42 protein-coding genes and 3 pseudogenes are annotated in these 56,148 nt (G+C 68.4%); 23 read left to right on the top strand and 22 right to left on the bottom strand.

The genetic code is table 11. The features are described 5' to 3' along the window. Positions 1-543 precede the first annotated feature (543 nt). Positions 544-1,203 carry a DUF4232 domain-containing protein gene (locus tag AC07F3_RS39580; protein WP_479119772.1) on the top strand — a complete coding sequence of 220 codons (660 nt, stop codon included), beginning with the start codon at positions 544-546 and terminating at the stop codon, positions 1,201-1,203. A gap of 219 nt (positions 1,204-1,422) precedes the next feature. Then, positions 1,423-2,121 carry a nucleotidyltransferase domain-containing protein gene (locus AC07F3_RS39575; RefSeq protein WP_479119771.1) on the top strand — a complete coding sequence of 233 codons (699 nt, stop codon included), beginning with the start codon at positions 1,423-1,425 and terminating at the stop codon, positions 2,119-2,121. A 119-nt stretch (positions 2,122-2,240) separates the two neighbouring features. On the opposite strand, the gene AC07F3_RS39570 is transcribed toward AC07F3_RS39575, so the two are convergent. Beyond that, entirely contained in the window at positions 2,241-2,681 is a 441-nt protein-coding gene (locus tag AC07F3_RS39570; RefSeq protein ID WP_479119770.1) for a GNAT family N-acetyltransferase, read from the bottom strand. Between the two features lie 241 nt (positions 2,682-2,922). After that, the gene (locus tag AC07F3_RS39565; protein ID WP_479119769.1) at positions 2,923-4,578 is read right to left on the bottom strand and encodes an FAD-dependent monooxygenase; all 1,656 of its coding nucleotides are present in this window, start codon (positions 4,576-4,578) and stop codon (positions 2,923-2,925) included. Between the two features lie 83 nt (positions 4,579-4,661). Here AC07F3_RS39565 and AC07F3_RS39560 point away from each other — a divergent pair, with 83 nt between their 5' ends. Then, positions 4,662-5,648: an Lrp/AsnC family transcriptional regulator gene (locus tag AC07F3_RS39560; RefSeq protein ID WP_479119768.1), complete on the top strand. Its 987-nt coding sequence runs from the start codon at positions 4,662-4,664 to the stop codon at positions 5,646-5,648. A gap of 117 nt (positions 5,649-5,765) precedes the next feature. On the opposite strand, the gene AC07F3_RS39555 is transcribed toward AC07F3_RS39560, so the two are convergent. Then, complete coding sequence (locus AC07F3_RS39555) at positions 5,766-6,779, bottom strand: NADPH:quinone reductase (protein ID WP_479119767.1); 1,014 nt, start codon at positions 6,777-6,779, stop codon at positions 5,766-5,768. Between the two features lie 509 nt (positions 6,780-7,288). Between AC07F3_RS39555 and AC07F3_RS39550 the strand changes: the two genes are divergently transcribed. Both AC07F3_RS39550 and AC07F3_RS39545 read left to right on the top strand, forming a co-directional pair. Next, the gene (locus AC07F3_RS39550) at positions 7,289-8,272 is read left to right on the top strand and encodes an HD domain-containing protein (RefSeq protein WP_479119766.1); all 984 of its coding nucleotides are present in this window, start codon (positions 7,289-7,291) and stop codon (positions 8,270-8,272) included. A gap of 67 nt (positions 8,273-8,339) precedes the next feature. After that, positions 8,340-8,681: a hypothetical protein gene (locus AC07F3_RS39545; protein ID WP_479119765.1), complete on the top strand. Its 342-nt coding sequence runs from the start codon at positions 8,340-8,342 to the stop codon at positions 8,679-8,681. A gap of 51 nt (positions 8,682-8,732) precedes the next feature. On the opposite strand, the gene AC07F3_RS39540 is transcribed toward AC07F3_RS39545, so the two are convergent. Beyond that, positions 8,733-9,329 (bottom strand): TetR/AcrR family transcriptional regulator, encoded by a 597-nt coding sequence (locus tag AC07F3_RS39540; protein WP_479119763.1) that lies wholly within the window; start codon positions 9,327-9,329, stop codon positions 8,733-8,735. Between the two features lie 77 nt (positions 9,330-9,406). Between AC07F3_RS39540 and AC07F3_RS39535 the strand changes: the two genes are divergently transcribed. Beyond that, the gene (locus AC07F3_RS39535) at positions 9,407-10,174 is read left to right on the top strand and encodes an SDR family NAD(P)-dependent oxidoreductase (RefSeq protein ID WP_479119761.1); all 768 of its coding nucleotides are present in this window, start codon (positions 9,407-9,409) and stop codon (positions 10,172-10,174) included. 294 nt (positions 10,175-10,468) lie between these two features. Here AC07F3_RS39535 and AC07F3_RS39530 read toward each other — a convergent pair whose 3' ends face one another. Both AC07F3_RS39530 and AC07F3_RS39525 read right to left on the bottom strand, forming a co-directional pair. Next, complete coding sequence (locus AC07F3_RS39530) at positions 10,469-11,761, bottom strand: hypothetical protein (RefSeq protein ID WP_479119760.1); 1,293 nt, start codon at positions 11,759-11,761, stop codon at positions 10,469-10,471. Between the two features lie 117 nt (positions 11,762-11,878). Beyond that, entirely contained in the window at positions 11,879-12,781 is a 903-nt protein-coding gene (locus tag AC07F3_RS39525; RefSeq protein WP_479119759.1) for a LysR family transcriptional regulator, read from the bottom strand. A gap of 189 nt (positions 12,782-12,970) precedes the next feature. Here AC07F3_RS39525 and AC07F3_RS39520 point away from each other — a divergent pair, with 189 nt between their 5' ends. Continuing rightward, on the top strand, positions 12,971-13,264 hold the full coding sequence (locus AC07F3_RS39520; RefSeq protein WP_479119757.1) for a DUF1330 domain-containing protein: 294 nt from the start codon (positions 12,971-12,973) through the stop codon (positions 13,262-13,264). A 101-nt stretch (positions 13,265-13,365) separates the two neighbouring features. Here the strand turns inward: AC07F3_RS39520 and AC07F3_RS39515 are convergent, their stop codons facing one another. The 4 genes from AC07F3_RS39515 to AC07F3_RS39500 all read right to left on the bottom strand — a co-directional run bounded on the left by AC07F3_RS39515 (position 13,366) and on the right by AC07F3_RS39500 (position 17,466). Then, on the bottom strand, positions 13,366-15,051 hold the full coding sequence (locus tag AC07F3_RS39515; protein WP_479119756.1) for an amidase: 1,686 nt from the start codon (positions 15,049-15,051) through the stop codon (positions 13,366-13,368). A 216-nt stretch (positions 15,052-15,267) separates the two neighbouring features. Then, the gene (locus AC07F3_RS39510) at positions 15,268-15,435 is read right to left on the bottom strand and encodes a hypothetical protein (RefSeq protein ID WP_479119755.1); all 168 of its coding nucleotides are present in this window, start codon (positions 15,433-15,435) and stop codon (positions 15,268-15,270) included. 181 nt (positions 15,436-15,616) lie between these two features. Continuing rightward, a complete protein-coding gene (locus AC07F3_RS39505) occupies positions 15,617-16,252 on the bottom strand; it encodes a LuxR C-terminal-related transcriptional regulator (protein ID WP_479119754.1) in 636 nt (211 codons plus the stop codon). Beyond that, entirely contained in the window at positions 16,240-17,466 is a 1,227-nt protein-coding gene (locus tag AC07F3_RS39500) for a sensor histidine kinase (RefSeq protein WP_479119776.1), read from the bottom strand. The genes AC07F3_RS39505 and AC07F3_RS39500 overlap by 13 nt, the downstream gene beginning before the upstream one ends. Positions 17,467-17,650: 184 nt before the next feature. Between AC07F3_RS39500 and AC07F3_RS39495 the strand changes: the two genes are divergently transcribed. The 4 genes from AC07F3_RS39495 (at position 17,651) to AC07F3_RS39480 (ending at position 23,625) form a co-directional block, all read left to right on the top strand. Beyond that, entirely contained in the window at positions 17,651-18,376 is a 726-nt protein-coding gene (locus AC07F3_RS39495) for an ABC transporter ATP-binding protein (protein WP_479119752.1), read from the top strand. After that, positions 18,373-20,790: an ABC transporter permease gene (locus AC07F3_RS39490; RefSeq protein WP_479119750.1), complete on the top strand. Its 2,418-nt coding sequence runs from the start codon at positions 18,373-18,375 to the stop codon at positions 20,788-20,790. Before AC07F3_RS39495 ends, AC07F3_RS39490 begins: the two co-directional genes overlap by 4 nt. A gap of 178 nt (positions 20,791-20,968) precedes the next feature. Beyond that, entirely contained in the window at positions 20,969-22,132 is a 1,164-nt protein-coding gene (locus tag AC07F3_RS39485) for a serine hydrolase domain-containing protein (RefSeq protein ID WP_479119749.1), read from the top strand. A gap of 383 nt (positions 22,133-22,515) precedes the next feature. After that, a complete protein-coding gene (locus AC07F3_RS39480; RefSeq protein ID WP_479119774.1) occupies positions 22,516-23,625 on the top strand; it encodes a serine hydrolase domain-containing protein in 1,110 nt (369 codons plus the stop codon). 172 nt (positions 23,626-23,797) lie between these two features. Here AC07F3_RS39480 and AC07F3_RS39475 read toward each other — a convergent pair whose 3' ends face one another. Continuing rightward, complete coding sequence (locus AC07F3_RS39475; protein WP_479119748.1) at positions 23,798-24,424, bottom strand: TetR/AcrR family transcriptional regulator; 627 nt, start codon at positions 24,422-24,424, stop codon at positions 23,798-23,800. A gap of 100 nt (positions 24,425-24,524) precedes the next feature. Here AC07F3_RS39475 and AC07F3_RS39470 point away from each other — a divergent pair, with 100 nt between their 5' ends. After that, a complete protein-coding gene (locus AC07F3_RS39470; RefSeq protein ID WP_479119747.1) occupies positions 24,525-25,178 on the top strand; it encodes a CatB-related O-acetyltransferase in 654 nt (217 codons plus the stop codon). Between the two features lie 289 nt (positions 25,179-25,467). Here the strand turns inward: AC07F3_RS39470 and AC07F3_RS39465 are convergent, their stop codons facing one another. From AC07F3_RS39465 to AC07F3_RS39455, 3 genes are all read right to left on the bottom strand, one after another. Next, positions 25,468-26,037, bottom strand: a complete 570-nt coding sequence (locus AC07F3_RS39465) for a hypothetical protein (RefSeq protein ID WP_479119746.1) — start codon at positions 26,035-26,037, stop codon at positions 25,468-25,470. A gap of 753 nt (positions 26,038-26,790) precedes the next feature. Further along, positions 26,791-27,165, bottom strand: a complete 375-nt coding sequence (locus AC07F3_RS39460) for a toxin Doc (protein WP_479119745.1) — start codon at positions 27,163-27,165, stop codon at positions 26,791-26,793. 3 nt (positions 27,166-27,168) lie between these two features. Further along, positions 27,169-27,423 (bottom strand): hypothetical protein, encoded by a 255-nt coding sequence (locus AC07F3_RS39455; RefSeq protein ID WP_479119744.1) that lies wholly within the window; start codon positions 27,421-27,423, stop codon positions 27,169-27,171. A gap of 383 nt (positions 27,424-27,806) precedes the next feature. Here AC07F3_RS39455 and AC07F3_RS39450 point away from each other — a divergent pair, with 383 nt between their 5' ends. Beyond that, complete coding sequence (locus tag AC07F3_RS39450) at positions 27,807-28,358, top strand: hypothetical protein (protein WP_479119743.1); 552 nt, start codon at positions 27,807-27,809, stop codon at positions 28,356-28,358. Positions 28,359-28,892: 534 nt separating this feature from the next. Here AC07F3_RS39450 and AC07F3_RS39445 read toward each other — a convergent pair. Beyond that, complete coding sequence (locus tag AC07F3_RS39445; protein WP_479119742.1) at positions 28,893-29,513, bottom strand: TetR/AcrR family transcriptional regulator; 621 nt, start codon at positions 29,511-29,513, stop codon at positions 28,893-28,895. Between the two features lie 214 nt (positions 29,514-29,727). Here AC07F3_RS39445 and AC07F3_RS39440 point away from each other — a divergent pair, with 214 nt between their 5' ends. From AC07F3_RS39440 to AC07F3_RS39430, 3 genes are all read left to right on the top strand, one after another. Next, positions 29,728-30,915 carry a serine aminopeptidase domain-containing protein gene (locus tag AC07F3_RS39440; RefSeq protein ID WP_479119740.1) on the top strand — a complete coding sequence of 396 codons (1,188 nt, stop codon included), beginning with the start codon at positions 29,728-29,730 and terminating at the stop codon, positions 30,913-30,915. A 740-nt stretch (positions 30,916-31,655) separates the two neighbouring features. Further along, positions 31,656-32,735, top strand: a complete 1,080-nt coding sequence (locus tag AC07F3_RS39435; protein WP_479119739.1) for an RICIN domain-containing protein — start codon at positions 31,656-31,658, stop codon at positions 32,733-32,735. 529 nt (positions 32,736-33,264) lie between these two features. Further along, entirely contained in the window at positions 33,265-33,432 is a 168-nt protein-coding gene (locus AC07F3_RS39430) for a hypothetical protein (protein WP_479119738.1), read from the top strand. Between the two features lie 104 nt (positions 33,433-33,536). On the opposite strand, the gene AC07F3_RS39425 is transcribed toward AC07F3_RS39430, so the two are convergent. Together AC07F3_RS39425 and rox are read right to left on the bottom strand one after the other, a co-directional pair. Then, positions 33,537-34,613, bottom strand: coding sequence for an acyltransferase family protein (locus AC07F3_RS39425; RefSeq protein WP_479119737.1), 1,077 nt, complete (start codon positions 34,611-34,613; stop codon positions 33,537-33,539). A gap of 307 nt (positions 34,614-34,920) precedes the next feature. Beyond that, the gene (rox, locus tag AC07F3_RS39420) at positions 34,921-36,348 is read right to left on the bottom strand and encodes a rifampin monooxygenase (protein ID WP_479119773.1); all 1,428 of its coding nucleotides are present in this window, start codon (positions 36,346-36,348) and stop codon (positions 34,921-34,923) included. A 295-nt stretch (positions 36,349-36,643) separates the two neighbouring features. On the opposite strand from rox, the gene AC07F3_RS39415 reads away from it, so the two are divergent. The 3 genes and pseudogenes from AC07F3_RS39415 to AC07F3_RS39405 form a co-directional block, all read left to right on the top strand. Then, positions 36,644-36,961, top strand: a complete 318-nt coding sequence (locus AC07F3_RS39415; protein ID WP_479119736.1) for a YbaK/EbsC family protein — start codon at positions 36,644-36,646, stop codon at positions 36,959-36,961. Positions 36,962-37,751: 790 nt separating this feature from the next. Further along, positions 37,752-37,988, top strand: coding sequence for a hypothetical protein (locus AC07F3_RS39410; RefSeq protein WP_479119735.1), 237 nt, complete (start codon positions 37,752-37,754; stop codon positions 37,986-37,988). A gap of 830 nt (positions 37,989-38,818) precedes the next feature. Further along, positions 38,819-39,121 (top strand): annotated as a pseudogene (locus tag AC07F3_RS39405) (transposase); the annotation flags it as partial. Between the two features lie 50 nt (positions 39,122-39,171). On the opposite strand, the gene AC07F3_RS39400 reads toward AC07F3_RS39405, so the two are convergent. Further along, entirely contained in the window at positions 39,172-39,876 is a 705-nt protein-coding gene (locus AC07F3_RS39400; protein ID WP_479119734.1) for a GbsR/MarR family transcriptional regulator, read from the bottom strand. 210 nt (positions 39,877-40,086) lie between these two features. Here AC07F3_RS39400 and AC07F3_RS39395 point away from each other — a divergent pair, with 210 nt between their 5' ends. Then, the gene (locus tag AC07F3_RS39395) at positions 40,087-41,286 is read left to right on the top strand and encodes a serine hydrolase domain-containing protein (protein WP_479119733.1); all 1,200 of its coding nucleotides are present in this window, start codon (positions 40,087-40,089) and stop codon (positions 41,284-41,286) included. Positions 41,287-41,383: 97 nt separating this feature from the next. Here the strand turns inward: AC07F3_RS39395 and AC07F3_RS39390 are convergent. Further along, positions 41,384-42,581 (bottom strand): annotated as a pseudogene (locus AC07F3_RS39390) (IS110 family RNA-guided transposase). 158 nt (positions 42,582-42,739) lie between these two features. Between AC07F3_RS39390 and AC07F3_RS39385 the strand changes: the two are divergent. Beyond that, positions 42,740-43,603 (top strand): peptidoglycan-binding protein, encoded by an 864-nt coding sequence (locus AC07F3_RS39385; protein ID WP_479119732.1) that lies wholly within the window; start codon positions 42,740-42,742, stop codon positions 43,601-43,603. 29 nt (positions 43,604-43,632) lie between these two features. Further along, positions 43,633-43,887, top strand: coding sequence for a hypothetical protein (locus AC07F3_RS39380; protein ID WP_479119731.1), 255 nt, complete (start codon positions 43,633-43,635; stop codon positions 43,885-43,887). A 179-nt stretch (positions 43,888-44,066) separates the two neighbouring features. Here AC07F3_RS39380 and AC07F3_RS39375 read toward each other — a convergent pair whose 3' ends face one another. Together AC07F3_RS39375 and AC07F3_RS39370 are read right to left on the bottom strand one after the other, a co-directional pair. Further along, entirely contained in the window at positions 44,067-44,555 is a 489-nt protein-coding gene (locus AC07F3_RS39375) for a hypothetical protein (protein ID WP_479119729.1), read from the bottom strand. 75 nt (positions 44,556-44,630) lie between these two features. Further along, positions 44,631-50,960: an RHS repeat domain-containing protein gene (locus AC07F3_RS39370; RefSeq protein ID WP_479119727.1), complete on the bottom strand. Its 6,330-nt coding sequence runs from the start codon at positions 50,958-50,960 to the stop codon at positions 44,631-44,633. Between the two features lie 539 nt (positions 50,961-51,499). Between AC07F3_RS39370 and AC07F3_RS39365 the strand changes: the two genes are divergently transcribed. Then, positions 51,500-55,780: an FG-GAP-like repeat-containing protein gene (locus AC07F3_RS39365; RefSeq protein ID WP_479119725.1), complete on the top strand. Its 4,281-nt coding sequence runs from the start codon at positions 51,500-51,502 to the stop codon at positions 55,778-55,780. 143 nt (positions 55,781-55,923) lie between these two features. Here the strand turns inward: AC07F3_RS39365 and AC07F3_RS39360 are convergent. Continuing rightward, positions 55,924-56,148 (bottom strand): annotated as a pseudogene (locus AC07F3_RS39360) (hypothetical protein); the annotation flags it as partial.

Below are 56,148 nucleotides of genomic sequence, written 5' to 3'. Positions count from 1 at the left end.
CGACGACCGGCTCCTCCACGGCCCCGTGCTCGGTCATGGTCTCACTCATCAGGCGTCTCCTTGATCATCGGATCCGCCGTCTATTGGACACTCCCTGTGGGGTGGCGAGTGGCGAGTGGCGAGTGGCGAGTGGCGACGGTGGCCCGGCCGGGGGCGGAGATCGGTCTCGTGAGCTCCTGGATTCACCGCATCGAACTCCCCCCTCCAAAATCGTCCGTTGGGGTGCCCGCAGCTCCGTAGGCGGCCCGGAGGAGGTGCGTCGGGCGGCGGGACCGAAGTCGCCACGCCATGTTGGGCTTGCGCGGCGCCAGTTGATTGAGTGACCGAGGGCACTGACGAGGGAGCGTGCCCGGGGGCGTGGTGGTTCGCCGGGTTCGCCCTGTTGCTCCCGGATGCTCGTCACCGCTCGTCGACTCGCTTGTCACAGCGGTGTCTTGATCCAACCCGCGTCGCAACGGCACGCCCGGGCACAGGCTTCTCTAGAAGCGACAAGGGTCCGCCGGTTCGGGCGGTCCGGACAACACCGCTTCGCAGGAGTGCCACATGCGTGTCAGGAAGTTCTCCGCCCTCGCCCTGGTCGTCACCTCGGCGGCCCTCTCGCTGACCGCGTGCGGCGGTAACGACGGTTCCAGCGCGGCCGCCCAGAACAGCACCCCGGCTGCCGCGAACAGCGCCACGACCGGCCAGGGCGCGGCCACCGCTTCCTCCAGCGCCAGCGGGGGCAGCGCAACCGGCAGCAGCGCTGGGAGCAAGGCCACGTCCCGGAAATCGACGGCTTCGGGCACCATGTGCAAGACCGACCACCTCGCCTTCAGCGCCGCATCCGCAGGGGCCAAGAACGAGATCGTCGTCAACCTCAAAAACACCGGCTCCGCCACCTGCACCATGCACGGCTTCCCCGGCGTGCAACTCATGGGCCCCGACGGCCTGGGCGAGAAGGGCCCCGACGCCGCACACACCGACACCACCGCATCCACCGTCACCATCGCCCCCGGCGAGGAGACCCGCTTCCTCCTCCACTACATCCCCGACAGCAGCGGTTCCGGCAAGACCTACACCAAGCTCGCCGTCACCCCGCCCAACGAGACCGTCTTCGACGTCATAAACCTCAACGGCCTGAAGATCACCGTCGCCGCCGGCACAGGCAATGCCCCCGACGTGTACGTCGACCCCGTCGGCTACCACACCGGCACCGGCAAGTGACCTCCGCGACTGTTGAACACGGGCCCGCTGCTGTCGAACCCTGACCGATTCCGGCCGACTTGGGCGGTAATGCTGTTGGGTGGGTACGCGCGTCGCGCCCGGTCCGTCGAGGGTGGGCTGCAACGGCTCGCACCGCACGCCTGCCTCGACGTCACGGAGTGAGCCGCCGCCTCCCCCGCAGCACCCGGCGAGACAGGCGTCGGCACGTACGCTGCGCTCATGGACGACCCCGTACTGACCGCCCGTGAACTGGTGACGGACCGATTTCCTGGGGCCCGGGCGGCCTTCCTCGCCGGCAGCGTACTGACCAGCCGCCGCACGTCCACCTCTGACCTGGACATCGTCGTCCTCCTGGACGGGCCGCCGGCTCCGACCCGGGAGAACCTCGTGTACCGCGGCTGGCCGGTGGAGCTCTTCGTGCAGACGGAGGTGGACTGGCACGGCTTCGCCGACCAGGAGACGGCGAGACGGCGCTCGCCGCTGCTCGCCATGTGCGCTGAGGGCATGCTCCTCGTGGACACCGACGGGCTCGGTGCCGGGCTCCAGGACGAGGCGCGCCAGCGCTTGGCGGCCGGCCCGCCGCCGCTCTCGGACCACGAGCGGGACTGCCAGCGCTACATCCTGACGGACTTGCTCGACGACCTGCGTGGCTGCACGGACCCCGCCGAGCGGACGTACTTGGTTGCGCACATGCTCCAGCGCACGTCGGAGTTCGTCCTCCTGGTCGGCGGACACTGGCTCGGCTCAGGCAAGTGGTTGTCACGGCGGCTGGCCGCGGCCGACCCCGAGGTGCACCGGGCGTTGTCCGCGACCGTCCCCCAGGCGATCACCGGGGATGTGAACGGCTTTGTCGCGGTGGTGGCAGAAGTGCTGGACCTGGCCGGCGGCCCGCTGTGGGACGGGTATGCGATTCGGTGAGAGTCGCCCCAGCGGCGACTACTCGGCGGCGGCGTGGCCATGGCGGCCGCACCCCTGGGGCGCACCGGAAGAGGTGAGCATCGCTGTGATGTGTGTGCCCATGAGGGTTGTTGTCCCGGTCAGGAGCGTCGCAGGTCGATCCAGGGAATGGTGTCTCCTGGTAGCAGGTATCGCTCGATCTCGACGAACCCGTGCTTCAGCGCGAAGCGCAGTCCGTCCTCGTTCGAGGACAGGACGACGGTCTCGATCACCTCGGCTCCCAGTTCTTGTGCTTGGCTGAGTCCGCGTGTGTAGAGCTCCTCGCCGAACCCCCGCCTGCGGTGCCGAGGAAGCACGCGGGCGATGACGGTGGCCGTGAGGGTCTCGTCGGCCGGAGGGCGCACTGTGGTGCAGCCCACCAGTTCGTCACCGAGATAGGCGATCTCCATGTGGTTGCGCCGGGCACGCTCGCGTACCTCGTCCAGGGAGAGCACGTGGGTAGGTATGACCGTGTTGTGGACGTACTGCCAGTCGGTGAGCGCGGCGTCGCTGTCCGGCTGTTGGATACGGAGGTCAGGCATCGCAGCAGCAGACCTGAGGACGGCGCTTACGTCAACCCCGGTGTGGGCTGCGGTACTTGGGCGAAGTCCGACCCCGTGAGGTTGTGCGGTCGTACGGCCGGTCCGAGTGCTGCTGGGTGATGCCGGACGCGGCCGTACGCGACCTGCCCCAGGGTGGAGTCCGGCACCCGACCGGCCTCGCGGCTTTGGTGCGCCCCGCAGGGATAGGCGGTCCCGCGTACGAGCCGGGTCGCGGCCGATGTCACCGTCGCAACGTCTGCCTCAGCGCGGTCTCCAGCGCCGCGTACGGCGCTTCGGCGCGGTGGGCGGCGCGCCAGCTCACGATGCCGTCGGGGCGGACGAGCACCGCTCCGTCCTCCCCGATGCCGCAGCGGTCCGGGAAGCTCGAACCGGGGGCCAGGAGCTGCGGGGTGAGGACGATGGTGTCCAGGAGGGCGCCGTCGGGGTCGAGGGTCCGGGCTGCCTGCGCCCAGGTTTGTCCCTGCCGACCGATCAGGAGCACGTGGCGTCCACCGCGTACCAGATCGAGGGTCGAGGAGCCCGCGTCGGTGCCCTCGGCGAGGGGGAGGTGCGGCAGTCGAGTGCCGGGTTCGCCCCGCCAGCGATCAGGTTCGTCGGCCGGTGGAAGTGGCGCCCGGGGGTGGGGCGCGCCGGGGACGGGCGCGGGGTAGCGGTAGCCGGTCGCCACCGCGGATTCGCTGAGCAACTCCGCGCTGTCGGGGGCCTGTTCGCGGGGGCCGGCCATGCGCAGCACAGCCTGACGCACCGTCAATTCGGCGATGGGGCGGCGTTCTGATTCGTACTGATCGAGCAGTTGCTCTCCAGCGTCCCCGCGCAGTACGGACACCAGCTTGGTCGTGAGGTTCCAGGCGTCCTGGATGCCGGTGTTGGCGCCGAACCCGCCGACCGGCGGGCAGACGTGGGCGGCGTCGCCGACCAGGAACACCCGCCCCGCGCGGTAGGTGTCGGCGACCCAGGCGCCCATCGTCCACGGGCGCGCGCCAGTGACCTGGAAGCCGGAGGTGGGGAGCCCGAGGGCCGCGGAGACGATGGCTTGGCATCGGTCGGGGGTGAACGCGGATTCCGGATCCGTGGTCGCGGGGTCGTAGCCGATGGACACGGCGCCGGAGTCCTGGCCTGTGGTCCAGGAGATGAAGGGGCGGCCCGGTTGGTCGGCGAAGGCCAGGGCGAGGGCGCGGCCGTCGAGCAGCGGCCGCAGGTCCGCCGTGAACGACAGCTCCATGGCGGACGCGAGGGCCTGGTCACCGCTTCGGGTTATCCCGAGGCGCTCCCGGATCGTGCTGGCGCCACCGTCCGCCGCCAGCAGGTAGTCGGCCTCGACCGTGTAAGGAATGCCGCGGTCGTCGAGTACGCGAGCGGTGACCCGCCGACCGGTCTGCCGCGTGCCGCTTGAGCGCCGCGTCGCGCCCCCGGACGCACCCTCGACGAAGCGGTGCCCGAAGCGCAGGTCGGCGCCGTGGGCAGCCGCCCGCGTCCGAAGCACGCGCTCGGCGTCCCCTTGCTTGACCATGGCGCCCTGGCAGGGGGAGACGGCGCTGTAGTCGTCGGCGGCGGGCAGGCGCCAACGCCGGATCTCGGCGCCGGCCAGCGATTCCACGACGGCGGCGTACTCGCCGCGGGGGCGCTCCCGTTCGATCGCGTAGATGTCGTCGGCGGCTCCGACGGCGCGGTACGCCTCCATGGTGCGGGGGTAGAACAGCTTGGCGCGCAACCGGGGCGAGATGCCGGTGTGCCGTTCGACGAGGATCGGTGTGACGCCGCGTGCCGCGAGGAAGAGCGCGGCGGAGACGCCCACGATGCTGCCGCCCACGATCAGGACCGACGTGCGGTCCGGGGCCGGCCCGTGCGGCGCCGGAGTCGAAGTGTTCTCGTTCATGACCTGATCGTCGGCCTGCGGATGCGGCCCATCCATCCGCTGCGCATAGGGTGAATCGATCCGACGCCCTGAAGGATTCCCTGATGCATTCTGATGGTCTCGACCGGGTCGATGCGCAGATCATGCACGCCCTCCACCTCGACGGACGCGTTCCGTTCTCGCGGGTCGCCCAGGTCATCGGCGTGTCGGACCAGACCGTCGCCCGCCGCTACAGCCGCCTGCGCTCGTCCAATGCCGTACGCGTGTGGGGCCTGATCGACCGGGCCAGGTTGGGACATGTGGAGTGGCTGGTACGGATCCGCTGTACCCCGGACTCGGCGCAGGCGATCGCCCAGTCCTTGGCCCGGCGGAGCGACACCTCGTGGATCAGCCGTACGTCGGGTGGCACCGAGCTGGTCTGTGTGACCACCGCCGCCACCCCGGGTGACAGCCTGCTCCTGCGCGAACTGCCCAAGACCGCCCGCGTCTTGGACGTCACCGCGCACTGCCTGCTCCACGTGTACTCAGGTCGCGCCGCGGGGGTCGTCGCCAAGCTGAGCGCCCTCACGCCCGAGGAAGCCGTACAACTGAGCCCGGCGGACCCGCCCTCCACCGACCTCGCGCAGCCCGTCGACCTCGACGACCTCGACCGGCACCTGCTCGGCCTCCTGCGCGACGACGGTCGCGCGCCCACCGCCCGGCTGGCCGCGGAGACGGGTGCCTCACGCTCCACCGTGCAGCGCCGGATGGCCGAGCTGCGCGCCGCCGGAGCGCTCTACTTCCATGTGGACGCCCGGTGGCCCATGCTCGGCCTCGGCGTGCGCACACTGCTGTGGCTCTCGGTCGAACCCGCACGCCTGGAACGCGTCGGGCTCGCCCTCGCCGACCACCCCGAGGTCATCTTCGTCGCCGCCACCAGCGGGTCCACCAACCTCCACGCCGCGCTGGCGACACGCGACATCCCCGCGCTGTACACGTACCTGAGTACGCGGATCTCCACTTTGCGCGGCGTACAGAGCGTCGACAGCGCCCCGGTGCTGCAAACGTTCAAGGGCGCCGCCGGGCTCCACGGCCCCGCCACCGATATCTGAGCGGTGCGGGGCGGTCGGGGTCGGCGTGTCATCGAGCTCCCGGTGCGTTCGTACGAGGAGCAAGCCCATGTCCGCATCCCGGGGCCAAGGCCCGTCGCCGGTTGGCCGGGGGCATGGTCAGGGGATGTCGACCAGGACCTTCCCGACGATCCCCTGCTCAAGCGCAGCGTGCGCGTCACGGGTGCGTTCCAGCGGGAAGCGGTGCAGCGGCAATCCGGCTTCCTCGCCGACGCGCAGCGCACCCGCGTCCACGGCTGCCGCGACATCGGCGACCGCTTGCCGCTTCGCCGCGGGGTGCACGGTGTAGACGAAGACGCTCTGCCAGCGCAGGTTCGCCGACAGGGAGGGGAGCACCGGGACGGAGAGCTGCACGCCCTCGGCGCCCGAGTAGTAGGCCACCACGGCTCCCCGTGCGGCCACGCGGATGTCGAGGGCGGCGTTGGCTTCCGGTGCGACCTCCACGATGATGTCGACGCCCTCGGGGGCGACGGCCAGGATCTCCGCTGCCGCGTCCTGCGTCCGGTAGTTGACCACCTGGTGCGCACCGGCCGCGCGCGCCAGCTCGGCCTTGGCGGGGCTGCTGACCGTGGTGATCACACGCGCCCCGGCCCAGCGGGCGAGCTGGATCGCCGCGTTCGCCACCGCGCCGGCGCCGCCTGCCACCAGCACGGTGACACCGTCCAGGGTGCCGGGCGCGATACGCCCCGGCCCGCCATCGTGAACGGTCAACGCGCGGTGGGCGGTCAGGGCCGGGATGCCCAGGGCGGCGCCGAGCTCGAACGGGGCGTGGTCGGGCAGGGCCACGGCCTGCTGGTCGGGGACGAGGGTGTACTGCTGTGCCGTTCCCCAGGGCCGCTCCCACGCGGCCTCCCAGACCCACACCCGCTGTCCGACGCGCGCCGGATCGACCTGCGGGCCGACGGCGTCGATCACGCCCGCACCGTCCTGATGCGGCACCTGCTCCTTGATCTCCGGCGGCAGCGGGCGCCTGCGGCTGCGCCAGTCGGTCGGGTTGACGCCCGAGACATGCACGCGCACGCGAACCTCACCCGGCCCCGGCTCGGGAACCGACCGCTCGACAAGCTCCAAGACCTCGGGGCCGCCGGCAGTTGTCCGGACCACGGACTTCATCTCTCACCGCTCTCTCGTGCTCGCCCCCGAGCACCGACCGGCAACCGGAAGGACACCGTCCTGCACGGGGCACCCCCGTACGAACCCCCGCTCCAGAGTGTGTATTCCGAGGGGGGTTACGATCGGCGGCGGGTTTCGGGCTGAGCGGGATGCCGGTTCTCCGCCACCAGGTGCCGAGTGAGGTCGGACGCGGTGAGTGCACAGGAACACCCGAGTTGCTCGGTTCTCCACCGGCTGGCCGGGCGTACGAAGAGATTCGTGCAGGCAATGGCTCGCCCAATCCGCGAGCAGGCGTCCAGGGTGCTCTTGGGGCGCCCTTCCGCAATCGCCGTTGACTGTCCCAGGGCTGCTGAGCCGAGGGGCTGTCAGTGGCTCCCGGTTGGATGTGCCCATGAGTGTCTACGGCGCCCCGACCTCGCGGATCGGTCAACGGGCAGGGAGCGGTGACGTTCCGGTGGCCACTGACGGGTCTCGGGTGCGGCGTATGCCCAGGGCCAGGGAGTGTGGAAGTGCTGGTCAGGCTTGATCTCGGCCGCGACGGCGACGGCTACCCTGTCGCGGTGACGACCTCGCGAGTACTGTCGATTGCCCTCCAGGACACCGGTGGGCCCGTGCTGCGTCCGCTGCCCGTCGAAGCGGCCGAACTGCTTCACGAACTCGACGCTCCGCCGCGCTTGGTCGCCCATCTGCGAGCGGTCCACGACGTCGCGGGACAACTCCTGGAATGGATCGCCGCGCGCAAGCTCGATCTGGTCATCGACCCGTACGCCGTCCTCTTCGGAGCTGCCACCCATGACATCGGCAAAGTTCTGCACCCCGCCGAGTTGTCCTGTCCCGGGGCCCAGCACGAAGAAGCAGGCCGCGAGCTGCTCATGAGCCGAGGCGTCGACTCCGCCTTGGCCCGCTTCGCTGGAACACACGCCGCTTGGACCACCGAAGAGGTCGGGATGGAGGACCTCTTGGTCAGCCTGGCCGACGAGGTCTGGAAGAACAAACGGGTCACCGAACTCGAAGACCTTGTCGTCGCCAGACTCGCCACCGCGAGCGGAAGGCCGGCCTGGGAGGAGTTCCTCGACCTGGACCGTGTGCTCGCTCGCATCGGCGCCCAAGCCGATGAGCGCCTCGCCTTCCAGATGTCCCACCCCACCACCGCGAGCAGCCGCCAAGCGCCCAACTTCCCCTCCGCACTCACGACATGGTTCGCGAAGAACGCAGGAGCTCTCCGAGCGTGTGGGAACACCGCCGAGCTTGGGCACTCACCAGAAGACGGCCGCCCCAAGAGCAGCGCATGGCTGACCGTCGAGGCCGGGAACCGGGGTATCCAGATCAGCGTCTGGAGCAGCGGTGAAGCCGAATTCGACTACGTGGACCTCGGTAGTGGTGACCACAGTTGCGAGCACCGAGTCCTCCAAACAAACCAAGAACTCCATGCTCTCTGCGGCACGTTCCTCAGATCCGCACTCGGCTGGGTCGCCCCCGACTCGGCTGGCTGATCACGAGGGGTAGGACTGGCTTGGACACGACTCGGGGGCGGAGACCCACCTCAACAAGCGCCGCACGATGGTGCTGGAGCGGGTTGAGTCGTCGACGTCGACGTCGGCGGAGGCCGAGGACGGCGACGAGGCGGTGAGGGTTGACGGACGGCTCAACCGCCGCCTGCCCGTCTCCTCACCGCCCGGCGCGCCCACCTGCGTGCGGGGGAATCAGGTGCGCATGGACGCGGTGGGGCTGACGTACGTATCACCAAGTCAGTTGCTGTATACCGTCGTTGACCGCGACCGAGGGCGCCTCCCGCTGGGGGACTTCAGTGAGACCGTCGACCAGGAGACGCACCGCCTCTTCACAACACCGACCATCGTCCAGGAGCACGGCGGGGTGCTGGCGCGTCTGTGCAGCGCCTGAGGCGCAGTCTGGTCCTGAATGGCCTCGGCAGCCTCTGCGGGGCCGTTCAGGTCAGCGCGGCCAGGCGGCCATGGCCAGGTCGGCGACCGCGGACAGGTCTGCTGTGGAGGCGCCGTCGCGAGCCTGCTGGGACATGCCCTGCACGACGGCCGCGAAATACACCGCCAGCGAGCGCGGGTTGGCCTCCGGAGGGAGCTGACGTCCGGCCTGGGCTGCGGTCAGGCGTGCGGCGAAGCCCTCGATGTCGGACCGCCTGCGCTCGCGCAGGTCGACGGCGATGTCCTCGTCGTCGGGCGAGTAGTTCGTGGCGGCCGAGACGATGAGGCATCCGGCCGGGTGCCCGGGATCGGTGTAGTGGACGGCGGCTTCGCGCAGCATCCGCGCGAACCCCTCCCGTACATCGGTCTCCTCCTCCAGCGCGCGTCCCATGAAGGCGCCGAAGGTGTCGCCGTAGCGGTCGGTGACCTCTGCGAAGAGCTCACGCTTGCTCTGGAAGGCGGCATAGAGGCTGGTCGGTGCGATCCCCATGGCCTTCGTCAGGTCGGAGATGGAGACCCCCTCGTAGCCGTGCTGCCAGAACAGCACGGTGGCGGTCAACAGGGCCTGGTCCCGGTCGAAACCTCTGGGACGTCCACGCTTCACAGTCATGTCATGAATTTTACAGCGATCGATACGGAATGCGTGTAGGCTACTTCTGTAGTCATCCCTAAGGAAAGGTTCTGTGTGTGAGCACCTTCGCGGGCAAGACGGCCCTGGTAACCGGTGCGAGCCGAGGCATCGGCCGAGCCACCGCGGAACGTCTCGCCGAGGCCGGCGCCCTCGTCGCCGTCCACTACGGACACAACGAGCAGGCCGCAGCCGACACGGTCGCCGCGATCAAGGCCAAGGGAGGCAGCGCCTTCACCCTGCGCGCCGAACTGGGAGTGCCGGGCGACACCGACACCCTGTGGCAGGAGTACGACCGCCAGATCCTCGACCACGCCCCCAGCGCGGAAGTCGACATCCTCGTCAACAACGCCGGCATCACCCCGCGCGGCCACATCGAGGAGACCACGCCGGAACTCTTCGCCGAGGCCTTCGCCGTCAACGTCCGGGCCCCGTTCTTCCTCACCCAGGCCGGCCTCAAGCGCCTGCGCGACGGCGGACGCATCATCAACGTGTCCTCCGGAGCCACCCGCATCGCGCTGACCGACATCATCGCCTACGGCATGACCAAGGGCGCCCTGGACACCCTCACCCTGACCCTCGCCAAGGAACTCGGCCCGCGCGGGATCACCGTCAACTCCGTGGCCCCCGGCATCATCGACACCGACCTCAACGCGGGCTGGCTGCGCGGCAACGCCGAAGCCCAGGACGCGGCAGCCCAGCTCTCGGCGCTCGGCCGCGTGGGCACTCCCGAAGACGTGGCCGACATCGTCGCCTTCCTCGCGAGCGACGCGGCCCGCTGGATCACGGGCCAGGTCGTCGATGCCACCGGCGGCAGCCAGCTCTGACCCACCACGCGACGCGGCCGTGGCTGACCACGGCCCAACCGTCCCACGCAACAGGACATGGCCCTCGTCTGGGAATCCGCGGCCGACGCCGACGTCCTGTTGCAAGGACCCGCGATGTCCATCTACGGCCGCGCCCCAAATCATTGCTGGGCATTCGACCTCGGCTCCTCGGCCACATACCGGGGCCCGCGGCAGGAGTGAGTGTGACCTACGTCAGCTCCGGTTCCGAGCTGCTCATGATGACCGTCGTGCGGATCGCCCCCTGATCTGGAACGCGTGGGCTGGGGTGCAACGTCAGGCGTGTTCGGAGGATTGGCTCGGTGTCGCGCGGCAGAGCTGGGCCTGTACTCCGACAGCCCGCAGCAACCGGACGGCCGCGACCCGCTGGTGGCGCGGACGGTCCTCGGCCAGGAGTCCGCGCAGCAGCTCTTGCGGTATGCGGTCGGCCCACGACAGCAAGGCCGCGGTCGCCTGGCGGACCACCGCTGCCGACGGGTCGTCCAGAAGCGGTCGTACGTCGTCGACGTGTACTGCCTCCAGCGCCCGCAGCCCGGCCACCGCGCAGGCGCGTACCGCGGGAAGCGGGTGTGCGAGGAGCGCGCGAAGCCGGTCGGTGTCCTCGCGCAGGCCGCACTCGCCGAGGCCCACCGCGGCGGCGGGCCGGTCGGCCGGGTCGGCGCACAGCGCGCGGTACAGCGGTACCGGGTCGATGCCACCCTGCCGCAGCACCCAGCGGGCACACGCCCGCACGACGGCGGACCGGTCGGTGAGGTACGGCTCGGCGTCGGAGTGTCGCCCGGTCCGGCGCAGCGCGGTCACCCCCGCCGCCCTGACCCGCGACTGACGGGAGGCGAGCAAAGGCGCCCCGATCTCGGCGAACTCGTCGAAGGCGCCCTCGCCGATGGCGGCCACAGCCGCGGTGGCGCACAGGTCCTGCAGCACGACATCGGGGTGGCGGGCGGCGGTGCGGGCGAGCCGCGCCGCGGGCAGCAGCCGTCGGTCGAGGGCGACGCGGTACGCGAGGCGGGCCGTGGCCCGGTCGTCGCTGTCGAGCAGCGCCTCAGTCTGTGCGGCCGGTCCCGCGCGCAGTGCCTCGGTCAGCAGTTCCCGGGCGAAGCCGCCCCGGGAACGGTGGCCGACTCGCAGGATCAGCGCGGCGTGCGCGGCGAGCCCGTGCGGGGTGGCCTGGGCCAGGAGCGCACGAGCCTGCTCACGTACGGGCGCCACCCAGTCCGCGCAGCGGATGACGACCAGCGCGAGCAGCGCGGGCCTCCCCTCGGCGCATCTCAGCGCGGCCTCGCGGATGCGGCCGTCGGGGTGGCAGAGAGCGAGGGCGAGTTCGGCGTCACCGGGCCTTCCGAGCCAGGTCACGGTGGGCAGCGATGCACCGGGTTCCCAGCTCAGCCGCCGCCCGGACGCCGACGCGTTGGAGTGGAACAACTCCGGCCGCTGCCAGGCGAGTTCGCGCACCCCGAAGTCGAGGCCGATCCAGGACTCCGGGTCGGTGACATCGAGGGCCTGGTCCAGGGGAACGTCGGCAGCCAGTCGGCTGACGGCCTCGTACGACTCGTCTTCGCTGGTCACCATGGGGGAAACCTAGTGAACCCGTGCTGCCGCAAGCCGGTGCCCCCGGGCGCGGGCCGCCTCGCGGTGACAGGACGCCTGTGTCACCGTCGGCGTCCGTCGCGCTCGGCCTCTCGCGGGTCAGTCCGGCAGCCAGTGCAAGTCGTGCGCCAGGGTTTTGGCGACGGCACGGACGCGGTGGTGCAGGGGGGACTGTTCGCGGGGGAGGACGAGGTGGATCGTCAGGCCGGGTGCGCCTCGCAGGGGGCGCCAGGTGAGGCCGGCCGGTCGTGTCGTGGCCGCGGCTTCTCCGGCCGGGGCGAGGGTGGCCCCGTCGTACAGGTCGCGCTGGGACAGGTCGAACGAGACTGCGGGGGTGTGGAATCGGGGGTGTGGTCGGACGTCTCGGAACAGTGCGGCGAGCTGATCGTGGATGACGGGGTTGGCCGCGCGGTCCGGGAGGCGCAGTGGGTACGCGGCCGCGTCGGCGATCTCGATCTCGGGGTGTTCGGCCAGCGGATGGTGCTGCGCCAGCTGGACCCCGACGCGCTGGCGCCGCAGCGGGAACCGGCGTACGCCACGGCCCGGCTGTTCACCGCGGGTGATCCCGGCATCGAGGCGGCCGTCGGCGACCGCGGGGGAGATCTCCGGTGTCGCCATCGGGACCGCGCTGACCTCGAATCCGCTGGTCCCGCGAAGCAGCCTGTCCACCAGGGCCGGTGCCGTCTCGGCCCCGGCGGACAGGCTGTATCCGATGCGCAGCGTGCCCAGTTCACCGGCCGCGGCGCTGCGAGCGGTGTCCCAGGCCCGGTCCAGCGCCGCCAGCGCGGGCGGCGCGGACTCCGCCAACGCCGCACCGGCCGTGGTCAATGCGACGCTGCGGGTGTTGCGGACCAGCAGGGCCGTACCGAGTTCCGTCTCCAGTCGGCGGATCCGGGCGCTGAGTGCGGGTTGTGCGATGCCGATGCGTGCGGCCGCGCGGGTGAAGTTCAACTCCTGTGCCAGCACCAGGAAGTACCGCAGGCTCACCGTGTCCGGTGCCACGTGCTCTCCCCGCCGATTGATAACGATCGGTTCTGAGTCTATCCCGCACTGGTCTTTCCCTCGCCCGTGCTTCCCGTCCTAGCCTGCGGATATGGCGCTCCCGCTGACGGCGGTACCCGTCGCCGGGATCGATCGATCTGCGTGTCCATTCGGCGTCGGACGTGTCCGGCCGACCACAGGAGGCTTTCCATGGCCAAGGGCTACTGGGCCAGTGTCTACCCCGCCGTGTCCGACCCCGAGAGGCTGACCGCCTACAACAGGCTGGCCGGTCCGGCGGTCCGGGCCGCGGGCGGGCGGGTCCTGTCCCGTGACGGTCGAGTCGTCGCCCACGAGGCCGGAATCACGCAACGCGTCGTACTGATCGAGTTCGACAGCTTTGAACAGGCCGTCGCGGCGTACGAGAGCGAGGCATATCAGAAGGCACTGGTGGCGCTCCCCGACGGCTTCGAGCGCGACTTCCGTATCACCGAGGGCGTCAACTGACGTGTTCACTAACATTGTTGAGTATCTGTCACCTCTGGTGGGGTCAGCCCCATCCCGGAGTTGTACCCGGTGTCCCATCACCCCTTCCTGCCCCGCTCTGTTCAGGACCGGCCGGGCAGGGTGGGGAGGTAGGTGGGCGGCTTGCGCGCCGGGGTGGCCTTCTCGAAGGCGTACGCGTAGCTGAGCAGACTCGCTTCGCTGTAGCGCGTGCCGAGGAAGGAGACGCCCAGCGGCAGCGTGTCCCGTGCGTAGCCGGCGGGCACGGTGATGTGGGGGTAGCCGGCCACCGCGGAGTCGCGGGTGGAGCTTTCGAAGGGGGTGGGGTCGAGCGCTGCGACGCCAGGAGCGGGGATGCCGGTGGGGGTGACGATGGCGTCGAGCCGGTGCTCGGCGAGTATGCCGTCGATGGCCTGACGGGCCTGGCGGGTCGCGGCGGTGCGGTGCTGGAGGTAGGCCGGGGCGTTGACGTCTCCGTCGGTCTTGTCGGCCATCTCGAAGAGTTCCTGCCCGAACGTGGGCATCTCGACGGCGGAGTTCCGCTGGTTGAACGCGATGAGTGCGGCGAGGTTCTCGGGGTGCGGGCCCGGGGTGGCGGCCAAGTAGGCGTTGAGGTCGTGCTTGAACTCGGTCAAGACGGCGGGAAGCATGTCCTTCCGCATCATGTCTTTGGAGTCGGCCACGTCCGCGCCCTCGATGACGGTCGCGCCGAGCGCCCGCAGCCGCTGGACAGCCGCGTCGAAGGCGCGGTCCACGTCCGGGTCGATGCCGGTGTGTCCCTTGCGCCACACGCCGATGCGTTTGCCGCGCAGGGCGTTCGGGTCGAGCACCTTGCGGTAGTCGGAGGGAAGGGCCGTGTCGGCGTCGGAGGTGGCCTTGTCGGTGGTGTCCGATCCGTGGATGGCCCAGAGCGCCAGGGCGGCGTCGGTGGTGTTGCGGGCGATCGGGCCGGCCGTGTCGTGGCGGCTGGTGATCGGGATCATGCCGCTGCGGCTGACCATGCCGAGGGTGGGCTTGATGCCGACGGTGGAGGTGACACTCGCGGGGCACACGATGGAGCCGTCGGTCTCGGAGCCGATGGTCACGGCGGCCAGGGCGGCCGCGGCGGCGACGGCGGAGCCGCTGGACGATCCGCAGGGGCTCCGGTCGAGTACGTAGGGGTTACGGGTCTGGCCGCCGGTGGCGCTCCAGCCTGCCGTCTGCTCGGGGGATCTGAAGTTGGCCCATTCCGACATGTTGGTCTTGCCGAGGACCACCGCACCGGCGTCGCGCAGTTTCTGTACCAGGTAGGCGTCGTGGGCCGGCTTGGTGTGCAGCAGGGCCGTGGAGCCGGCGGTGGTGGGCTGGCGGTCGGCGGTGTCGATGTTGTCCTTGATGAGGACGGGAATGCCTTCCAGTGGTCCCCGCATATGGCCGGTGCGACGCAGCTCGTCGCTCTTGCGTGCAAGGTCCAGTGCGTCCGGGTTCACGGTGACGACGGCATGCAGGCGGGGGTTGAGGCGATGGATCCGGTCCAGGTATGTCTGGGTCAGTTCTCTGGACGTCAGCCGTCGGCCCTTCATGTCCTCCTGGAGGTCCAGGATCGTCGCGCGGTCCAGTCGTGCGTCCAGCCGTCCGTCGTGCTTCCCGTTGTTCTTCGCGGAGTTCGGGGCCGCTGTGCCCGTCGCGTCCGTGGAAGCGGCCGGTCGTGATCCGTCGTCCGGTGTGCAGGCCGTCAGGGGAACGAGCAGACAGGCCGCTGACAGTGCGATCGCCGTGTGCCGTCGCGTGGTTCGAGTGAGCGAGCGCATCAGTTGCTTCTCCTGGAGGCGAGTGAAGGAAGGCCTTGTGCCGTACGAACGAGGCTAGGAACGGCGTCTTCTCGGCACGACGGGGACGGCTCCCGTTCGGAGGTGATGCGGACTACACCTCCCGCGGTGGTTGCCCGTTGTCCGCATCACGCACGAGGAGGGGGTGTCCGGCTCGTTGCCGGACACCCCCTCCTCAGCTGCTCTCGCCGCTACGGGTCACTTCCTGTCGTTGGTCAGCCAGAGTCCCAGCGCCGATCCGACGAAGACGACGCCGGTACCGACTCCGGCCAGGATCCTCGTGGTGCCGGTGTAGTGGGCGAAGGTGCTGACGTAGACCGCCGCCACGGTGGAGACGAGGAGCAGCAGCCAGAGCACGGGCTTCATCAGGGGTTCCTCCTGTTGTGCGCCCCGGCGGCCCGGTGGGCGGCAGGGGTGGGATCTCTTACGCCGTCCACCTTCGCCCCGCGCCCCCGGTCGGCACATCGGACTGTTCTCCCGAACCCGAGGTGTAGCCCGCTACACCACACCCGGACGGCGACGGAGGCGCCGCCGTCCTCGTCGCGGGTCAGGCGTTCAGGTAGGCCAGCACCGCGAGGACCCGGCGGTGGCCGCTGTCGCCCGCCGACAGGTTCAGCTTGGCGAGGATGCTGCCGATGTGCTTGCTGACGGAGCGTTCGGTGATGAACAGGTTCGTGGCGATGGTGGGGTTGTCCAGGCCCTGCGCCATGAGTCCGAGCACTTCGCGTTCCCGGGGGGACAGTGCGTTGAGCGGGTCGCGGCGGCTCATCAGCTGGGAGACGACCTCGGGGTCCAGCGCCGTTCCGCCCGCGGCGACGCGCTCCAGCGCGTCCTGGAACTCCTCGATGTGTCCCACCCGGTCCTTGAGCAGGTAGCCGATCCCCGAGGCGCCCTGCGCGAGCAGTTCGGCGGCGTAACTCTCCTCGACGTACTGGGAGAGCACCAGGAGCGGCAGGCCGGGCATGAGTCTGCGGGCTTCTATGGCGGCCCGCAGGCCCTCGTCGCGGAATCCGGGCGGTAGCCGGACGTCCAGGACAGCCGCGTCGGGCCGGTGTTCCAGCAGGGCGGGGACAATTTCGGGCCCGCTTCCCACGACGGCCACGATCTCGTGCCCGACGTCCTCCAGGAGCAGAATCAGGCCCTCGCGGAGAAGGACGTTGTCCTCCGCGATCACGATCCGCACGGCAGTACCACCTCAATCGTCGTTCCGGAACCGACAGGGCTGTCGATCCTCGTTGTACCGTCCAGGGCGGCGACCCGTCGACGCACCCCGGCGAGTCCGCTGCCGGAGGCGGAGCCGGGCGCGGCCCCGCCGCACCCGTCGTCCCGCACGACCACGTGCAGCGTGGGGCCGTCGTAGCGGAGCGACACCTCGGCACGGCCGGCGTTGCTGTGCCGGGCGATGTTGGTCAGCGCCTCGGCGACCACGAAGTAGGCGGCCGCCTCGACCGCGGCGGGGGGACGGCGGTCGGTCTCGGGCAGATCCAGGGTGGTGGGGATCGGTCGCCCTGCGGCGAGCGAGCGGATGGCACCGTTCAGCCCCCGGTCGGAAAGGATCGGCGGGTGGATGCCGCGGATGACCGTGCGCAACTGGACCAGTGCTTCGTCCACGGTGGTCCTGGCTTCCAGCACCATCCTTCTGGAACTCTGCGGGTCCTTCTCGAACCGACGGTCGGCCAGGGCCAGGCGCATGGCCACCGCCACGAGCTGCGCCTGGGTGCCGTCGTGGAGGTCGCGTTCGATCCGCCGGAGTTCCGCCTCGTGCGCCTGGAGGGCCTCCGCGCGCGAGGTGGTCAGCTCCTCGATCCGCCGGCCGGCGCCGGTCCAGGTGCCGAGCATGATCTCAGCGATCCACGTCTCCAGCTTCACCGCGGCGGGAGCCAGCCAGAAGAAGAGGGCCGCGAAGAGCCAGACACACACCGCGGACAGGACGATCGCCTGCATCCAGGTGGTGAGGGGGGCCGCAAGGAGGGTGAGGGTTCCGCCGGGAAGGGTCCACCACCACAGCGGGATGGAGATCGTCAGCAGCAGACTGAGCAGAACTCCCAGCACGAGCACGGGAAGGACGAGCCCGACGACACCGTGAACCAGCATCCATGCCGTGTCCTTGCGGGTGGCCGGGGACCGCAGCAGTTGGAGCGTTCGCTGGTAGGCATTGCCCTCGGGGATGGGGTAGGGCCGGCGTACGGGGCGGCGGAGGACGCGTTCGGCGCGGCGGCGCTCGGCATCGGTCAGGGCGCGCAGCGGACGCACCGCCCACGGCAGGACCGGCGCGAAGACCAACGAGAAGCAGACGAGGGGCAACAGAACGTAACCAGCCAGGCTTGGCAGAGCGGTACCGAGTCCGCCCAGCAGATACCTCGTGGATCGTAGGCTGCGGAGCGCTCTTGCCTTCATGACCATGGAGCAAGACGGTACTTCACGGGTGTTCCCTTGTCATAAGTGTCCGCTACACCTGGCTGGTGGAGCCTGCTACACCCCCGGATCGGGGGCGGGACCGCTGCCGTCCGCCCGGCTCCCGCGATTACGTTCGGTACTCGTTCAGACCGATCGAGGAACCGAAGGACCCACCATGCAACCGATGACGACGACCCGGGCCACACCGTGCGCCGTGTCACTGGAGGAGGTCTCCCAGTCCTATGGCGCGGTGACCGCGCTTGACCGGGTCAGCTGGGGGTTCCGCAAGGGCAGCCTCACCGCGATCATGGGCCCCTCCGGATCGGGCAAGAGCACCTTCCTGCACTGCGCCTCCGGCCTCGACCGGCCCACCAGCGGAACCGTACGGCTCGGCGATCTGGACATGGGCGGCCTCCGCGAGACGGAGTTGACCCGGCTGCGCCGTGAACGGATCGGGTTCGTCTTCCAGGGCTACAACCTCATGCCCTCGATGGACGTCGAGCGCAACATCACCCTGCCGCTGGCCCTCGGCGGCCGCCAGGTGGACCGGCGTTGGCTGGACGAGGTCGTCCACCGCGTGGGGATGGCCGACCACCTGGACCGGCTTCCGGCACGACTGTCCGGCGGTCAGCAGCAGCGCGTGGCGGTCGCCCGGGCGCTGGTCACCCGCCCGGAGATCGTCTTCGCCGACGAGCCGACGGCCGCGCTCGATCCGAGGTCGGCCGAGCACGTCCTGAAACTGCTGCGTGACGCGGTCGACGAGATGGGACAGACGGTCGTGCTGGTCACCCACGACCCGGCGGCCGCGGCCTGGGCCGACAGCGTCGTCTTCCTGAGCGAGGGCAGGATCGTCGACGAGCTCACGAGTCCCCGCGCCGAAACCGTCCTGGCCCGTTGGAGCACGCTGTGAGGCGTGGGATCGCCGCCGGAGTGGCGGCGGCACTGTTGTGCGCGGCTGCGCTGACGGGCGCGTTCGGGGTCCTGCTGGAGTCCGCACTACGGGCGCACGGATCAACCGACCGCTACGCGCACGCCGTGGCCGTCGTCGCCGCGAGCCAGCGCGTCGAAACCGTACGGGACGACCGGACCGACGTCAGGCCCCTGGTCGAACGGGCCCGGGTACCGGTATCGGTGGCGGACCGGGTACGCGCCGTACCGGGAGTCACCGGGGTGGTCGCGGACGTCTCCATGCCGGTGGTCACCGCCGACGGGGCCGTGCGGACCGGCCGCGGCTGGGACGCGACCGCGCTCACCGCAGTCGAACTGAGCGCCGGCCGGGCGCCGCGGGCGGACCACGAAGTCGTGGTGGACTCCCGCAACGGCAAGGCCGTCGGCGACACCATTCGCCTCCAGGCCGGCGGCAGAGCGCCGGAGCCCTACCGGATCAGCGGTCTCGCGGCCGGCCGGTCCGCCGCGGACCACGACGTCTGGTTCAGCCAGCGCACGGCACAGGCACTCAGCGGCAGCCCCGAGCGCGCGGACGCGCTGGTCGTGCTCGGCACGGAGAAGACGTCACTCCAGGCACTGCGGGAAGCCGCCCCCGGTCTCGTCGTCGCGACCGGCTCGGGCCGCGGCGACGTCGAGAACCCGCAGGTGCCGGCGGCACGACTCGACCTGATCGGCGTGTGCGCGTCGATCGGCGGCGTCGCCCTCCTCGTGGTGCTCCTCATCGTGACGGGCCTCCTGGACGTGTCCGTACGCGACCGGACCCGCGAACTCGCCGTCCTGCGCGCCATCGGAGCCACCCCACGCCAGGTCCGCCGGGTGATCGTCCGCGAGACGCTCAAGGTCGCGGTACCGGCGTCGCTCCTGGGCGGTCTGCTGTCGCTGGGGCTCGGCTCGGTGCTGCACCGCTTCATGGCCGAGCGGGGCGTCCTGCCCCCGGGTCTCGATCTCGTCCTCGGACCGTTGCCCGTGGTCGGCGCCCTGGTGCTCACGGTCCTCACCGGCGTCGGCTCCGCCTGGCTCGCGGCACGACGCATCTCCGTAATCCGGCCGGCCAAGGCGGTGAGCGAGACCTCCACCGAGCCGACCCGGCTTCCGCGCTGGCGCATGGTCACCGGCCTGATCTTCCTGGTCGTCGGTCTCGGCTCGGCCGCCACCGCGTTCGCACTCGGCGGGCAGGTGGCGAGCGCGGCCATGGGCGGACTCGTACTCTCCCTCATCTGGGCCGCGGCGCTGCTGGGCCCCTGGATAGCCCGGGCGGGCATCCTGGTCCTCGGCCCGATCGTGCGTCTGCTGTTCCCCGTCCCGGGACGGCTCGCCACCGACACGGCGACAGCCGCGGCCGTGCGCCTGGCGTCGGTCATCACACCGATCGCGCTCGCGCTCTCCTTCGGCGCCAGCCAGCTGTTCGTGCAGACCACCGCGGTCAACGCCACCCGGACGCAGGCAGCTGCGGGTCTGCGCGCGGACAACGTCCTCGTCTCGAACGGGCCGGGCGTGCCCCGGGCCATGTACCCGGAAGTGGAGAAGGCGGCCGGGCCGGGCACCGTCACCGCGGTGAAACGCACCCTCGTGGTGATGCAGGTCGCCGACCAGCTCCAGTCCCTGCCCGCCCAAGGGATGGAGGGCGCCCTGTCGAACCTGGACCCAGGCGTGAAGGCGGGCTCGCTGCAGGAGTTGCGCGGCAGGAACACGGTCGCGCTCAGCTCTAACGTCGCCGGCCCGGCCGACGTCGGTTCGACCACGTCCCTCTGGCTCGGCGACGGCACCCGGATCCACCCCAAGGTGGTGGCCGTCTACGACCGGGGCCAAGGCTTCGGGGACGTCCTGCTGCCTCACGATGTGGTCGCCGCCCACGTCACCGACGCGGGCCACGACGACTACCTCCTGGTGAAGGGAGGGGCCGACCTGCGACCGGTGCTCGACCGCTTCCCCGGGACCCGTGCCGCCTCCGCCGGACAGTACAGCGCGGCTCTCACCGAGAAGGCCCGCCAGGAAGGCCTGCCCGGGCTGTTCGCCGTCGCGGCGATCTCCCTGTTCACCCTGATCGGCGTCACGACCACGCTGGCCGTCGCCACCGCGTCCCGCCGTCGTGAACTGGCCCTGCTCCGGCTCATCGGCGCAACCCGCCGCCAGGTTCTGGCCATGCTGCGGCTGGAGACCTTCCTCGTACTCGGTACGGGAGCCGCCGTCGGCACCCTGGTCGCGGCGGTGACGCTGCTGACCTTCGGCGGCGCGGTCACCGGTCTGTCCGCGCTGTCGGTGTCCCCCACGGTGTGCGCGGCCGTACTCGGCACGGTGTTCCTGTCAGGCACGGCGGCCGTCATGCTGCCCGCCCGCCGGATGGTGCGCCGCCGAAGGTCTCCTCGCATCTCCTAGCGAAACCATCCCGCCTTCCCCATGCTCCCCCCGTCCTCGAACGGGGGCAGGAAAAGGGGCCGTTCCATCACGCCCCGCGACCCTCACGGGACCAGGCCGACCGACCGGCAGTCCCGTCGCACCACGACCACCTCTCTCCGACCCACTGAAGTCGTGGCCTACCAACAGGAGTTGTTCCATGCACGCACGTGTATCGCCGAAGTTTCGTCCCACTCTTACGCGGGGTGGCCGGGGGAGGGCCTTGCTCGCTGTGACCGTACTCACCGGGGTCGTCATGGCCTCCGGCGCGCTGTCGCCGTCCGCGGCTTTCGCCGCCCGGCCGGACGCGGTGCAAAGCAGCCTGAATGCCTTGGTGGCCGACGATGGGATGCCTGCCGCGTTGGCCAGTGTGGTGGATCGTGAGGGGCGGGTGCGTGACTACACCGCGGGTGTTGGTGATCTCAAGACGGGGGCGAGGGTGCCCAGGGACGGGCAGGTGCGGGTCGGCAGCAACACGAAGGCGTTCACGGCTGTGGTCGCTTTGCAGTTGGTCGCAGAGAAGAAGATCGCCCTGGACAGCCCGGTCGAGACCTACCTGCCCGGTCTGCTGCGCGGTGACGGGATCGATGGGCGTCACATCACGGTCCGTCAACTGCTCCAGCACACCAGCGGCCTGCCCGAATACCTCGACAAGCGCGCGGTCCTCGAAAACCCGCAGAGGTACTACGAGCCGCGCGAGCTCCTTGACGGCGCCCTCGCGCAGAAGGCCCACTTCTCCCCGGGCACGAAGTGGGAGTACTGCAACACCAACTACCTGGTCGCGGGCCTGCTCATCCAGAAGGTCACCGGCCGCCCGCTGGGCGAGGAGATCAACCGGCGCATCGTCGACCGCATCGGACTGCGCCACACCTACTTCCCCACCCCCGGCGACATGACCATCCGCGAGCCCCACCCCAAGGGCTACCACCGGGACACGGCCGACTCGCCCTGGCGCGACGTCACCGAACTCGACCCGTCCTGGGGCTGGGCCGCGGGTGCGGTGATCTCCACCAACAGCGACCTCAACCGCTTCTACACCGCCCTGCTCGGCGGCAAACTCCTGCCCCCGGCCCAGCTCGCCCAGATGCGCACCACCGTTCCCGCGGGCAGCCCGGGCGTCCGTTATGGACTGGGCCTGATGAGTACGCCGTTGCCGTGCGGCGGCGTGTACTGGGGCCACGGCGGCACCATTCCGGGATCCACCACCATGGGAGGTGTCACGGAGACCGGCCGTGCGGTCAACATCGCACTCAACGCCCTCCCGGCGGACGACGCCACCGAACAGCACGTGCAGACCGCCGTCGAAACGACCCTGTGCCGCTGAAAACCCCCGCTGCCCCCACGGGAAAGCCGCTGCTCCCGCACCCAACCGCCCGATGAGGGCGGGGCGGACCCCTGGCGCCACTGGCGCTTGACGGTATCGGTCGCCGCTCCCGCCCGCGGGAACGGCGACCGATACCCGGCGGCCCCGCGCTCACGAACGTCGCCGGGGCTACCGGAGCGAGGGGCCGTCAGACATGGCCCCACATCCCGCAAAGGCCCCTAAAAAACTGGCCCCGGAGCCGAAATCCGCCACCGTCGCCGGGGCGCAGACCGACTCACTCGCATGCTCTTACCAACTGTCACGACGGGAGTTGTTCCATGCACGCACGTGTATCACCGAGGTTTCGTCCCACTCTTACGCGGGGTGGCCGGGGGAGGGCGTTGCTGGCCGTGACCGTACTCACCGGGATCGTCATGACCTCCGGCGCGCTGTCGCCGTCCGCGGCTTTCGCCGCCAGGCCGGACGGGGTGCAAAGCAGCCTGAATGCCTTGGTGGCCGATGATGGGATGCCTGCCGCGCTGGCCAGTGTGGTGGATCGTGAGGGGCGGGTTCGTAACTACACCGCGGGTGTTGGTGATCTCAAGACGGGGGCGAGGGTGCCCAAGGACGGGCAGGTGCGGGTCGGGAGCAACACGAAGGCGTTCACGGCCGTGGTCGCGTTGCAGTTGGTCGCCGAGAAGAAGATAGCCCTGGACAGCCCGGTCGAGACCTATCTGCCCGGTCTGCTGCGCGGTGACGGGATCGACGGGCGTCACATCACCGTCCGTCAACTCCTCCAGCACACCAGCGGCCTGCCCGAATACATGGAGTCTCCGGTCTTCGCGGACTTCCCCTCCGTCCGGTACCGGTACTTCGAGCCGCGCGAGCTCCTTGACGGCGCCCTCGCGCAGAAGGCTCACTTCCCGCCGGGTGCGAAGTGGGAGTACAGCAACACCAACTACCTCGTGGCGGGCCTGCTCATCCAGAAGGTCACCGGCCGCCCCATAGCGGAGGAGATCAAGCGGCGCATCGTCGACCGCATCGGACTGCGCCACACCTACATCCCCGCCGCCGGAGACACGACCATCCACGAGCCCCACCCCAAGGGCTACGAACGCGAAGTGGCCGACGGACCTCTGGTCGACTACACCAATATGGACATGTCCATGGCGTGGTCTGCGGGTGCGGTGATCTCCACCAACAGCGACCTCAACCGCTTCTACGCAGCCCTGCTCGGCGGCAAACTCCTGCCCCCGGCCCAGCTCGCCCAGATGCGCACCACCGTCCCCGCAGAGGCACGCGGCCCAGGCGTCCGCTACGGACTGGGCCTGACCAGCACGCCCCTGTCGTGCGGCGGCGTCTACTGGGGCCACGGCGGCACCGCCCTGGGCTACCGGACACGAGGAGGCGTCACAGAGGACGGACGTGCCGCCAACGTCGCGGTGACCACCACCCCGACGGGTGCGGCCTCCCAGCACGTGGAGGCCGCCGTCGACACGACGCTGTGCCGCTGACCCGGGCAGAGCCGGGCGATGCGGGCCCGCGGGATTGCCGACGCGTTCGGCAGCAACGCCCCAAGTACCCGGCATCGAGGGCCAGTTCACCGCGCACTCGGCCGAGGACGGAGCCCCGTGATCGATCTCGGTCCCGTCCGGAACCTTGGTTTTCCGCGGTGCGGGGGCGTGGTCAGCGGGCACGTTCACATCGGATGCGGAAGGCGCCCGCGGCAGCCGCCAGGACTGCTGCCTCCGCGGCGCGTTCCGGGAGTTGCGGGTCCGGATCGGCTCGCAGGAGCATCAGTTGGTGGTAGAGCGGTGCCGTGGCGGCGATCAGCAGGCTCCGCGCGTCCGTGTGGCGTGAGGTGAGTTCACCGCGCTCGACGGCCCGCTCGACGAGGATCTCGCACTGGGCGTACCGGTCCGTCCACAGCTGGGTCTGGGCCCGCGCGGCCTGCTCGGAGTGGAACGAGGCGGCCATCAGGGCGAGGGCGAGCGACGGCCGTACGACCAGGGATTCCTGGATCTCCTGGTTGAGGGCGGTCAGATCGCCGCGCAGCGAGCCGGTGTCCGGTGGCCGCCAGTCGATCTCGCCGACGGCGTCGATGACGTCGACGAGCAGGCCGCCGACATCGCGCCAACGCCGGTAGACCGTGGCGCGGTGGACTCCGGCCCGCGTCGCGACACCTTCCATCGTGAGTTCTTCATGACCGCGTTCCGCGAGTTCGGCGCGTACCGCATCGAGAACCTGGGCGCGGATGCGGGCGGTACGACCGCCCGGACGGCGGTCCGGCTTTGTGTCGAGTGGGTCTGTCATCGGCAATCAGTATCCGGTTGTTCGAGGCGGCAAAGCCGTGTCAGCATCTTAACGCGACAGTTGTCGCTCTACTTCTAACAGAGAGGAACCCGCTTCCGCGATGCCGCCTGTTCCCGCTGACCCCACCGTGCTCCACCCGATGCCCGAGCACCCGCGCGTGGTGCTGCTCAAGCCCCTCGTGACGTCGCCGCTGATCGAGGTCGGTGACTTCTCCTACTACGACGATCCCGAGGACCCGACCGCCTTCGAGACGCGCAACGTCCTTTACCACTACGGTCCCGAGCGGCTTGTCATCGGCAAGTACTGCGCCCTGGGGACGGGCACCCGGTTCATCATGAACGGCGCCAACCACCGCATGGACGGCCCTTCCACCTTTCCGTTCCCCACCATGGGGGGCTCCTGGGCGGAGCACTTCGACCTGATCACCGACCTGCCCGGCCGGGGCGACACGGTCGTCGGCAACGACGTGTGGTTCGGCCACGGCGCCACGGTGATGCCGGGAGTCCGCATCGGTCACGGCGCGATCATCGCCGCCGGCGCCGTGGTCACCGGCGGCGTCCCCGACTACGGCATCGTCGGCGGCAACCCCGCCCGGCTCATCCGCACCCGCTACGACGCCCCGGACATCGCCCGGCTCCTTGCGGTGGCGTGGTGGGACTGGCCCGTGCAACACATCACCCGTCACGTACGGACGATCATGTCGGGAACCGTCGCCGACCTGGAGGCGGCCGCCGCGCAGCTCGACCGGCCATAACGAGCAGGCCCGCCTCACGCAGTGGGGCCCCGACAGCGTCGTCAGGCCGTCGCCCCGTCGTTGAAGGCGTGCACGTCCTCGCGTCGGAAACCGTCGTGAGCCCCTGGGGCGTGACCGCGAGTGGATCGGACAAGGGAGCAGCGCTGCGTTCGGCTTGACGCGACGCAGCAGCCCCGGAGGGCAGTTGTCGGCCGGGCCGGTCAGGCGCCGACGCACGGGTGGGTTGCCATGGCAGAGCGTAGCCCGACGGTTGATGGCCGCCGGGGCTCGTGAGCTGTGGGGCTCGGGATTATGCCTTGTGGATCTTCCAGTCGGCGACGTTGCTGCCGCGGTTGTAGTAGGCGTTGGTGCAGACGTCGAGTTTGTCGCCGTCGGTGGCGTTCTGGTTGGTCTCCAGGAAGCCGCCGTTGTCGTCGTAGGTGTTCCACAGGTGGACCACGTCGCCGACCCGGACGTTCTGGTCGCCGGGCGAGGAGGTCTGGGCGAAGATCCGCCAGCGGCCGCTGCCCGGGGCGCGGTCCTTGGACTCCGCAGTGGACACGTCGTACTTGCCGCCGGAGGACTTCTGTACGGTGCTGGCGTGGTTGGCGGCATCGAGGTAGCCGCCGTCGCCCCCGTAGAGGTTGCGCAGGTGGACCAGGTCGCCGCTAAGGACGGGCTGTCCTGCCGCCTTGCCCGAGGCGGAGACGAGCTCCCAGGTACCCGTGCCCTTGCCGCGGTCCGGGCTGTCGGCGGTGCGCACGTTGTGCTTGAGACCAGCAGTGGGGCTGTTGTTGATGGTGTCGAGGTAGCCGCCCTGCCAGCCGTTGTACCCGTTCTGCAAGTGGATCTGGTCGCCGTACTTGAGCTCGTTCGCCATTCGAATTCCCCTCCGCGGACGACGTACGTGAGACCCCTTCGCCGGGCCGTTGCCAGTCCAACACCCGGCGGGGCGTGCGCAATCCTGCCAAGACCCTCCGTATCCGGGATGAAGTTCAGGAGTTTGTCCAAAACTCGCTTGGTTCATTTCGGGCCATGAACCGGACAGAACATGCGGAGTTGGGTCTCAGGCCAGGCGAGCCGACCCGGCCGTCGCCCGCAGCTCCTGGCTGATCCGTGCTGACCCGTCGTCAGCGCGGTGAGGCCGTGCGAGGTGGCCCATGTCACCAGCACGCCGACTGGGATCTGTGTGACAGCAAGGTCGGGGACGCCGGCGTCGGCTTCTCCGTCGGCCACAGGGAAGCCCGCCTGCTCGATGGCATACCGAAGCTGCGTGAGACAGGTCCGGCGGAGTGCGGGGTACCGTCCTACGCTCGCCCGAGACCACCCAACGGCAGAGTGATCTCCATGACGACTTGAAGGCCAGCGGCCGCACGCACGTCCTGGCGCGGGGGCGCGACTGGTTGGTGTGTTCGTGAGTGGGTGTGTTCGTGAGGGTGACCGCTCGATCTGGCCGGTCACAGTTTGCCGGAGACCACTCCGCGCCATGTTCATCCCGCTGCGAGGACCGTGTCTTGGAGGGGGTTCTTCATGTCCGAGCTGTCGAGGTGGACGTCTCCGTGGTCTTCAGACCGCCCTGCGGCCCTCGGCCGAGCGTCCAGCGTCGGGATCGCGCCGGTCGCCCTGGCGGTGGTCACAGACGCCAGCTGCGAATCCTTTCCGCGCAGGCGAAGACGTCGGTGCCTGCGCGCACGTCACGGGCGAGGTCGATGAAGCCGCCGTACGGTTCGGCGAGGCCTTCGCCGGATGCCTGCATGTAGGAGATCGCGACGAGCGCGGCGAAGGTCGGATTCCGCGCGGGCAGCGGCCGCACGCTGACGATCTCGTGGAAGAGCGCGGCCGCCCGCCAGGAGGCGTCGGGCAGGTATCCGAGCTTGGGGGTGTTGACCTTGTGGCGGGCGACCGCGGCCACCAGGCCGGAGAAGTCGCTGACCTCCAGGGCCTTCGGCAGGAACTCGGACTGCCGTTCCAGCAGCCATGCCACGTCGATGTAGAGCTCCGGCGGCATCGGTCAGGCGGCCCGAGAGCCCGAGGGGGTGTCGGCATCGGGCTCTTCGTCGGGGAAGGCGGCCGAGAACTCCTCGACCAAGCCCGACTTCTGCAGTTCACGGAAGCGGGCCGCCGCCAGCTCCAGGCGGGGGTCGCGCTCAGCCACCTCCGTGAGCAGGGCGGTGACCGTGGTCTTCTCCGCTTCGGCGCGCAGTCGAAGGCGCTCAGCCGTATCCGAGCTCACCCGAATCGTGATCTTCTCCGTCTTCTCACCCATACACAGCACTGTACGGCACGTGCCATACGACGGCCAGGGTCGCTGCGATGCATGGTCGAGAGAGGATTTGCGATCTTCGAGTGGGGAAGCCCGGTGCTTTACAGCCGCCGCGCCAACGGCCGGACTCCAGCGGCGAGTTGCCCGCGCGTGGGCAGGCATGGGGAGCGGGAGAACGGCCCGCCCCAAGGCATCACGGCCCGAGTTCACCAGACTCGGAGTTGGGTGTCCTCGGATATGGCGGTGGTGATCAGGTTTTCGGGGACGGTCGGTACTGGGGTGGGCGCGGACGCCATCAGGGTCAGGGGTCTTTCGCGGCGTTGCGGCCCCGGTGGATGCGGCCGCGACCGGGCGCCGGTCTGCCGACGAGTACCGGGTGACTGTTCGTGGTGGTCGTCGTTCACCGGCATGTGAAGACGACCAGGATGATCCGTGTTGTCGCTGCCGTTTGCATGACGGTGGCCGCAACGGCAGGGGCGGCTCCCGCGCAGGCTGGTTTCGCAGCGCCTGCCGCTCGGCAGCCCACCGACGAAACCTGCAGCCCGGAGACGGACAGTTACAGTCCCGACCGATGGACCTCAGCGCGCTGGAAGACGTGTCTCGGCACCTCCGGCGGGTCTCACGGCTCCTTCCAGGCGAAGTGCTGGGGCGGGCAGGTCATCGGCTGGAGCCAGATGAGCTGCCGTGTCGCTGGACGGTTCGAGATCCGTGACGGACAGAAGAAACTGGTGAAGAGCGGTGGTTTCGGGCTGGTCTACAACGGGCTGATCGACGAGCCCACGGTCACCACCAACGCCTTCCGCTTCAACTGTGACGGAAGGGCTCATGGTCGGTTCACCTTCAAGACCTTTGGGACCAAGGCAAAACTGACCGGAAACCACAGCAACTACGAGGCCGCCAAAATCCCCGACACCACCGTCACCCGCCCCATGTGCTGAACAAGCCCGCGTGCTCCTGGGATTGCCCGGGGGTTTACCGCCTACGGAGCGGCGGCGAGGGCCCCGTCCTGCCGGGTGCGCCGGGACCGGCTGATCCAGCGCCGCGGGCGTGGCACGAGCACGGCGGCGTTCCTCCATGACAGTTGGGGGCGTCCGCCGTCGCCGGCTCAGCGCGCGCGGCGACTGACGAGGAGTACGGAACGCTGCTGACCACGTGGGAAGCGCGAGCGCGGGAGCCCGAGGGACCGGCGGGCCGATTCTTCGACGAAGGCCGCCCGGCTACGCCCACCGGGCGGGCGGCGGACCGTGCCGGTCGCTGCGAAACAAGCATCCTGGCCGCGGCCGGCGTGGCGGTCAACGTCCAGGTGTAGGTGGCTTGGGGAACGTCCCGTCCGTCCTTGTCCTTCCCGTCCCACGTGGGAGCGACCAGACCACGCGACAGGCCGCCGCTCAGGGTGCGCACGAGCGTGCCGGTGCGCTTCCGCGTCTATGGGCTCGCTGACCGACAGCGGGCCGGTCACGGTGAGGTCCTGGCTACGCGGTCGGGGAATGTGGTTGGTCGGGAGCTGTGGGAGGGGCGGGTGCTGCCCAGCCGCGCAGGATGGCGTCGATGGTTGACCGGAACGCGATGTCGGCTGTGGCGCCGTTGAGGCTGCCGGTGAGTTCGAGGGTCACGAGTCCGTGGAGGGCGACCCACAGCGAGACGGCGATCTGTGTGGTGTCGCCGGCGAGGAGGTGGGCGGCCACGGCGCGGTCGATCGCCGCGACCAGCGGCCGTACCGGGTCGTGGTCGCCGACCCGGGTCGAGGGGACGAAGGACTGCGCGCCGCCGAACAACACGGTGTACAGGTGGCGGTGTTCACGTCCCCAGTGGCGATAGGCCGCGGCCAGCGCGTCCAGGTCCTTGAGAGCGTTCTCCGCGCGGGGGACCGCCGCCAGGTGCTGGAACAGGCCCGCGACCGCCTGGTCGCGCACCTCGCTGACCAGGCCGTCCTTCCCGTTGAACAGCGTGTACACCGCGGCAGTCGACGTACCGGCGGCGGTGGCCAGCGCGCGCACCGTGACCGACTCCCGGGGGCGGGTGGCGAACATCTCGGTCGCGCAAGCCACGAGGCGTTCTCTGACGGCGGCGTCGTTCGTTCTCGGTCTTCCCACGGCAGCAGTTTAGCCGTACTGATAACATCGTTTCAAAACGGCGTTTTAAAACACTGGGGGAAGTGCCATGCCACCATCCGTCATACGTTCCTTGCGCTTTGTCGGCCGTCTGCTGGCGGCTGTTGCCCTGGTGGCGGGGCTGGCCGCCCTCTTCCTCGCACTGATCGTTGCGACCGATGGCCGGGGGTCAGGGCTCGCCGCATGGTCCGCAACCGTGGGGATCGCGGTGGTCGTGGCGCTGTGGTGGGGCCGCCGCCGGTCATGGCGGGGGCGGCTGGTGCCCTTCCTGCCGGTGTTGGTGGCAGCGGCCCTGACCCTGTCGGTGTGCGTCCCGACCGTTCCGACGACGCGCCGCTACCCGCCCGCCCTGTCGTTCGTGGCCACCGAGCACTGGCGCCTGTCCACGGGCAGCAGGGTCGCGGTCTACCACTACCCGCCCACCGGCAACAGCCCCCGGCACAGCGTGCCGCTCGTCTACCTCAATGGCGGGCCGGTGCGCGGCATCTCGCTCCTTGACCACCACTTCCTGCAGCGGCTCGCGGGACAGGGCTACGACGTCTACACCTACGAGCAGGCCGGCGGTGGACGCAGCGACCTGCTGCCCATGAGCCAGTACGCGATCACCCGATCCGTCCAGGACCTCGGTGCCTTCGCCGGCAAGTTCGGGACGGGCGGCGTCGACGTCCTGGGATTCTCGGCGGGCGCGGTCGTGCTCACCCGCGCCCTGGCCGACCCGGCCGTCGCCGTCCACCTGCACCGGGCGGTCATCGCCGAACCGGGACCGATGGACGGCCCGACCGCCCGGATCGCAGGGCACAAGGGCAGACCGTCCGCTCGCGACATCGCACCGGCCATGACCGGGCCGCGCTCCACACATGTCCTGCGGTACGCGGTCGCGTTCGGCCTCATGCGGCTCGGACTGCTCAGCCCGGACAACGGGCTGACAGGGCAGGCGGAGGGGGACAATGCCTTCACCGCCGCCGATCTCGGCAGCGACACCGCGTCCGGCTACTGCGCGCGGGACGCACACCGCATCCCCGTCGAGGACACGGCGGGCAACTTCAGCTTCAGCGCCGCCGCGAGCCTCCGCATCCAGCGGACAGTCATGGACTCACCCTCCATCGCCCCTCAGCTGAGCCGTTCCCGGACACCCGCGATGCTGATGATCGCCGAATGCTCCTCCCAGATCCGGCAATGGGAGACGACCGTCCTCGCGGAGGACCCCGCCGTCCGGCGAACCCAGTACATGCCCGGCGTCGGCCACCACATGTGGAACGGTCTGGGCGACAACGACCAACGAGCAGCGGCTGTCATCACCGCATTCCTCCAGGACGAACCCGCCCCCCTGCCCAACTACCCCACCCGAGCGGACATCCCGGCCTTCCTCCGCGACCACAGGTAAGCAGGCCCGCGAACGTGCAGAGCGAGCGGGCCTGTGACGGCTGCCCCCGCAGTTCGCGATGACGAGGCGCAGGATATTCGCTACTGCAATCAGACCGGCTGGATCACGATCTTCAACGGCACCGCGACTGAGATGGGTCGCGTGGTGCGCGTGGAGGGCTGGGATCACGACCGAGTGCGCCGTGCCGGGCGCTCAGGAGAAAAACCGGGCAAGCCTCCCGCAGTTGGGGGTCGAGCCGGGCCATCAGGCCGATCGTGGCCGTTCGGGTCCCTGCGAGGGTGGCGAGTTCTCCGCTGGTTTCGTCCTGACGGGTTGGCGTGCGCTGGGAGCCCTACGCCCTGGCAATGAGGTCGAGGGTCTGCGGCCCGGTGGCATGGGCTCCCGTCCGGCTACCGCCCGCGCTCGACCGGCGCAGGAGCGGACCGTTGTGCGTCCGCTCTTGCCGTCGCACTCCCTCGGGGCTGTCTGAGAAGCCGACCGAGGCATTACCGAGGCGTCGGTCGCATAACCGAAGAGCAGGTCAACCCGGCATATCCGGCCATGTACTGCATGGCGAGAAAGATCACCACTCTGTGCGATTGCGATACCGCCGTCGGTCTTCGGCGGTAGCGTGCCGTCGCTGGCGTGATGGCCCATCAGATCGGTTGCTGGAACAGGCACGCTGAGCAGCGCAGACGCGGTCTGTGACTTCCCGGTTGCCCGCAGGTGGCCTCGTGCGGGCCCAGCAGGAGGGGATCATCGTGGCATTCACGCCAGGCAGGACGTACCGGATCCGCAACAAGGCGAGCAACGGTCTGGTTGTGACACCCAAGAACTGGGCTTCAGGTGAGACCCAGCTCCAGATCTATGGGCTGCAGACCGATGGCAACCGCATTAGGCAGATCTGGCACGTGATGCCGCTGGACAACGACGATGTCATGATCGTCAACAAGAAGACCGGCCTCTGCTTCAACGTCCACCAGAACAGCACGGCCCCGTCCATGGGTGTCCAGCAGTACGACATCCAGTCGCCTGCGGTGAACTCCTCGCAGAAGTGGATGCTCAGGCCCGCGACAAGCGGCTACTACACCGTCGTCAACAAGAAGAGCGGCCTGGAACTGACACCCCAGAACTGGGGCACGTCGCCGTCGACCAACCTGCAGCAGTACACCCCCGGCGGGCCCGGCGAGCGGGAACGTCAGTACTGGGCGCTGGAGGTGGAGGACGAGTACCCGCAGATCACGGGCCTCAGGCCGGTCGACAGGGACCCCAACGACATCGGGGACGTCATCCGTCTCACGGGCTTTACGGAGCCGTCGCGGGACACCACCCCGGAGGTGCTGATCGGCCAGCTGGCCGTGCCTTTCTTCACGATCGGGGACTCCTCACCCCAGTGGCAGGTCGACAACAGCCCGTATTACATCCTCAAGCGCTACGGCTACTGGCAGAAGGTGTTCTTCTACGAGCACCCCGGCACCAGCAGGGTCACGAAGACAAAGAAGGTCACGGTCGGCCTGACGACGAGCACCGGCAAGACCGTAGAAGAGACGACCGGCATCTCGGTGACCGCTGAGGCGTCGTTCGCCTACAAGGGCTTCTCCGCTTCCCTGAGCACCACCTACAGCCGCGAGCTGAAAGTCACCACCTACACCGGCGAGGTGCACGAGCACTCCACCGAGGACACGATCGAGCGGGAGTACCAGGCCGATCACGTGAGGATCGCCGAGTGCCTCTGGTACAGGGGAGACCGCTACACCGTGGAGCGCATGGACGGCACAAAGGTCCTGGAATGGAACACCCTTAACCCGGCGGTCGAGGTTCTGGACGGCCACCGAGGCTGACGCCTGCCGGACGCGGCCACCACGCTGATTACCCGTCAGGTCACCTATGGCGGTGCTCGGCTGCCGAGCACCGCCATGGGGAGTCCCCCTAGCTGCCGGAGACTTTCGGCGTCTCACCCGCGGCGGCCCATCATTGGTTCAGCGTGTGGAGGAAGGCGGGCCTGTGGCGCTGGCTGCATCGTGCGGTCCTGCACGAGCTCGGCGCCGGGGCGAACCGGACTGGACCTCAGGTATCGCTGACGCGGCGAGCCTACGGGCGAAAAAAGGGGCTCGCTGACCGGGCCGAACTCGGTCGACCGCGGCAAAGAAGGGCAGCAAACTGCACGTAACTTTCGGAGGCTCAGGGCATCCCGCCGGCCATCGCCGTGTCCGCCGCGGACACGAACGACACCCTGGGACTGAAGCCGCTCGTACCCGGGATACCAGCCGTCCGCCCCCGGCGGCGCCGTCCTGCCAAACTCCGGGCAGACAAGGCCTACTTCGCCGCCGACACTGCGCCCGGCTACGCGGGCGCGGCATCATTCCGCGCATGGCACGGCCGGGTACCGGATCCAGCGAACGGCTCGGCCGCCACCCCTGGAAGATCGAACGGTCCATCGCCTGGCTGTTCCGCTGCCGCCGCCTCACCGCCCGATACGAACGCAAGAGCTCCCACTTCCCGGCCTTCCGCGACCTTGCAGCCGCCCTCACCTGCTAAAGAAACTCACAAAGATCACCACGTGGGACATCCTCCAAGGCTCCGGGGCTGAAATTGGAACGCTGTAACTGCCACGGCGACCCGCACCACTCGTTGGCCGCTACTCATGCGGTGCGGTGGCTGGAGCTGTTGTCCTGGCGGAAGAGCCAGTCGAGACGGGGCTCGATGAGCGGCTTCATGGCCCAAGAGACGGGGCGACTGCAGAGCACCAGGGCCAAGGCAACGGACAACGCAGTGAGAGCGGCCTGGCCCGCCGCTTGGTGCAGGACGTGGTGATCGTAGGCGTGGGTGTGGACGAGGGCCTGGCGTATGAATGCATGCAGGAGAAAGGCGCTCATGGTGCCGGTGCCGAATGCCGTGTACCAGGTGCGGCGGTGGGGGACGAGTGCGAGGAATGCCGCCGTGAGGATGAGGCCGACGGCGTAGATCGCCGCGGATTGGGCGAGCCAGTGGGCGTACGAGACGTGAAGCTCGGCCGCGCTGCTGCTGCGGTACAGCCAGCCCGCCGTGAAGCGGGGGGCGAGCCAGTACGCCGCGCCCCCGGCCGCTGTGAACACGGTGATCGCTGCGGTCTTCACCCAGCGGGTCTCACGGAGCCATGCCAGGTGGCTGGGGCGCAGGGTGAGTCCGATGACGAAGAACGGCAGGAACTGCAGGACACGGGTGATGGACAGTTGAGCGCCGAGGGAGAACGCGCCCGTGGCGAGGAAGAGGATGGTGGCCACAGTCACTGGGGCCCGCAGGGTCTGCCACAGGGGGGCGGTCAGGCGCCACAGGCAGAGGGCGATCAGGAACCAGGTGATCCACACCGGGGTGAGCGGCTGGATCTTCGCGTGCACGCCGGAGAACGCGCTGTTGAAGAGGGTGAGCAGCACCCCCCACAGGACGAAGGGGACCAGGACCCCGGTGGCCAGGCGGCGCATCTGCTGCGGCCGGGCGGCGAAACTCCGGGAGAAGAAGCCCGATATGAGGATGAACGCGGGCATGTGGAACGCGTAGACCAGGAGGTAGAGAGCCTTGAGATGGCGCTGTCCCGACTGCTCTATGAGGGGCTCCCAGAAGTGGCCGCACACGACCAGCACCACGGCCAGCAGCTTCGCGTTGTCGTAGTAGGGGTCCCGGCCACTGCTGGGCTGCTCCCGCATGTCGGAGCGCAGGGCGGGGGAAGCGAGTTGGGTCACGTGGACTACCTCGAGGACTGGCGGTCATGGGCAGGCGCTGCGGACGCGAAACCGCCACAGTCGGTGCCGATCGTAGACCCGGCTGTGAAACGCCTGTGCGATGCCCCTGCGCGTTCCGCCTCGCTCGGGTGAGCGCCTTCGGGAAGGTGCAGGCGAAGGCCGTGCTGACGTTGTGTCCAGGCTGCGAGTGCTACCGAGGGGGGTCGGTGGCCTGGAGCGGGTACAGCCGTCTCCTCACGAGTGACGGCCTTGCGTACGCGCTCCGTCCGGGCAGGCCGAGTGGGCTTTCGTGCCCCGAGTTGCGCGCTCAGCTGGCCGCAGCGCCGAACCACCGGGGAAGCCGGTCGAGCAGATCCTGCTGATCGTCGCCGACCCACGCCACGTGGCCGTCCGGCCGCAGCAGCACCGCGGGCGCGTCCAGTTCCTCGCTGATGTCGGCAACGTGGTCGACTCGATCTGCCCAGCCTGCCACCGAGAGGCGGCCAGTCTGGTCGAGCAGCAGCCCGCGGCCGCCATGCATCAGCTCATAGAGGCGGCCCCGCTTCAGCCCCACGTCCCGCAATCGTCGGCCGAGCAGTTCATGTCCCTCGCCGAAGTCGTAGCGGACCCCGATCGCAGTGATCTTCTCCGTCAGGTACCGGTTCACCTCCTCGAAGTCCATCAGTTCCGACACCAGCCGACGCACTGCTTGGGGACCCGGCTCGATGGACATCAGCTCCATCTGCGCGCGGGTGTTGTCCAGTACGTCGGCGGCCACCGGGTGCCGTTCGGTGTGGTAGCTGTCCAGCAGTCCCTCCGGTGCCCAGCCGTTGACTTCGGCGGCCAGCTTCCAGCCGAGGTTGAACGCGTCCTGGATGCCGAGGTTGAGCCCCTGCCCGCCGGTCGGTGGGTGGATGTGCGCCGCGTCGCCGGCCAGCAGCACCCGGCCGGTCCGGTAGCGCTCGGCCAGCCGGGTGGCGTCGCCGAAGCGGGAGAGCCAGCGCGGTGAGTGCACGCCGAAGTCGGTGCCGGCGAGCTTGCGCACCTGCCGCTTCAGCTCGTCCAGGGTCGGCGGGACCGTGCGGTCCTCGGCCACCCCTTCGGCGGGCGCGACGATGCGGTACACCCCGTCCCCGAGGGGCATGGCGCCGAACCGCTTGTGGGTCTTGCGCACTTCGGCCACCACGGCGTTCAGCGTGTCCGGCGGCGCGGTCACCTCCACCTCGCCCAGCAGCGTCTCGACCCTGGAGGGCTCGCCGGGGAAGCCGACACCGAGCAGCTTGCGCACCGTGCTGCGGCCGCCGTCACAACCGACGAGGTAGCGCGAGCGCAGCCGCGTGCCGTCGGCAAGTTCGGCCATCACCCCGTCTTCGTCCTGGCTCAGCCCGACGAGTTCGCAGCCGCGCCGGATCTCGACGCCGAGTTCGGTGGCGTGCTCGGCAAGCAGGCGATCGGTGGTGGTCTGCGGAATGCCGAGGGTGTAGGGATGCGCGGTGTCCAGCTGGTCCGGCGCGGGCTTGCTCATGGCGGCGAAGAAGCCACCGACCGGGTGCTGCTTGCCGACCGCGAGGAACCGCTCCAGCAGACCGCGCTGGTCCATCACCTCGACGCTGCGCGCGTGCAGGCCGAGCGAGCGGACGATCCTGGTCGGCTCCGCCTCCTTCTCCAGCACGAGCGCGTGCACGCCGTGCAGCCGCAACTCGCCGGCCAGCATCAAACCGGTCGGCCCACCGCCAGCAACGATCACATCAATCATGAACCCCCCACTCAACAAGGTTGCATTTCGGCCAGCTGCTCTACGCAGTCCGGCGGCGCGCACACCCGGACCTCCGCGCCGCGTGCCCGCCACCACACTGCGAGTCCCGCCAGCGGTTTCACGTCCCGCGGAACCCACAGTCGATAAACGCGCACGTACTTCGCGAATCCCTGACTTGCCCAAGCTCTGGCCTCGGCCGACGATTCTGCGCCACGACCCGGGCCTTGCCGCAAGGCCCCCCGTGCGCTATAAGTTGAGAGTGGCAAGGAGTAGGTAATCTCCTTGCCTTTGCTTTTTGCCGTCCGCTGCGGATGGACAAGCCCCTCCCGTATCGGAGCCAGCGACGCGCGGTCGGCACCCGAGGTGTGGTCGCCGAAGGCGGCGGCCCTCGCCCATACCCCACCGTGCATGGGTCAGCGGCTCCATCCCGCCCTTCTCCTTCGACCCCGACGTGGCGCTGATCGTCGACCCGGAACTCCTGCGGGAGGAGGAGATGTACTCCAACGCCGCCCGCCTCGACCGGTCCCTGCACATGTCCACCGCCGACCATTTGACGGCGGCCAGGGCGGACGTGCTGCCCATCACCGAGGCCGCCGCCGCACCCTTGTCCTGACCAACCGCCCGGCCGCCGGGCCCGCCGCCACTCTACGGCCGTGCGCTTGGTGGCCGTCCGCCCTGTTGACAGGCACCCGGTCAGGTCCGCCAGGTGGGCCGGGTTGGTCGAGGGTGGGGTCGTTTCCTTGCGTGCGGCCGGTCAGCCCAGGAGAGCGGCCGCGGGTCCTGATACCCGTGGCCCCCGGCCGTCGCCGGAGGGGGCGTACCACCTGGTCCTCGTCGGCGATCAGCACCATGGCGCTCACGTCGCCACGCTCGCGCAGCCTGGCCGTCGTGGCCGCGAGTTCACGCGCTACGTGGAACGGGGGCAAGTGCTCAGGCTGGTGACCACACCTCAGGCCGGTGTGGTGCACCTCCACCTCCCGCAGCAGGCTGTGGACGGCGCCTCGCACAGGGCGCACCCCGCCGGCGCCTCCCACGCCGCGTCCGGGTGCTCGGCGGCAGCAGCCAACAACCCGCCCAGCGCACCACGCAGATCGACGGCAAGCTCCGCGGCCGACCGCCCTGCACCCCCCTCGATCTCGCGCTCGCGCCGCGCCTCGTCGTCGTACTGCGCAAGGTCCGCACCCGTGCGGGCGGCGGTCACCGAAGCCGCGATGGGCCGTAAGTCGGACTTCTCGGCGTCTGTCTGCCCAGCTTTGTAGGGGCCTTGTAACAAGGGGCTTGGTGGCTTTGGAGTGCGTGGTTCCGGCGTGCTGGGGTAAGGCATGCCCGGGGTATTCCGGGGCAGCAGTTGATCTGACGCGGTCGACCCGTCCGGGGCCGTCCCTTTACGTGAGGAGAGTTGTATGAAGTCATGGCGCAAGCGAATGACCTACGGTCTTGCTGCCGTGGCCGCTACGGTCGCGATTCCGTTGACCGCCGGCTCCGCCTCCGCCGCCAGCTGGCACGACATCGCCGGTGGTCCGGAGATGTACCCCAACATGGCCGCGTGCCAGGCGGGCATCCCGACGGCGAAGCAGCATTATCAGGACGCCACTTGTGTCGACAACAACGGGCGCATCTCCCTCTGGGTGCTGTACTGATGGCGTAGCACCGACTCCGTAGAACCTGATTCCGCAGTACTGATTCCGTAGCCGCCCCCACAGGCCGGGGCTTTGTATTCCGACAGGCACTGTCGGTGAATTCACGGATTGCCGTGAGGTTCGCCTCTGGAGGGGCTGGCGACAGGATGCGACATACGGACGACTTCCGGCGCCCGGAGCCGGGGCCACCGCCCCGATCGGTTTCTTCGAGGCGCGAGCATCGGAAGGGCCGGAACGCGGAGCCCACACCCCACGTGATCGGAGTGCCTGTCTGAAGTTCCCGCGGAGGAACTCGGCACTCCACACAGCAGTCGGACGAATCGACCGACCGTACAAGGGCCTCAGTCGCTGCGGCGTCAGGTCACGGTCATCGTGGCGAGCAGGGTCAGAGACTGCTCGTCCGGTGAACCGGCCGGGCGTGGAGGACGGCGAGCACCTGGCCGCCCTCCAACGGCATAGTGAAGTCCGGCCTTTCGAATGCGGACAACTCCGACCTGACCCAGGTCGGAATGGAGTTCTTCCATCCGAAGGTCGGAGGTGTCCGACTCTACGCAGACGTGTTCGGGCAGGCTCTGCGTCAGCAGAGTTCATGGTTGGCGGGCGGGGTCCGAGTACCCGTACCCGCTGAGTGTCTGGGCCTCTTTCATAGCGGCCTGTACTGGTTTTCCACCCTGGACGTCCTGTGCTGGGAGTGAGGGGTGAGACGTCCGTCCACCGCGAGAGGACAGAGGTCTGTCTGACCCGGGTTTCTCCCGTCCCGCTCCAACGCGCTCTGCCTGATCCCCCTTTGACGACTGGCCAGAGCGGCTTCTTCGCAGCACATCGGAGACATGGCCGGACACCGCCGCCAGCCCAGCGATCTGTCCGACGTCCGCTTGGGCACTGATCGAACCGGTGCTGACGGCCTGGCGGGCCCAGCGCCGTCGGCACGCCCTCGACATCGGCCGCCCACCCGAACACAACCTGCGCCAGATCATGAACGCGATCCTGTACGTGGACCGCACCGGGATCCCCTGGCGCTACCTGCCCCATGACTTCCCGCCCACCAGACGGGCTACGGCTACTTCGCGCGGTCGGACCAGGACGGTGTCTTCGCCCAGCTCACCGGGTTGATCAGCCGTGACGTCCTCCGGCGTGTAGTCGTCGTCCCGGAGTGAACCTCTGCCCGGCTGCACCGGCTCGATCAGGGCGTCCCGGTGTCGGCGCGGCGGCGTTCGACGGCTCGGACCAGATCGGTGCCGATCTCGGCGAGGAAGTCCGCGGCCGTGTCGAGCCGCTGGCCTGCGGGAGTGGCGGCGCCGAGGAGGTCGGCGCCGCTGCGGGCGAACTCGGCCAGCAGGGCGTTGCGTTGGGCGCTGGCGAGCATCGAGCGGTACCAGACGTCGCCGTTGATGGTGTACTGCTCGCGCCGCCCGTTCCGCTCGCGCTTTATCAGCCCCTGGTCGGCCAGGTAGCCGACGGCCTTGGAGACCGACGCCGGGCTGACACCGAGCCGTTGCACCAGGTCGGCCGCGCTCAGGCTGCCACTGTCCGTGACGTACAGGCAGCCGAGCACCCGGGCCACCATGCGCGGCAGGCCCATGTGCACCAGCAGGTCGGCGAAGCGGCCCGCGAACTCGGCGATGGCCGCCGGATCGCGTCCGTCCGGGGCCAACGCCCCGTTCCCGGCCGGCCGAAGGAGGCCCGGCCGTCGGCGGGCCCGGCGGGCGGTGGCGCGCTGAGCGGTCTCCGCGCGGTAGCGGGCGGTCCCGCCGTTGCGGGCTATCTCCCGGGTCACCGTGGACGTCGGACGGTCGATGCGCCGCGCGATCGCGGCGTAGTCCAGCCCCTGCGCGAGACCAGTGGCGATCACGAGACGGTCCTGCGGCGTCAGCCTGGCACCTGGCATGGGTGGGCTCCTCTCCTCGGGGTGAGTATCCGAACTCGGGGTGAAGGGTTGCAACCGTGCTTGCATTCGCCGTCACCGTCATTGCAAGGATTGATACCTGGTGACCTGCGGTGATGCTGGCGTTGAAGCGATCGGACATTGAGGGATCAGCGAACTCGGTCGTACGTTTCCCCTCGACGACGCAAGCCGACCGACCACGGGGGACCAACCATGAACACCACCGCCCGCACCGCCATTTCGATCGCCCTGGCCGGTGCTCTGCTGGCCTCTGCCCCGGCAGCGATGGCCGCCGACGGCAAGCACAACCGCGCCCACAAGGGTCTGCAGGCCGCGCTCGACCAGGCGGTCACCGTCAACGGCCTGCCGGGAGTGACGGCCGAGGTCCGCCACGACGGCTCGACCTGGTACGGGCAGGCGGGTACCGCGGACACGGCCACCGGGCAGAAGTTCCACCCGCAGGACCGGTTCCGGATCGGCAGCACCACCAAGACCTTCGTGGCCACCGCGCTGCTCCAGCTGGAGGCCGAGGGGAAGCTGGAGATGGACGACAGCGTCGAGCGGTGGCTGCCCGGCCTGGTCGACGGCAACGGCTACGACGGCTCGAAGATCACCATCCGCCAGCTGCTCAACCACACCAGCGGCATCGCCAACTTCGCGATGGACGACACGGTCGCGAAGGAGTTCCGAGGAGAAGCCTTCCTCCAGCACCGCTTCGACCAGTTCACCCCACGCCAGCTCGTCGCGATCGGCATCGGCGTGAAGCCCCGCTTCGCGCCCGGAACCAGCTGGGAGTACTCCGACACGAACTACGTGTTGGCAGCGCTGATCGTCGAGCAGGCCACCGGCCACCGTCTCGCCCAGGAGATCGCCGACCGCTTCGCCAAGCCGCTGCATCTCAAGAGCACCTACGAGCCGCCCGCCGACGACACCCGCATCCGCGGTCCCCATGGCCGCTTCTACTCCAAGCTCGGCCAGTTCAACGACCCCGCGCTGCCGGTCTACGACGTCACCGAGCTCAGCCCGTCCTGGGGATACGGCTCCGGGGACATGATCTCCACGGTGGGAGACCTGAGCACCTTCTTCCAGGCGCTGCTCGGCGGTCAGCTGTTGCCGCAGGCCCAGATGGCGGAAATGTTCACCATGAAGGACCCGACGGCGGGGCCGACGGGATGGATCCCGAACTCCCACTACGGCCTGGGTATCGGGTCCATCAAGCTGTCGTGCGGCGAGGTCTGGGGGATGGGCGGGGCGATCAACGGGTCCTGGTCCTACACCTTCGGCACCCGGGACGGCCGGCACCTGATGGCGACCCAGGTCAACGGCGACTGGGCGAACGGCGAGGACAGGGGGCCGGTCGCGGTCTTCACGAAGGAGCTGGAGGCCGAGTTCTGCGGCCAGGCGAGGAGCTGAACGCACCCCCTGCAGGACGGCCCGCTCCCCGGTCCCCGTGCTGCACAGAGCAGCACCGCTGCCGGACGCCGGCCGGGGGGTGCCCCTATGACTTTGGTCAAGGGGTGATCGGGGTTGGTGGTTGGTAGAAGGTGCCGTCGCGGAGCATGGCGAAGAGGACGTCGGCGCGGCGGCGGGCGAGACAGAGGAGAGCTTGTGTGGTGCTTGCCCTCCTTGATCTTCTTGCCGTAGTAGGTGCGGGAGACGGGGTCGGCCAGGGCGGCGAACGCGGAGAGGAAGAAGGCTCGTTTGAGCTGTTTGTTTCCTCTCCTGGACTGCTGTTCGCCGCGGATCGAGGTGCCCGAGCTCCGCGTCGTCGGGGCGAGGCCGGCGTAGGCGGCGAGGTGGGCGGCGGATGGGAAGTTGGTTCCGTCACCGACGTCGATGAGGATGCGGGATCCGTTCCTGACGCCGATGCCGGGCATGGACCGCAGGACCTGGGAAAGAGGATGGGCCTCCAGCAGCTTCTCGATACGGGCGGCGATGAGTTTGCGCGGGTCAAGAACCGCTTGGAGCGAGTCGGCGAGGCTGGGGACAAACAGTGCGGCCGCGTCCGTGCCCGCGACCACCACGGTCTGCTCATCGAGCGTGGTGAAGACTTCGTCGACGAGCCGCTCGGCCATCCTGGGCGCCTTTGGGCGGAGCAGTGGGACCAGCCGTCGGCGTCCGGCCTTGCGTATCTGGGCCGGAGAGCCGTACTGGCTGAGCAGTTTCAGCACGGCGGGGTGCTGCATGGGCGGGCCCAGGACCCGTTCGAGATACGGGTGGACCTGCGTGAACAGGCCGCGGAGCCGGTTGGAGAGCCGGGTTGCTTCCGTGGCCAGGTCGTCGTCGAAGCCGACGGTCGTCTCCAGCTCGGCGACCATCTCGTCGTCCAGTTCGAGCGAGCGCAGGGTGTGCGGCATGGCCCGGGCGGCGTCCGCGATGACGAACGCGTCGCGGCCGTCGGTTTTGGCCTCACCGGGGTAGAGGTCGGCGATCCGCCGCATGGTCAGGCCGGGCAGGACGGCGACGCGGCAGCCCATGTCCCCGGCGACGGCCAGGGGCAGGGCGCCGATGGTGGCGGGCTGGTCGACGACCACGAGGACGAATCCGTGCTTGGCCTGGAGCGTGCCGAAGACCTCGCGGAGTCTGGGCTCGCTGTTGGGCAGCCGCTTGTCGAAGGCCTTCATGCCGGCAGGGGTGACGGTGGTGGCGTGGTGTTCGTCCTTGCCGACGTCCAGGCCGAGGAAGAGGTCGATGTTGCTGATGTCGATCCCGCGCACGCTTCGGTCGCACTCAACCGGCCTCGCCACGGCACTGATTGCCACATCCACATTACGAAGAGCCTCCCGACCTGGGGAAAGGCCGGTGGTCATCCCTCTAATCAGCGGTCTATCAGTGCCTCCGGAGCTGGTGACACCACCCCAGAGCCATGCACTCGACAAGGGGAGGTAGTCATGCCAACTCCGACGGCCGACAGCCCCGTTACAAGGGTACGAAAACGATAATGGGGGACCATGCCGTGCTGCACCGCCGCACCCTCGGCTTGAAGTGCAGAGCGACGTGGACGAGCCAGAGCCGGTCGGTTTCGCGCTGCTCTGGCAGCCGCCCGCACCGCGAAGACCGGCGACAAGCGGACCGGACACGACCTCCTACACAAGATCCGCGTCACGCTCCGCTTCGGCAAGCCAACCACCGCACCCTCGACCACAACCACGCCGGACTCGGCGACGACGACGTGCTCCAGGCCGTGATCGACGAGCGGGCTCTGCCCGACGACAACGAGGCGAACACCGACCGCAACAGCCGCTTCCACGGCACCGAGCTGATCAACGCGGGCGACAGCAGCGACCCGTGGCCCGAGGCCCAGGTCGACGCAGATGCTCGATGGGCAGCGGCCCTGTGCCGCGCACATGGCTGGACCGAGCGGTCCGTTATCGGCCACAAGGAATGGCAGCCTGGCAAGCCCGACCCGTCTTTCTCCATGAACGACTTCCGTGCACGTGTCGCGCGCTACCTCAAGGGCGGATCCTCGGGCGGTAAGCCGACTCCGGCCGTTCCTCCCTTCCCCGGCACCTCCGCGTTCGGTGAGGGAAAGGCCAACGACTCGATCCTCCTGCTCGGCCAGCAGCTCGTACGCAAGGGCTACGGACGGCACTACAGGGTCGGCCCCTCGCGCGACTGGGGCGAGGCCGACCGCCAGAACACCCAGGACTTCCAGCGAGCCCAGGGCTGGACCGGATCCGACGCCGACGGCTACCCCGGCCCCGAAACCTGGCGCCGACTCTTCAGCTGACCACCCCCACCCGATCAAGGAGCATCCGCATGAACATCTACGTTTCGCTGCTGAGCACGGGTGTACCCGCCGCGGTCGGCTGGCTGGTCACCTTGGCCCTGCGCCATGGTCTTGACCTTGACACGACCGCCGTAGCCGAAACCCCAACCCTTGCCATCACGTTCGCCTACTACGGACTCTTCCGCCTGGCAGAAGAGCACCCGTCGTCGCGCTTCGGCTGGCTTCTGGGATACGCCCGGCCGCCGAAGTATGAGGCGCTGTCGTATCCGCTTCCTCGGAGCTGATCGCCAGGCTGTTGGGCAGTGCTGGACCTCGGCTCGGAAGTGGGCCCCCGCTTGACGGCGGGGCACGCTTCCGAGCCGAGGGCTCTCTGCCCCCTGTTTGACCGCTCGGCTATGCGAGACCCGCACGGTGTGAGCATCTAAACTCCGCCCGGAACCTATGCTCCCCTGAAAGTGGTGATTTAGTTGTGCATGGGAATATCGTCGCCGTAATCATTTTGCAACATTTGCACCCACTCGGTCTCCTCGAGGCACTGAAGAATCTCGAAAGCGTAGGCGGCGGAGGCCGCAGAGCGACCAGAAGAGGACTCTTCGATGAAGATCCAGATGCCACGGGAAATAATGCTCTGGCACTCCTGAAGAAACTCCGGAGAGTCGCTATCCGAAAGACCCAGGATGGAGTCCAGCAGGATTTCGCGCCGTAGCGTGTCGTGTTCACCAGCTAGAGCGGCCATCATGATCTTGGCTACCGCCGGCGCCGATGGCATGAAGAATGCATTTACGACCACATGTCCCTGCATCCAGTTCTTCCGCAGGAGACTCGCTGGATCCTGTCGCAGCACGTTGAGGAATTCTTCCACAGAATGGTCTGCCCAGCGGCCACACTCGCACCGGATCTGCGAGATCCCGCTCGCGGAGATCACTGAACGAATCAATCGGTCGTTGGGCATATTCGACTCCTGTGGATAGGGGCTGAAGCGGGGCTGCTCGCAACATGTGCCAGCAGCCCCGCATTAGGCGTTCAGTTAATCGGCCATCTGTCCGCCCTCTTCCATCTCGGCGCCTGCTTCGAAGAATGAGCGGAAGGGGGCGAAGTCTTCTTGACACCTGATGCACACCGGGTTGTGCACCAGCTCAAGTGCGCCGGGAGGTCCGACGACTTCGTAGGCCTTGGTGAACACGATTCTAGAGGCGTCTCCCCCGAGGGCGAAACAAACGTTTGCTTCTGCGCAGTAGCCGCCGAACGCGCCTGGATGTGCGCCTGATCCGGCGTAGGCGATCTCACCTGTGTCGATGTTGTATCCACCTACGTACGTTCGGTTCTTCGGTGAACTTGGACGCATCCGTAGAGCGTAGTCCTGCACGCCCTCCGAGGCCGTGGTTAGTTGCCCCTCATCGGTCCAGTTGTGCGGCGGTGCATGGACTTCGACGCCGGGAATGTTTTTGGCTCCGGCTTCCCCGCGCACGCTCGGCTTGATGACCGGCAGGCGCATGTCGTTACGTACCGCTGCAACGGTGCGTGGAAGCCCCTTGGCGACGACTGAGACTGCTTCCTCTCCTGCGAGAGGGGCCTTCGCCGCGAAGGATCCCCCGGGGAGCAACGGCATTATGGCCTTGGTAATGGCGTACGTTATGCGGTACCACAGGCTGTCAGATGGCTTTCCTGCCAAGTTTTTGAGCCATTGCGTGCCGAACGGGGTGGTGCCTTTACCTTCCCGATCGTTGCGGATTTTTTGGGCGCCATCCTGGTCCCCTGTGAGGGTCTTCTCTCCCTCCGCCACCTCGGATGTCCAGTCGATAACCGCGTGGACGACGCCCCTGATCATGTCATTCAAGCCGCCGAAGCTAAAGAGCCCGGAGGGGTCAGACATGTTTACTGGGTTGTTGTTGCTGTAGGTGTAGCCGTTCAACTGCTGAGAGTCGCGCAGGTCAACGAGCGGGTCGACGGATATGAAGCGGCCGGTCGCAGGGTCGTATTCGCGCGCGCCAAGGTGAGTGAGGCCAGTGTCGGCGTCTTTGGTGCCGCCGACGAAGGCCTTGTCTCCTGTCCAGTTGGCGGGTTGGTCGCCGCGTGGGGCGCCGAAGATGTTCGTTTTGCGTCGGGTGACGTTCTGGGTTGCGTCAGAGGTGATTTGGGTGGTGTTGGTGCCATGGGGGTCGGCGAGGAGATAGGTAAGTTTGCTGCCGACCCGCATAGCGACAACTCGTCCACCGACGGTGTAGTAACGCGTACCGGTGACGAGGCCGACTTTGTCGACGTGGAGTTCGTTGGCGCCGGGGAGGTAGAGGGTGGTGCCGGTGGAGTCGCGGCGGATGAGGCGCTGTCCGTCGGTGTCGTACAGGTAGTTGGTGGTGTTGGTGCCGTCGGTGAGGCTTTTGAGGTGGCCTTCGTCGTCCCAGGTCAGGTTCTGGGCACTGGGGCCGACGGCACGGGTCTTGGTGTTGCCCGCCTGGTCGTAGGTGTAGGTCTCGTCGTGGGCGCCGGCGCCGGACTGGGTGACCTTGGGCAGGTTGTGGGTGCCCGGGTCGGGTGCGGTGTAGGTGCGGGTGGTGTCGGTGGTAGGGCTGGCGGGGGTCTTGTGCTGGGTTTCGGTCTTGCGATTGCCGACCGGGTCGTAGGTGTAGCTGGTCCAGTACGCGTCTTGGCCGCCTATCACCGCGTCAGAGGGGGCGGCTGCGCACTGCTCGCCGGTGTTGGTCCAGGCTTCGGAGATGCGGCGCAGGGCGTCGATGGTGAAGCACTGGGTGTCGGTGGTGCGGGTGGTGTCCTGGCCGTAAGCAGTGGCGATCGCAGTGATGTTGCCGGCCGGGTCGTAGGTGTAGTGGGTGTCGTCGATGCGCTTGGGGTTGGCGTCGCGGTCGTTGGTGACGCGAGTGGGCTGTCCGGTGTGGTCGTCGTATTCGGTGGTGGACCAGACGTGCTGGTTGAAGGCGCCGTACTCCTGGCGGGTCGGCTTGCCGTAATGGTCGTATGTGGTGGCCGAGATCAGGGGATCGTTGCCTGCGTTGGCGAAGTTGACCAGGCCGTGGACGGCGGTGTACGTGGTGGAAACTTGCTCTTCGGGCAGGTCGCCGAGGGCCGGCTCGTAGGCGTACTCCTGCTGGCCGCTGTTGGCGTTGTAGCCGGCGAACCATTCGTAGGTGCCAGCGAGTTTTCCTTCACTGGCGGGGACGGTGACGACCGTGTCGTTGGGGTTGTATAGGTCGTCGTAACCGGTGATCTCGGTGGTGTAGGCGTCCGATCCGACATAGCGGGTCGTCTTGCTGGCCTTGCCCTTGGCAACGGTGTCGTAGGTCCACGAGGCGAGGGCGCTGGTGCCTTTCTTCAGGGCGGTCTTGCGGCCGAGCGCGTCGTAGTCGGTGTGCAGGGTGATGCCACGGGCGTCGGTTGTGTCGGTGATGCGGTCGCCCTGGTCGTAGATGGTGCTGGAGGCGCCCTTGTCCGGATCGTCGACGTGGGTCTGGCGGCCGCGAGTATCGTAGGCGTAGGTCCATTTGGCACCGGACGGGTCGGTGATCTGTTCCACGCGGCCGAGCTTGTTGTAGCTGTAGAGGGTGGACTGGTACTTGGTATGGTCCGCGTCGGTGTACTGCCTCAGTTCGGTGGTGCGTCCGAGTGCGTCGACGACTGTCGTGGTGCTGGTGCCGCCCTGGGGCGGGATCGCCGTGGTGGTGTCACCGGTGTAGCTGGTGGTGGTTCGTTCCTTTACGTCACCGAACCGCTTGCTGAGTACGGCGGTGGTGCGGCCCGCGCCGTCGAACTGGGTTTCGGTGGAGGCGGGATAGTCGGTGGATTCCGCGCCGGTGACCAGTACGGGTTCGGCCTTGCCGGTGGCGTAGTAGGTGCCGGAGGTGCGGTTGGCCTCGCCGCGTGTGTTGTAGAACGTCTCGCTGATCAGGCGTCCAGAGCGGTCGGGGGACTCGGACTGGGTCTCCCGGTTGCGCAGAAGGCCGTCGTAGAAGGAGTAGCTGGTATCGAGCTGGTTGTCATGGGTGAGGCTGGTGCTTGCGACGACGGTCGGTCCATTGTTGTGGATTTGGTAGTCGAAGGCGTAGTTCGGCGAGTTGGGGTAGGCGACTGCGGAGCGGGTGGGGATCCACACCTTGGTGAGCCGGCCGAGTCCGTCGTACGCGGTGGTCTTGACCTTGCCGTTGGCGTCGGTTACCTGGGTGGGCTGCCCGCGCAGCGGATCGACCACGGTTGTCACGACGTGCCCAAGCGGATTTGTGACGACCGTCTTAGTCGGCGCTTCACCGGTTGCCGGCGTGTAGGCGGTGGTGGTGCTCTTCCCGTAGGGATCGGCTGCGGCAAGGGTTCGGCCGTACTGGTCGTAGCAGAGCTGATCCTTTAGCGGACCGCAGGTGCTTGGGACCGAGCTGACGGTGTCGTAGCCGGAGCCGTTGCCCTTGATCTTTTCCGTCTTGGTGGTGTTGCCCTTGGTTGGGGCGGCGTTGAGGTCGGTGTTGTTGTCGTAGTAGGTGCGAGTGTCGGTGATGATGTCGTTCAGTGCGCTGCTGGCGGCACCGCACCCTCCGGCGATGGTCTTGGTCTCGGCGGTCTTGTTCAGCAGCCAGAGGCTGGTGTTGCGCGTATAGGTGGTGGTGGTGCACTGCTCGTCGCCGGTCTTGCCGGTGTCGCCACTCTGGAAGACGGAGTCGACCATGCCGTAGTTGTCGAAGTGGCGGGTCAGCTCGGTGGTACGGGCTCCGCCGGTGATGGTGGTGCGCGTGGATTCCTTCTCGGTCCCGGACTGGTACGCCTCAAGATCCGGCAGCCCGGCCCGGGTACGTGCGGCGGTCTTGGCGGACCGCCACGGGCTATAGGAGGTGCGCGAGATCAGCGCGCCGCCGTCGCCGTTGAAGGTGGCGCTGGAGCGGGTCATCCCGGCGAACTGCTCGCGGTCCGTGACCGCCGTGGCGTCAGCGTCGTCGCTGTCCTTGACCTCGGCTCCGTCGATACCGCGGAAGTAGCGGGACTCGGTGAGGGTCTTCGGATCGAGGCCGGTGCCCTTGCGGGTCTGGACGCGCTCGTAACCTCGTGCAACGGAATAGGCGCGGTCCTCAGGCTTGGTGAACTCGTCCGTGCTTTTGGCCCACTTGGCGCCGCCGAGGTAGTTGTACTCGGTGACGGTGTCGGGGGTACTGGCGAGGTTGTCGCCTTCGGTGACCCGCTGGACGACGTAGGAGTTGAACCAGTCCTGCTTGGCGGTCTCGCCCTCGTAGGCCCACTTCACCGGGTAGCAGCGGGTGGTGTTCGTACCGTCGGCCGGAGGCAGGGTGGTGGCGGTGCATTCGGGGTCGAGGTAGTCGACGCCGATGGTGCCGCCGGATTCCGTGGTGATCTGCGACATGCGGAGCCGGACGAACGGAGCCAGGCCGTCGCCGAGCTTGTCCACCCGGTTCGGTTTCTGCACGCCGGCGAAGGTCACGGGCGGCAGGGCTGCAGTGCCCGAAGACTTGCCCGTTCGGGTGATGGACTGCAGCCACATCGGGGTCGAGACGCCGTCACCAGCGGCAGGGAAGCCCTGTTGCAGGGTCCAGGAGTCCACATCCTTGTAGGCACCGCCGGTCAAGGATCTGGTGGTGATGGTGGTGAGGCGTTTGCGGGACCAGAAGGTCGGTGAGTACTGGTCCTTGCACTCGGTGGCGCCGTCCTTGCAGTACAGGTCGAACGGGACGTCGGGCCAGTTCTTGGCGTTCGTCGTGTCGAAGGTGCCGCAGGTGTCCAGGCACCGCTCAGAGACGTCGAACTTGACCTGGCCCATGGCCTTGGCGCTGTAGACGGTGTCGGAGCGCAGGCCGTAGTCGATGTGGTCGAGCCAGCCGCCGCGGATGTAGGAGGTCACGGTGGCTTTGCCGGTGGTGTCGGAGACGTTGCGCCCGTAGTTGTTGGTTTCGGTGTTCCAGTAGTACGCCATCGCGTTGCCGCGGACATCGACGACGTAGTCGAGCTGCCAGCGCCAGGCCTGTTGACACCAGGCGGAGGCGAAGGAGGCGTTGTAGCAGGGCTCCCCGGACTGGTTGCCGAACACCGGCACCGTCCAAGTCGAGTTGGTCGTCGGGGTGGTGGCGTCCTTCCAGCCCGGCAAGCGGTTCAACCCGAAGTAGTACTGCGTCCCATCGGTGTCGGTGACCTTCCAGTGCTCACCGTCGTTGTCACCGTTGCTGGCGCCGGTCAGCTTCTCGACCCTCTCGCCCGAGTCGCCTGCCGGGTGCCAGCCCGTGGTGGCGTCGTAAACCAGTTCGGTACTTCTGCCGTTCAGCGACATGGTGGCGTTGTCGTTGAACCAGCACAGGTCACCGACCTTGGTGGTGTTGGTGCCGCCGGTCTTGTCGTCGTTGCACGATTTGTAGCGGCGTTCGATGAAGCCGGGCTCCATCGACCAGCCATCCCCTAGCCAGCTGGACTGATTGTTCGACGCAGCGGTCCGTCCGTCGACCGACTGTGAGTTGTAGCTCAGGGACGTTTTGGGCTGCATGCCGCCAGGAACGGCCGGCACGGTGAGGGGGTAGGACCAGTTGAAGGCGCCTGTCGAATCGCCAGCACTCCATGACCCGGAGGCCTGCAGCGAGGTGGCCTTGTAGTCGCCCGTGCCGCCGGAGGCGCCTGCGGTCGCCGCCAAAACAGTGGCCGTCGTTGAGGCCCGGGCCATCAGCGGCTGGGCTGACGCCAGCGGGACGTTCGCGACCAGCGTTCCTGTCTTGGTGTTGTTGGTGGTCAAAAGCGGTTTCCCCGTACGGCACTTGGCCACCTGGGGGGTGGTCACGGCGCAGGCAGGTAGTTCGACAAGGTGAAGCCGCGCGGCCCAGTCGCCACCGTAAGCACCCTTAAACCCCGAGTAGTCGACCTCAACTTGCGCTGAGCCAGGCTGGGTGACCTGGTCGGTGCGGTTGAGGGACAGCAGGAGTCCGTCGACACCAGCCTTCTGAGCAGTGCCTCGATCGGCGATCGTTACCTTCACCTTCGAAGGCGCACCCACGGCGCGGCTCTGGCCAATGAGACCGGCGACGGACACAGGCAGGGAACCAGCCCGCTGCTTCCCGCCCGCCGGGGCAGCCTTGAGAGCCAACGACATGCCCATGCTCTTGCCTGTGGATGCCCCGGTCAGGTCGACGTCGGCTGTACCCGCGGCCGGCCAGACAACCTTTGGACGCTTCCAGGCATTGGCCGCTGCGGCGTCCGGCTTCTTTGCCCCACCGATCGGTGCCTTCGCCACCGGAACAGCCTTCGGCTGTTTGAGGCCAGGCAATGCTGGCCCTTCGTTGTTGACTGCCACCGACACGGCAGGTAGCAACCCCACCATGACCGCAGCGGCTATGGAAACCGCCAATCCACGCGCGCCGAAACGGCTCACGACCCACCCCTCGCCCATTTTCAAAAATGACCGACGGAGCGTAACAGGGTTTGTAAACGATCTGTCAAACATGTGTTTTCGCAGATCGGAAGGAACTGATCATAACGGTCGACCCCGGAGGTTGGTCGCCCGCTTCCTCCACTCGTAAGGCATGGCTGATGCGCAGGTCAGAGCCCTCTAGGTAAAGATCAGGTAAGGAGATCCTGTGCGTCCGCTTTGTGCCTCAAGGGGTGGAAAGGGTGGCTTGTCAATGTAAAGGACATGTGTAAGGGGCGAGCTCTGGAGGTTGGGTCGATCTCGGACTCTGGGGTTATAGAGTCACCTCAAAAATTGCCCTATGGAAAAGGATGGGTGAGGTGTACACGAGACAAGGAAGAAAGTGGCCGCGGGGCCGCTTTCGGGCGCGTGCGACGACAGGGCTTCTGGTCGGCGCGGTCGTGGCCCCGGCCGTGGTCGCGTTGCCGACGACGGCTGTCGCTCACAGCGCGGCTTCGGCCATCGCGGATCCGCAGCCGTCCGACCCAGTGACGCGGGGGGTGATGAGCGAGGAGGACTATGCCCTGCAGCAGGCCAAATCCACTGGAAACTCATACGAGTTGGTCTCGGCGCGCACCGAGGCTACGGACACGTGGGCGCAGCCGGACGGTACGTTCACGGTGCGCCAGTACGGGCAGGCCGTGCGGGTGTGGCGTGGCGGTGCGTGGGTCCCTACTGACCCGACTTTGGGTTTCGCCGCGGACGGGTCGGTCGTGCCGAAGGCAGCCACTGTGCCGGTGAAGTTCTCCGGGGGCGGTACGGGGCCGATGCTGTCCGGCGTCAAGGACGGGCGCACCCTGTCACTGACCTGGCCCAAGCCGCTGCCCAAGCCCACCCTGAACGGAAACGTCGCTACCTACCCCGAGGTGCTGCCGGGGGTGGACCTGCAGCTCAAGGCCGAAGTCGAGGGCTTCTCGCAGCTGTTGGTGGTCAAGTCGGCGGAGGCGGCGAAGAATCCGGAGCTGGCCACGCTCAACTTCTCCACCAGCACTGTCGGCCTGAACATCGCCAAAGACGGCGACAGCGAGTCGCTGGTGGCGACCGACCCGGCTGGGCAGACGGTCTTCACCAGCCCCGCGCCCATGATGTGGGATTCCACGCCGCCTCCTGCACCTGCCGGTACCGCCAAGGCAACCATGGCAGCGAAGAGTGCGCTGGCGGCCGGGGAGGGCGCCAGCACACCCGCCGATGGGTTCGAGCCCAGCGCCGGAGCCAAGGATGCCGTGATGGGCACGTCGCTGAGCGCCAACTCACTGGCGCTCACTCCGGATCAGAAGCTGCTGACCGGATCGGAAACCACCTACCCGGTCTACATCGACCCGTCGTGGGGCTGGGGCGACCGGCAGAAGTGGAGCTGGGCGCGCGTCTACCAGAAGTACCCGACCCAGAGGTTCTGGAACACCGACAACGTGGTCCGCGTCGGCTACGAGAACGAGACTTACGGCCTGTCTCGGTCGTTCTTCCGTCTCGACACCAGCTATGTGGGCGGCGCGCAGATCCAGTCGGCCACCTTCCGCATCCGCAACACGTGGTCCTGGTCGTGCCAGAAGAGGCCCGTCGAGCTGTGGCGGGTTGGGGACATCTCCAAGGAGACGGACTGGAGCCACCAGCCGGACAAGATCGGCTGGTTGGACACGGTGAACGACGCGAAGGGCTGGAGTAACTCCCAGTGTGGGGCGGGCAACTTGGAGTTCAATGCGACCTCCGCGCTCCGTGACAGCGTTGCGGCCGGCCAGAACAGCCTGACCCTGGGCCTCTACGCCAGCGACGAGTCCGACACCTTCGGCTGGAAGAAGTTCGACCCGAAGACGGCCGTGCTGGAGGTGAAGTACAACCACCCGCCCAAGAAGCCCGACCACCTCGGCACCAGCCCGCAGACCAGCTGCAGCGCGGGCGGCGCCATCGGCAACAGCCCCGTCAGCGTGTACGCCCACGTCGACGACCCCGACGGGGGCAACCTCACGGCCCACTTCCAGGTCTTCAAGTCCGGCACCGCCAATGCCGTGGTGGACACCAACATCCCGGCCCTCAAGGACCGCTACGCCACCCTCGTCCTGCCGGGGACCTCAACACCCAGCGGGGACTACACCTGGCGCGTCCAGACCGAGGACGGGGACCACGCCACCTCGCCCTGGAGCGAGACCTGCAAGTTCACCATCGACCGCGACCGCCCCAGCCTGCCGCCCACCATCACCTCCACCGTCTTCCCCAGCGGTGACAAGGGCTGGCCCGACGAGCCGAACGGCAACGTCAACGACAACGGACACTTCACCTTCGGCGCCAACGGCGTCTCCGACGTCGCCTCGTACAACTGGTGGACCGACTTCGACCCCCAGGTCAACAAGGTCGACGCCGGCACGCCGTGGACCGATGAGATCAAACCCCCGGTAGCGGGCCCGCACTTCGTCTACGCCTACAGCGTGGACAAAGCGGGCAACCGCTCCGACACCGCCACCTACCTCTACTACGCCGACGGCAGCGGCACACGCGACGTGGCCGGCGATCTCAACGGAGACGGGTTCAAGGACATCTGGAGCGTGGACGCCAACGGCACCCTGCTCACGTACGCAGGCCACGGCAACAAGCAGTTCTCCGTCGCCACCAACGGCGGCGGCGCCTTCCCCGGCCAGCAGGTCGCAACCAGCGGCGACTGGGGCCAGGACGGCAAGAACGACCTGGTCTCCCTGGAATACAGCGACACAGCGCAGCAGAACATCCTGCGCGTCTACCCCAATAACGGCCGCGGTCTCATCAACCGCGATGGGTACAGTTCCTTCGACCTCAAGGTCACCTGTCCCAAGCCCACCACCGGAGGCCTGTGCAAGGGAGTCACCGACGACCACTGGTCGAACGCCGACCAAATCCTCACCGGCGACTTCAACGGCGACGGCAAGTCCGACGTCCTCGTCAAGCAGGGCAAGCAGCTCTGGGCGTACTTCGGCGACCGGTCCGAATACCTCACCCGCGGTCGCAGCCACCCCGTGCTGATGGGCGGCACCGACTGGGACCAGTTCACCCTCATCAGCCCCGGCGACCTCAACAAGGACGGCCTGCCGGACCTGCTCATGCGCAAGGACGACACCGGCGACATCTACCGCGCCTACGGCGAGGCTGACCCCAACGGGGCTCTCAACGCCGCAACGTGGGGCACCGCCGCGCGCCGTACCAAAATCACCGGGCTCACCCTCAAGAAGAGCGACTACCCCGTCATCGGTTCCTCCGGCGACTTCGACAGCGACGGCATCGCCGACCTGTGGGGCCGCAAAGCGGACAACACCGTGACCGGCTGGCCCGGCCAGGCCACCGGCAACGACTTCACCGGCTTCGGCCAGCCGTTCACCATCGACGGCTCTGTCGGCGGCCGCCGCATCACCCCCGGCACCCGCCTCACCTCAGGCCAGTCCGTCACCTCCAACTCGGCCAGGCTGACCATGCAGGCCGACGGCAACCTCACCATCACCTCCAACGCCAACAAGGTCATCTGGTCCACCAACACCAGCGGAAACGCGGGAGCCACCGCCCTCATCCAAAGCGACGGCAACATCACCGTCAACAAACCAGGCGACGACTCCACCTCCCTGTGGAGCACCAACAACGCCACCCAAGGCAAGCCCGAACACCTGGCCGACGGCTACGCCCTACTCCAGGACCGCGGCAACCTCGTCGTCTACAACGCCAAGGCCCAGGCCCTGTGGTCCAGCGGCACCACCATCCGCCACGACTACAACGGCGACGGCCGCAGCGACGTCGCCGACTGGTACAACTACGCCGACGGCCACGACGCCCTCCACACCCTGCTCACCAACTCGGACGGCACGTTCAAGGCCCCCTTCGAGGGCGCCGTCTTCCCCAACGGGTACTTCGACGCCACCAAGGCGCGGTTCACGACCGGCGACTACAACGGCGACGGGCGCGGCGACGTGGCGTTCCTGTACGACTACGGCGGCGGCAAGGTCAAGCTGTTCACCGCGCTCAGCAAGCCCGACGGCACCTACCAGACCCCGCTCATCGAGTCGTGGTCCAGCCCGAGTGGCTGGTGGGCCAACGACCTCAAGCTCGAGTCCGCTGACTTCAACGGTGACGGCCGCGACGACCTGGCCGCCTGGTACTCCTACGCCGACGGCAGCGACCGGCTATTCACCTTCACCGCCGACATCCGCGGCGGATTCAACCCGCCGTTCGATTCCTACTACATGAACGCCGGCAACTGGGACATCAACAAGAGCAAGCTGGTCACCGGCGACTTCAACGGTGACGGGCGCGACGACATCGCCGCCCTGTACGGGTATCCGGACGGATCGGTGAAGATGCACACCTTCGCCGCCACCCCCACCGGTGCCTTCCAGGCCAGCGTCCAGTCCTGGGGCGACACCGCCACCGGCTGGGGCGACTGGAACCGCACCACCATCCAGGCCGGCGACTTCAACGGTGACGGCATCGACGACGTGGTGGCCTGGTACGACTACGCCGACGGCCACGACGGCCTCCACACCATGATCGCCAGCGGCAGCCACACAGGAGAGTTCGCCAAACCCGTGCCCGCCCTGACGATGCCCGCGGGCTGGTGGGACGTGAACCGGAGCAAGCTGGTCACCGGAGACTTCGACGGCGACGGGCGCGACGACCTCGCCTCCCTCTACGGCTATCCCGACGGCAGCGTCCGCATGTTCACCTTCACAGCCAAGACCGACAACAGCGGCACCTTCAACGCCGGCGTCGGCAGCTGGACCACACCCACCGGCTGGAACCTCAACGAAGCCAACGTCATCCGCCCCTACAACTAACCGACCCAGATAAAGCCGATGGCCTCGTGCGGAGCACCTGCTCCGCACGAGGCCATCGCCGTAAGAAGACCACGACCTGCGCCAGACCGGCGCCCCCCCGTCGAGGCGCGGCCGAGCCCAGGCCCAGCGACCAGGCACCGCGTTCAGACCTGTACGAGTCCCTGCTTCAGCCTGCGGCCAAGGGGACGCTCGACCAACCGGTGCACCAGCCACGCCAGCAGCACCATGCCAGCGGTGACCAGGGCGAGGAGCGGGTAGGCCGGAACGCGGGACAGGGTCTGTCCAATCAACGGCTGATCTTGGTTGTTGAGGTTCAGTTGTTGGCCGGGGTGAGCCGGCCTTCGAAGGCGATCTGGAAGGCGTTTAGG

The organism is Streptomyces sp. NPDC045846, assembly GCF_056431605.1.
This window is presented reverse-complemented; position numbering and strand designations above follow the sequence as displayed.

Bases quoted from the DNA above. Each gene is read 5' to 3' on its own strand.
- AC07F3_RS39365 (WP_479119725.1), top strand. From the start codon at position 51,500: ATGAGCGAGGAGGACTATGCCCTGCAGCAGGCCAAATCCACTGGAAAC.
- AC07F3_RS39495 (WP_479119752.1), top strand. From the start codon at position 17,651: ATGACGACGACCCGGGCCACACCGTGCGCCGTGTCACTGGAGGAGGTC.
- AC07F3_RS39485 (WP_479119749.1), top strand. From the start codon at position 20,969: ATGCACGCACGTGTATCGCCGAAGTTTCGTCCCACTCTTACGCGGGGT.
- AC07F3_RS39565 (WP_479119769.1), bottom strand. From the start codon at position 4,578: ATGAACGAGAACACTTCGACTCCGGCGCCGCACGGGCCGGCCCCGGAC.
- AC07F3_RS39570 (WP_479119770.1), bottom strand. From the start codon at position 2,681: ATGCCTGACCTCCGTATCCAACAGCCGGACAGCGACGCCGCGCTCACC.
- AC07F3_RS39545 (WP_479119765.1), top strand. From the start codon at position 8,340: ATGGTGCTGGAGCGGGTTGAGTCGTCGACGTCGACGTCGGCGGAGGCC.
- rox (WP_479119773.1), bottom strand. From the start codon at position 36,348: ATGATTGATGTGATCGTTGCTGGCGGTGGGCCGACCGGTTTGATGCTG.
- AC07F3_RS39500 (WP_479119776.1), bottom strand. From the start codon at position 17,466: ATGAAGGCAAGAGCGCTCCGCAGCCTACGATCCACGAGGTATCTGCTG.
- AC07F3_RS39560 (WP_479119768.1), top strand. From the start codon at position 4,662: ATGCATTCTGATGGTCTCGACCGGGTCGATGCGCAGATCATGCACGCC.
- AC07F3_RS39470 (WP_479119747.1), top strand. From the start codon at position 24,525: ATGCCGCCTGTTCCCGCTGACCCCACCGTGCTCCACCCGATGCCCGAG.
- AC07F3_RS39515 (WP_479119756.1), bottom strand. From the start codon at position 15,051: ATGCGCTCGCTCACTCGAACCACGCGACGGCACACGGCGATCGCACTG.
- AC07F3_RS39575 (WP_479119771.1), top strand. From the start codon at position 1,423: ATGGACGACCCCGTACTGACCGCCCGTGAACTGGTGACGGACCGATTT.
- AC07F3_RS39465 (WP_479119746.1), bottom strand. From the start codon at position 26,037: ATGGCGAACGAGCTCAAGTACGGCGACCAGATCCACTTGCAGAACGGG.
- AC07F3_RS39385 (WP_479119732.1), top strand. From the start codon at position 42,740: ATGCACTCGACAAGGGGAGGTAGTCATGCCAACTCCGACGGCCGACAG.
- AC07F3_RS39475 (WP_479119748.1), bottom strand. From the start codon at position 24,424: ATGACAGACCCACTCGACACAAAGCCGGACCGCCGTCCGGGCGGTCGT.
- AC07F3_RS39530 (WP_479119760.1), bottom strand. From the start codon at position 11,761: ATGGTGACCAGCGAAGACGAGTCGTACGAGGCCGTCAGCCGACTGGCT.
- AC07F3_RS39510 (WP_479119755.1), bottom strand. From the start codon at position 15,435: ATGAAGCCCGTGCTCTGGCTGCTGCTCCTCGTCTCCACCGTGGCGGCG.
- AC07F3_RS39375 (WP_479119729.1), bottom strand. From the start codon at position 44,555: ATGCCCAACGACCGATTGATTCGTTCAGTGATCTCCGCGAGCGGGATC.
- AC07F3_RS39540 (WP_479119763.1), bottom strand. From the start codon at position 9,329: ATGACTGTGAAGCGTGGACGTCCCAGAGGTTTCGACCGGGACCAGGCC.
- AC07F3_RS39580 (WP_479119772.1), top strand. From the start codon at position 544: ATGCGTGTCAGGAAGTTCTCCGCCCTCGCCCTGGTCGTCACCTCGGCG.
- AC07F3_RS39455 (WP_479119744.1), bottom strand. From the start codon at position 27,423: ATGGGTGAGAAGACGGAGAAGATCACGATTCGGGTGAGCTCGGATACG.
- AC07F3_RS39410 (WP_479119735.1), top strand. From the start codon at position 37,752: ATGAAGTCATGGCGCAAGCGAATGACCTACGGTCTTGCTGCCGTGGCC.
- AC07F3_RS39460 (WP_479119745.1), bottom strand. From the start codon at position 27,165: ATGCCGCCGGAGCTCTACATCGACGTGGCATGGCTGCTGGAACGGCAG.
- AC07F3_RS39555 (WP_479119767.1), bottom strand. From the start codon at position 6,779: ATGAAGTCCGTGGTCCGGACAACTGCCGGCGGCCCCGAGGTCTTGGAG.
- AC07F3_RS39380 (WP_479119731.1), top strand. From the start codon at position 43,633: ATGAACATCTACGTTTCGCTGCTGAGCACGGGTGTACCCGCCGCGGTC.
- AC07F3_RS39520 (WP_479119757.1), top strand. From the start codon at position 12,971: ATGGCCAAGGGCTACTGGGCCAGTGTCTACCCCGCCGTGTCCGACCCC.
- AC07F3_RS39395 (WP_479119733.1), top strand. From the start codon at position 40,087: ATGAACACCACCGCCCGCACCGCCATTTCGATCGCCCTGGCCGGTGCT.
- AC07F3_RS39400 (WP_479119734.1), bottom strand. From the start codon at position 39,876: ATGCCAGGTGCCAGGCTGACGCCGCAGGACCGTCTCGTGATCGCCACT.
- AC07F3_RS39430 (WP_479119738.1), top strand. From the start codon at position 33,265: ATGGCACGGCCGGGTACCGGATCCAGCGAACGGCTCGGCCGCCACCCC.